This window comes from Spirilliplanes yamanashiensis, from assembly GCF_016863475.1.
In the GTDB taxonomy this organism is placed as follows: Bacteria; Actinomycetota; Actinomycetes; order Mycobacteriales; family Micromonosporaceae; genus Spirilliplanes; species Spirilliplanes yamanashiensis.
The window spans coordinates 228395-278655 of sequence record NZ_BOOY01000018.1; the positions used below are offsets into that span (position 1 = coordinate 228395).

Consider the following 50261-nt stretch of genomic DNA (forward strand, 5'->3'; position numbering starts at 1 on the left):
GGTCTGGTCCTCGATGACGTCGGTCAGCGGGCACGCCGCCGACGTCAGGGTCATGTCGATGGTGGCGATGTTCTCGTCGTCCACGTGGACGCCGTACACCAGGCCCAGATCGACCACGTTGATGCCCAGCTCGGGGTCGACCACGTCCTTCATGGCCTCCTCGATGTCATCGATGGTGGCCTTGGACACGGCAGGGGTCTCGGCTGCGGTCACGGTCTCGTCGCTCATGCGTTCACCTCCGGGCTGATGCCCACACCGGCGCGCGCCGCGGCGTCCTTGAACGCCATCCACGGCAGCAGCGCACACTTGACTCGGGCCGGGTAGCGGGCCACGCCGGCGAACGCCACCCCGTCCCCGAGAACGTCCTCGTCCGGGGTGACGTTCCCCCGGCCCTGCATCAGCGTCACGAACGCCTCGTGCACCGCCGTCGCCTCGGCCGCCGAGCGGCCGTTCAGCAGCTCGTGCAGGACGCTCGCCGACGCCTGGCTGATCGAGCAGCCCTGGCCGTCGTACGAGATGTCGGTGAGCGTCGCACCGTCGGCCGCCACCCGCAGGGTCACCTCGTCGCCGCACGTCGGGTTGACGTGGTGCGCCTCACCGCCGAACGGCTCGCGCAGCCCGCGGCCGTGCGGGTGCTTGTAGTGGTCCAGGATGATCTCCTGGTAGAGCCCGTCGAGCATCAGCCGAACACCTTCCGCACGTGGTGGAGCGAACGCACCAGCGCGTCGATCTCCCCCGTTGTCGTGTAGAGGTAGAACGACGCCCGGGTCATCGCGGGAACGCCGAACCGGGCGCAGACCGGCCGGGCGCAGTGGTGACCCACCCGCACCTCGACGCCGTCGGCGTCGAGGATCTGCCCGACGTCGTGCGGGTGCACGCCCTCCACGGCGAACGACACGGTGCCGCCGCGGCCCTCGACCGTCGCCGGGCCGAAGATGCGCACGCCGGGCACGTCGGCCAGCGCGCCCAGGGCGTACGCGGTGATCTCCTGCTCGTGGGCGTGGATGGCGTCCATGCCCAGCGCGGACAGGTAGTCCGCGGCCGCGCCCAGCGCGATCGCCTCGGCGATCGGCGGGGTGCCCGCCTCGAACCGGGCCGGCGGCGCCGCGTACGTGGTGCGCTCCAGCGTGACCGTCTCGATCATCGAGCCGCCGCCCAGGAACGGCGGCAGGTCGGCGAGCAGGTCGTAGCGGCCCCACAGCACGCCGATGCCGGTCGGGCCGAGCATCTTGTGGCCGGTGAACGCGATGAAGTCGGCGCCGAGCTGCTGCACGTCGACGCCGAAGTGCGGCACCGACTGCGAGCAGTCCAGCATGACGGCCGCGCCCACCTCGTGCGCCCGCGCGACGATCCGCGACACGTCGTTGACGGTGCCGAGGATGTTCGACATGTGCACGACCGAGACGATCTTCGTGCGCTCGGTGATGACCGGCTGCGACTCGTCCAGCCGGCCGGAGTCGGTCACGCCGAACCACTTCAGCGTCGCGCCGGTGCGCTCGCACAGCAGCTGCCACGGCACCAGGTTGGAGTGGTGCTCCATCTCGGAGACCACCACCTCGTCGCCCGGGCCCAGCCGGGTGGTGAACGCGTGCGCCACCAGGTTGATCGCCTCGGTGGAGTTCTTCGTGAACACCACCTCGTCGCTCGACGCCGCGCCGATGAACCGCGCGATGGTGCCACGCGCCGCCTCGTACGCCTCCGTCGCCTCGGTGCCCAGGGTGTGCACCGAGCGGGACACGTTGCCGTTGTGCAGCTCGTAGTGCTCGCGCAGGGTGTCGATGACCTGCCGCGGCTTCTGCGAGGTGTTGGCGCTGTCCAGGTAGACGAGCGGGTGCCCGTTGACGAGCCGGTCGAGGATCGGGAAGTCGGCGCGCACCTTCTCCACGTCGAAACTGGTCATGTCGGGCCCCCTCTCGTCGCCGGTCAGACGGTCGCCGCGCCGGCGCCCGCCACGTACCGCTCGTAGCCCTCCGCCTCGAGCTTGTCGGCCAGCTCCGGACCGCCCTCCTCGACGATCCGGCCCGCGACGAACACGTGCACGAAGTCCGGCTTGATGTAGCGCAGGATCCGCGTGTAGTGGGTGATGAGCAGCAGGCCCGTGGCGCCGGTGTCGCGCACCCGGTTGACGCCCTCGCTGACGACGCGCAGCGCGTCCACGTCGAGGCCGGAGTCGGTCTCGTCGAGCACCGCGATCTTCGGCTTGAGCAGCTCCATCTGGACGATCTCGTGGCGCTTCTTCTCACCGCCGGAGAAGCCCTCGTTGACGTTGCGCTGCGCCATCGCCGGGTCCATGTGCAGGCGCTCCATGGCGCCGCGCAGCTCGCCGGCCCAGGTGCGCAGCTTCGGCGCCTCGCCGTCGATCGCGGTCTTCGCGGTGCGCAGGAAGTTCGCCACGGACACGCCGGGCACCTCGACCGGGTACTGCATGGCCAGGAACAGGCCGGCCCGGGCGCGCTCGTCGACGCTCATCGCCAGGACGTCCTCGCCGTCGAGCGTCACCGTGCCGCCGGTGATCTCGTACTTCGGGTGGCCGGCGATCGAGTAGGCCAGCGTCGACTTGCCGGAGCCGTTCGGGCCCATGATGGCGTGCGTCTCGCCCGACTTCACGGTGAGGTCGACACCGTGGAGGATCGGCTTGAGCTCGCCGTCCGGCAGCTTGACCGACACCTTCAGGTCGCGGATCTCCAGGGTGCTCACGGGGTCACTACTCCATTGCTCGGGTTCAGGTCGATGTAGATGTCGCCGTCGCGGACCTCGACGGGATAGGTGGCCACCGGCTCGGTCGCCGGCAGGCCGCTCGGCCGGCCGGTGCGCAGGTCGAAGCGGGAGCCGTGCAGCCAGCACTCCAGGGTGCAGCCGTCCACCTCGCCCTCGCTGAGGGCGACGGCGGCGTGCGAGCACTGGTCGTGGACCGCGTAGACGTTGTCGTCGTCGGCGTGCACGATCGCGACGGTGGTGCCGTCGATCTCCGCGGAGATCGCCGACCCCTTCGCCACGTCTTCCAGCGAGCAGACCTTCCTCATGCCCCGGCCTTCACCAGCCGGGCCTCGATGGCGTCGCCGAGGCGGGTGCGCAGCTCCTCGAGCGGGATCTTGTTGAGCAGCTCGGCGAAGAAGCCGCGGACCACCAGTTTGCGCGCCTCCTCCTCCGGGATGCCGCGCGCCATCAGGTAGAACAGCTGCTCGTCGTCGAACCGGCCGGTCGCGCTCGCGTGGCCCGCGCCCGCCACCTCGCCGGTCTCGATCTCGAGGTTCGGCACCGAGTCGGCCCGGGCGCCGTCCGTGAGGATCAGGTTCCGGTTGATCTCGTAGGTGTCCGTGCCCGTCGCCGCGGCCTGGATCAGCACGTCGCCCACCCAGACGGTGTGCGACGACTGGCCCTGCAGCGCGCCCCGGTAGCCGACGTAGCTGCGGCAGTCCGGGACGCTGTGGTCGACGAGCTGGCGGTGCTCCAGGTGCTGGCCGGCGTCGGCGAAGTACAGGCCGTACAGCTCGGCCTCGCCGCCGCGCGCGGTGTACTCGACCGACGTGTACTGCCGGACCAGGTCACCGCCGAGCGCCACCTGCACGTGCACGACCTTGGCGTCGCGCCCGACCCGCAGCTTGACGTGCTGCGCCTGCACGGCGCCCGCGTCCCACTCCGCGATCGTGACGAGGGTCAGCTTCGCGCCGTCGCCGACGATCACCTCGACGTTGTCCGCCAGGGTGGCCGAGCCGAGCTGCTCCAGCACCAGCGTCGCCTCGGCGAACCGGCCGACCCGCACCAGCGTGCGCGCGTAGGAGGACGAGTCGATGCCGGGCCCGATCACCCGCACCAGGGCGGGCCTGGCGACCTGCGCCTCGGGGGCGATCTCGACGAGGCTCACCTCGGTGGCCGCGCCGTAGGCGAGCGCGCTGACCCGGTCGAACGGGACCAGCACCCGCTCGGCCTCCTCGGCCGGCACGGAGCGCAGCGTCACGCCGGCCGGCAGGTCCACGGCCTCGACGGTGACGGGCTTGCCCGCCGCGCCGTCGGCCGCGGACGCCAGGCCGCGCATGCGCTTGAGCGGCGTGAACCGCCACTCCTCCTCCAGGCCGGTGAGGGCCGGGAAGTCGGCCACGTCGTACGAGCGCAGCGCCTGCGACTTCGTCGTGGGGGGAACCAATGCGTCAGTGGTCATGGATCAGCCGACCGCGCCTTCCATCTGCAGTTCGATCAGTCGGTTCAGTTCGAGCGCGTACTCCATCGGGAGCTCCTTGGCGATGGGCTCGATGAAGCCGCGCACGATCATCGCCATCGCCTCGTCCTCGGTCATGCCCCGGCTCATCAGGTAGAAGAGCTGGTCCTCGCTGACCTTGGAGACGGTGGCCTCGTGCCCCATCGACACGTCGTCCTCGCGGATGTCGACGTACGGGTACGTGTCGGAACGCGAGATCGTGTCGACCAGCAGCGCGTCGCACTTGACCGTCGACTTGGAGTGCGACGAACCCTCGAGCACCTGGACCAGGCCCCGGTACGAGGTGCGGCCGCCGCCCCGCGCGATCGACTTGCTGACGATGGTCGAGGAGGTGTGCGGCGCGGCGTGCACCATCTTGGCGCCCGCGTCCTGGTGCTGGCCCTCGCCGGCCATCGCGACGCTGAGCACCTCGCCGTGGGCGTGCGCGCCGGTCATGTAGACCGCCGGGTACTTCATGGTCACCTTGGAGCCGATGTTGCCGTCGACCCACTCCATGGTCGCGCCCTCTTCGCAGGTGGCGCGCTTGGTGACCAGGTTGTACACGTTGTTCGACCAGTTCTGGATGGTCGTGTAGCGGCAGCGCGCGTTCTTCTTCACGACGATCTCGACGACCGCGCTGTGCAGCGAGTCGGACGAGTAGATCGGCGCGGTGCAGCCCTCGACGTAGTGCACGTAGGCGCCCTCGTCGACGAGGATCAGCGTCCGCTCGAACTGGCCCATGTTCTCCGTGTTGATCCGGAAGTAGGCCTGCAGCGGGATGTCGACCTTGACGTTCTTGGGCACGTAGATGAACGAGCCGCCGGACCACACCGCGGTGTTCAGCGCGGCGAACTTGTTGTCACCCACCGGGATGACGGTGCCGAAGAACTCGCGGAAGAGGTCCTCGTGCTCGCGCAGCGCGGTGTCGGTGTCGAGGAACAGCACGCCCTGCGCCTCGAGGTCCTCGCGGATCGCGTGGTAAACGACCTCGGACTCGTACTGCGCGGCGACGCCGGCGACGAGGCGCTGCTTCTCCGCCTCCGGGATGCCCAGCTTGTCGTAGGTGTTCTTGATGTCCTCGGGCAGGTCGTCCCAGCTGGCCGCCTGCTTCTCCGTGGAGCGCACGAAGTACTTGATGTTCTGGAAGTCGATGCCGGACAGGTCGGCGCCCCAGTTCGGCATGGGCTTGCGGTCGAACAGCCGCAGGCCCTTCAGCCGCAGGTCGAGCATCCACTGCGGCTCGTTCTTCTTCGCGGAGATGTCGCGCACCACGGCCTCGGACAGGCCGCGCTGGGCGGTGGCCCCGGCGGTGTCGGCGTCGGCCCAGCCGTACTCGTACTTGCCCAGGGCGGCGAGGTGCTCCTCCTGGGTGACGACGACAGGCTGGGTGATCTGCTCGGTCATGTATCTGTCCTCACAGTGGTTGCGGTGTTCTCCGTGGCGCGCGCGACCCCGGGGATGTGCGTGGTGCACACCCCGTCGCCGTGCGCGATGGTGGCGAGGCGCTGCACGTGGGTGCCGATGAGCCGCGAGATGACCGCGGTCTCGGCGTCGCACAGCTGGGGGAACTCGGCGGCCACGTGCGCCACCGGGCAGTGGTGCTGGCACAGCTGCCCGCCGGTCGCGATCGTGGTCGCGTTGGCAGCGTAGCCCTCGGCCGTCAGCGCCCTCGCGAGCGCCTCCGCCCGGGCCATCGGGTCGTCGCCGGCGGAGCGCAGCGCGGCCCGGCAGCGCTCCTCGAGCGCCGAGACCTGGGAGGTGGCGAAGGCGTCGACCGCGTCCGGGCCGCCGTGCTCGGCGATCCAGCGCAGCGCCGCGGTGGCGATGCCGTCGTAGAAGTGCGGGAACGTCTCGCGGGCGGTCGCCGTGAGGGCGAACGTCTTGGCGGGGCGGCCCCGGCCGCGCGGGCCGCGCGGGCGGCGGTCGCGGGCCTCGACCAGGCCGTCGGCGAGCATGGCGTCGAGGTGCTTGCGGATCGCGGCGGGGCTCAGGCCCAGCTCGACCGCCAGCTCGGCCGCCGTGGCGGCGCCGCGCTCGAGCAGCAGCTGGGAGACCCGGTCGCGGGTGCGCCGGTCGTGGTGCTGGGCTGCGGAGGCGCCGGGGGTCGGCTCGACCACCGTGCTGCTCCCGGCCAGTACCACGTTTTTCACTACGCCAACGTTACGTATTTCCGGCGGCACCTGCAAACCCGCCCCCCGGTGATCCCAGCCACCGCGCGATCAGGCGTCTACTACGCGGTGCGTACTCTGGCCGGGGTGAGCCTCACCGTCTCCCCCGTCGCGCTCAGCCGCCTCGCGTTCGCCTCGGTCGTGGCGAACGTGGGCATCGTCGTCACGGGCGCCGCCGTCCGGCTGACCGGCTCGGGGCTGGGCTGCCCGACCTGGCCGCGCTGCACCGCCGAGTCGTACACGACGACGGCCGAGATGGGCATCCACGGCGCCGTCGAGTTCGGCAACCGGCTGCTCACCTTCGTGCTGGGGGCGATCGCGCTGGCCGGCTTCCTCGGGGCGCTGCTGCAGCGGCGGCGCCGCCGCTCACTGGTGCTGCTGTCGCTGGCCATCCTGCTCGGCATCCCCGGCCAGGGCGTCATCGGCGGCATCACGGTGCTGACCAACCTCAACCCGTGGGTGGTCGGCCTGCACTTCCTGCTGTCCATGGCGCTGATCGCCGGGGCGTACGCGTTCTGGCGGCGCGTCCGCGACGGCGACGGACCGGCGCGCCCGGTGGTGCCGGCGCCGCTGCGCACGCTCGTCCAGCTCACGGCCCTGGTCAGCGCGGCCGTGATCGTGGTGGGGGTCGTCGTCACCGGCAGCGGCCCGCACTCCGGCGACGGCGGCGCCAAGCGCAACGGCCTGGACCAGGAGAACATCTCCCAGGTCCACGCCGACCTGGTGTTCCTGCTCGTCGGCCTGTCGGTGGCGCTGTGGTTCGCGCTGCGGGCGGTGCACGCCCCGCCGGCGGCCGTGCGCGCCGCCGGGGTGCTGGTGCTCGTCGAGCTGTCGCAGGGGCTGATCGGCTTCGTGCAGTACTTCACCGGCCTGCCGGTGGTGCTCGTCGGCGCCCACATGCTCGGCGCCTGCCTGGTCTGGCTGGCGACGCTGGCGGTGATCTGGAACGCCCGCGAGCGAGTGACCGCCGACGTGCCCGCCGCCCCAGATTCACGAGTCGAATTAAGTTCTCCTGTGCTTCGTTGAGCCGGTCGGGGCGCGGCCGTACCTTTCCCGCCGTGCCCCTCTCCCGCCGCACCCTGCTCGCGTCCTCCGTCGCCGTGACCGGCGCCGGCCTGGGCGCCGCCGCCGTCCGCACCGCCCTGCCGTCGCACGCCGCGAGCCCACCGGGTGACGTGGTCGGCGAGGTGACCGTCGGCTACCAGGGCTGGTTCTCCTGCCCCGGCGACGGCGCGCCGATCGGCGGCTGGTGGCACCACGCCCCCGACCGCTTCCGGCCCCCGTCGCCGGTCAACGAGAGCCTGGTCGCCTGGCCGGACATGCGCGACTACGCCCGCGGCTACCCCACCGGCTACGCCGACCTGCCGGGCGGCCGCCCCGCCACCCTGTTCTCCTCCTACGACCCGCAGACCGTCGACGTGCACTTCCGGTGGATGCGCGAGCACGGCATCCGGACGGCGGCGCTGCAGCGGTTCGACCCGACCGGCGACGAGGGCCCCACCCGCGACGCGGTCACGCGCCTGGTGCGTGACGCCGCCGAGCGGCACGACCGCCGGTTCTACGTCATGTACGACGTCACCGGGTGGCGGGCCATGCGGGAGCAGATCACCCGGGACTGGACGCAGCGGATGGCGGCGTACACCTCCTCGCCCGCGTACGCCCGGCAGAACGGCCGCCCGGTCGTCGGCATCTGGGGGTTCGGCTTCGCCGACGACGGCCGCCCGTTCGCCCCGGACGCCTGCCTCGAGGTCCTGCGCTGGTTCCGCGGCCAGGGCGTCTACCTGATGGGCGGCGTGCCCACCCACTGGCGCACCGGGCAGGGCGACTCGCGCGCCGGGTTCACCGAGGTGTACCGCGCGTTCGACATGATCTCGCCGTGGATGGTCGGCCGGATCGGCGACGCGGCCGGCTCCGACCACTTCTTCACCCACGTGACCACCCCGGACGTCGCCGAGTGCCGCGCCCGCGGCATCGACTACCAGCCGTGCGTGCTGCCCGGCGACCTGGTGCTCGGCCAGCGCCGGCACGGCGACTTCATGTGGCGGCAGTTCTACAACGTGGTCCGGGCCGGCGCCGCCGGCGTCTACGTGTCGATGTTCGACGAGTTCAACGAGGGCAACCAGATCGCCAAGACGGCCGAGACGAGCGCCGACGTGCCCGCGGGCAGCCGGTTCGTCGGGCTGGACGAGGACGGGACGCCCTGCTCGGCCGACTACTACCTGCGGCTGACCGGCGACGGCCGCCGGATGCTGCGCGGCGAGCTGCCGCTGACCCCGGTCCGGCCGACCGCCCCGGTGATCCCGGCGGCCCGGGAGACCGGTCCCGGGAACCGGTAGGCGGGCCGTGGCACGATGCCCGGCATGACGACCGCCACGATCCGGATCGACGCGTCGCTGCACCCGCTGCTGCCGTCGCGGCACCGGCGCGCCGAGCTGACCGTGCCCGCCGACGGGGTGGCCACGGTGGGGCACGCGGTGGAGTCGCTGGGGCTGCCGCGCACCGAGATCGGCCCGGTGACCGTCGGTGGCGCGCCCGCGGATCCCGGGCGCCGGCTGGCGCCGGGCGACGTCGTCGGCGTCGCGCCCGTGCCGCGGCCGCAGCCGATGGCGTTCCCGCGGTTCGTGCTGGACGTGCACTTCGGCACGCTGGCCCGGCGGATGCGGCTGCTCGGCATCGACACGGCGTACCGCAACGACGCCGACGACCCGGAGCTGGTCGAGCAGGCGATCGCCGAGGGCCGCATCCTGCTCACCCAGGACCGGGGGCTGCTGCGCCGCCGGGCGCTGCCGCAGGGCGCCCTGATCCCCGCCGGCGACCCGGACGCCCAGCTGGCCGACGTGCTGGACCGGTTCGCGCCGCCGCTGGCGCCGTGGACGCGCTGCCCGGCGTGCAACGGCCTGCTGCGCCCGGTCGCCAAGGAGGCGGTCGCCGACCGGCTGGAGCCGGGCACCCGGGACGCGTTCGACGCGTTCTCGCAGTGCGCGGACTGCGCGCGGGTCTACTGGCGCGGCGCGCACGCCGACCGGCTGGACGCGGTGGTGACCGCGGCCGGCTAGAGCCGGGCGGCGATGCCGTCCGCGAGCCGCTCGGCGCACCGCGGCGCGACGTCGAAGAACAGGGACGGCTCGGTCAGCTCCAGCTCCAGCAGCCGGGGTTCGCCGTCGGGGCCGGGGATGAGGTCGACGCGGGCGTACAGCAGCCGGTCGGCGCCGCCCGGCACGGCCGCCAGCACCCGCCCGGCCACGGCCAGCTCGGCGTCCGACGGCTCGCGGGCGGTGATCCGCTCGGTCCGGTAGAGCCCGTCGACGCCGGCGTCCGGGCCGTCGAGCAGGGCGTCCTTGCGGATGGCGTGGCTGAGGCCGAGCCGGCCGTCCGCGCCGGAGGTGAAGACGAGGGCCGTCTCGCCGACGGTGTCGACGGCCGCCAGGTACGGCTGCACCATGGCGACCCGCCCCGCCCGGCCGAGCCGCTCGACGTGCGCGGCGGCCAGCGCGGCCTCGGCGGGCATCGCGTAGCGGCCGGTGTCGCGGCCACCGGCGCTGACGGTCGGCTTGACCACCCACTCGCCGGTGCCGGGGGCGGTCCAGGACTCCCCCGGCGCCACCCAGCCGGTGTCGACGACGGGCAGGCCGGCCAGGTCGCGCAGGTACTGCTTGTCGGTGTTCCAGGCGACGACGTCGGCCGGGTTCGCCAGCGCGGGCACGGTGGCCGCCCAGGCGAGGAAGGCGTCGCGCCGGTCGGTGTAGTCCCACGGCGAGCGCAGCACGACCAGGGAGTAGGCGGCCCAGTCGGCGCCCGGGGCGTCCCACGGCACGGCCTCGACGGCGACGCCGCGCCGGGCCAGGGCGTCGGCCAGCGGCTGGTCCCCGTGGTCGACGCCCGGCAGTTCGGCGCACGTGACGAAGGCGACCCGGGAACCATCCCGGGTCGCGCGGTGGACGGGGGGAAGACTCAACGGGCCATGCTGCGGCGGGCCATGCTCCGCCAGAGGTCGTTGCTGGGGCGCATCTGCTCCATGAGCTCGCGCTCCCACTCGTTCTCCACTTCGACGCCCGCGGTGGCGCAGGCCTTGCGAGCGGTGTCGGTGCCGTCGGCGAACTGGTCGGTCCACTCGCCGTCCGAACCCACCAGGACGATCCGGGCGCCGCGCTTGCCGACGTACTCGATGACCGCCTTGGCGCCGCCGTGTCCGGCGGCGAACGACTTGATCCCCGCGACGAGCGTGTTGCCCGTGTGGGTCGAGCCGGCGGCCGTAGTCGTATCGGAACCTTCTGCCATGAGATGCAGCCTAAGCAGGTCTCGCGCGCACAACGGCCATTCTGTGCGACTTTCGTGACTCAGATAACCCGCAGGTTTACGCATCGAGCGAAGCGATTACGCCCGATTCACGCGGCTTTAACACCATAGTTCGGCCACGAAAAACGATCACTTTCCGTCACGCAGCGCTATCCGTAACGCGCAGGTCAGATGAGCGCGTCGACCGCCACGGCGAGGAACAGAACGGTCAGATACGTGATGGACCAGTGGAACAGCCGCATCGGGCGCAGCGGCGCACCGGAGCGCGACCGGGCCACCAATCGATGGGCTTCGACCAGGAAGAACGCGCCCGACACCAGCGCCACCACGCCGTAGACGGGGCTCATCCCCAACGGCCAGGCCGCCACGGACGCCGCCACGGTCAGCCAGGTGAAGATCACGATCTCGCGGTTGACCCGGGTCGTGGAGGCGACCACGGGGAGCATCGGAATGCCGGCCCGCGCGTAGTCGTCCTTGTACTTGATGGCCAATGCGTAGAAGTGCGGCATTTGCCAGAAGAAAACGACCGCGAAAAACGCCCACGCACCGGGGGCGAGCCCGCCGGTCACCGCCGCCCAGCCGATCAGCACCGGCGCGGCGCCGCAGATGCCGCCCCAGAAGGTGTTCTGCGGGGTCGTGCGCTTGAGCCACAGCGTGTAGACGAGGTCGTAGTAGGCGATCGCCGCGGCCGTCAGGGCCGTGGCCAGCCAGTTCGTGAAAACACCCATGACGGCGACCGACACCGCGGCGAGCGTCAGCCCGAAGACCAGCGCCGCCCGCGGCGTGACGCTGTGCGCCGGCAGCGGGCGCCGCTTCGTGCGCCGCATCAGCTGGTCGATGTCGCGGTCGATGTAGCAGTTCAGCGCGCTCGCGGCGCCGCCGGCCAGCGTGCCGCCGACCAGCACGACCAGCACCAGGCCCAGGTCGGGCATGCCGCCCGCGGCGAGCATCATCGCCGGCACCGTGGTGACGAGCAGCAGCTCGATGATCCGCGGCTTCATCAGCGACACGTACGCCGCCACGACCGCGCGCACGTCGCGCCGGCCCGCCGCCTGGGCGCCCGCCGTCCCGGTCGCCGTCGCGGTCGCCGCCACGTACGGGTCGCGCAGGACGACCGGCCGCTGCGGGCGCCCTGAGGCGGGGCGCTCGGTGATCATGCTCACGTACTGCCACCTTCCGGCGTTGGGCGCTGGCGGTTCAACGCCGGGGCGCTGCGCGGGACGCGGCCGCTGGAGGCACGGACGCGGTACAGCAGCACGCCCGGACAGACTACGCGCAGCCCGGGCCGCTGATCGGCCGACCCGGCAGGCGTGCACGCGGTCACATTCCGGGGGACGATGCGGTCAGGCCCTGCGTTCGCTCTCAGCTTGTGGTCCCGTCGGCGCGAAGCGGACCCACGTTTAGCCGCACTCGATAGGGTCAAAACCATAGGGTTCCGCCCACATGCCGAGGAGTACAACCGACGTGGTTGCCACAGACGCTGCACTGAACTGGTCCGACCTCGACCGCCGGGCGGTCGACACCGTCCGCGTGCTGGCCATGGACGCCGTCGAGAAATCCGGCAACGGCCACCCGGGCACGGCCATGAGCCTCGCCCCCGCGGCGTACCTGCTGTTCAACCGGGTCATGCGGCACGACCCGTCCGACCACAACTGGCCGGGCCGGGACCGCTTCGTGCTCTCCTGCGGACACTCCAGCCTGACCCTCTACATCCAGCTCTACCTGGCCGGCTACGGCCTCAGCCTCGACGACCTGTCCTCGCTGCGGCAGTGGGGCTCGCTCACCCCGGGCCACCCGGAGCACGGGCACACCCCGGGCGTCGAGACCACCACCGGCCCGCTCGGCCAGGGCATCGGCAACGCGGTCGGCATGGCCATGGCGGCCCGCCGCGAGCGCGGCCTGCTCGACCCGGACGCCGCGCCGGGCGCGTCGGTCTTCGACCACAACATCTGGTGCATCGCCAGCGACGGCGACATCGAGGAGGGCATCAGCCACGAGGTCAGCGCCATCGCCGGCCACCAGAAGCTGGGCAACCTCACGCTGATCTGGGACGACAACGAGATCTCCATCGAGGACGACACGAAGATCGCCAAGAGCGAGGACGTGGCGGCCCGGTACGAGGCGTACGGCTGGCACGTGCAGACCGTCGACTGGCGCGGCGGGCACGAGGCCGCCGACGGCGCCTACGCGGAGGACGTCGAGGCGCTGTACGCGGCGCTGCAGGCCGCCAAGGCCGAGACCGGCCGGCCGTCGTTCATCGCGCTGCGCACCATCATCGGGTGGCCGGCGCCGAACAAGCAGAACACCGGCAAGATCCACGGCTCCGCGCTCGGCGCCGACGAGGTCAAGGCCACCAAGGAGATCCTCGGCTTCGACCCGGCGCAGAACTTCGCCGTCGACGACAAGGTCCTCGCCCACGCCCGCGAGGTGGTCAGCCGCGGCCAGGCCGCGCGCACCGAGTGGGAGCAGGCGTACGCGTCCTGGGCGTCGGCGAACCCGGAGCGCAAGGCGCTGCACGAGCGCCTGTCGACGCGCACCCTGCCCGCCGGCTGGGCCGACTCGCTGCCGGAGTTCCCCGCCGACGCCAAGGGCGTCGCCACCCGCGCCGCGTCCGGCAAGGTGCTCGACGCGCTGGCGGGAGTCCTGCCCGAGCTGTGGGGCGGCTCGGCCGACCTGGCCGAGAGCAACAACACCACGATGAAGGGCGAGCCGTCCTTCATCCCGGCCGAGTTCGCCACCAAGGCGTTCCCCGGCGACGAGTACGGCCGCACGCTGCACTTCGGCATCCGCGAGCACGGCATGGGCGCGATCCTCAACGGCATCGTGCTGCACGGCGGCACGCGCCCGTACGGCGGCACGTTCCTCGTCTTCAGCGACTACATGCGCCCGGCCGTGCGGCTCGCCGCGCTGATGCAGCTGCCGGTCGTCTACGTGTGGACGCACGACTCGATCGGCCTCGGCGAGGACGGCCCCACGCACCAGCCGATCGAGCACCTGTCCGCGCTGCGCGCCATCCCGGGCCTCGACGTGGTGCGCCCGGGCGACGCCAACGAGACCGCGTACGCCTGGCGCGGCGCGCTCGAGCACACCGACCGGCCGACGGCGCTGGCGCTGTCCCGGCAGAACCTGCCCACGCTCGACCGCTCGCAGTTCGCCTCCGCCGAGGGCACCCTCAAGGGCGGCTACATCCTGGCCGAGGCCACCGGCGGCGAGCCGAAGGTCATCCTCATCGCGTCCGGCTCGGAGCTGCAGATCGCCGTGGCCGCCCGCGAGCGGCTGGAGGCCGAGGGCACCCCGACGCGGGTCGTCTCGATGCCGTGCCAGGAGTGGTTCGACGCCCAGGACCAGGCGTACCGGCAGACCGTCCTGCCCCGCGGCGTGAAGGCCCGGGTCAGCGTCGAGGCCGGCATCGGCATGTCGTGGCGGCACATCGTCGGCGACGTCGGCGAGACCGTCAGCATCGAGCACTACGGCGCGAGCGCCCCCTACACGGTGCTGTTCGAGCAGTTCGGCTTCACCGCGGACAACGTGGTGGCGAAGGCCCATGCCTCGCTCGCCCGGGTCAGCGAGATCACCGGCACCACCACCGGCAACTGAAGGAGTCATCCCATGACCGACAGGCTGGCCGAACTCTCCGCCGCGGGAGTCGCGGTCTGGATCGACGACCTCTCCCGGGTGCGGCTGACCTCCGGCGGGCTGGACCAGCTCCGCCGGGAGCAGCACGTGGTCGGGGTCACCACCAACCCCACGATCTTCGCGAAGGCGCTCGCCGACGCGGACGCGTACGACGAGCAGGTCAAGGACCTGGCGGCGCGCGGCGTGACGGTCGAGGAGGCCGTCCGCATGCTCACCACGTACGACGTGCGCTGGGCGTGCGACGTCATGCGCCCCGCGTACGACGCCTCGCAGGGCGTCGACGGCCGGGTATCCATCGAGGTGGACCCGCGGCTGGCGCACGAGACCGACAAGACCGTCGCCGAGGCCAAGGCGCTGTGGTGGCTGGTCGACCGCGAGAACCTGCTCATCAAGATCCCGGCGACGCAGGCGGGCCTGCCCGCCATCACAGCCGTGCTCGCCGCGGGCATCAGCGTGAACGTGACGCTGATCTTCTCGCTGGAGCGCTACCGCGCCGTCATGGACGCGTTCCTCGCCGGCCTGGAGCAGGCCAAGGCGAACGGGCACGACCTGACCAAGATGGCGTCCGTGGCGTCGTTCTTCGTGTCCCGCGTGGACGCCGAGATCGACAAGCGGCTGGACAAGGCCGGCACCGAGGAGGCGAAGGCCCTGCGCGGCAAGGCCGCCGTCGCCAACGCGCAGCTCGCCTACGAGGCGTACAGCGAGGTCTTCGCGTCCGACCGCTGGCAGGCGCTGGCCGACGCGGGCGCGCACCCGCAGCGGCCGCTGTGGGCGTCCACCTCGACGAAGAACCCGGACTACCGGGACGTGATCTACGTCGAGGAGCTCATCGCCCCCGGCACCGTCAACACCATGCCGGAGCCGGTCATCCACGCCTACGCCGACCACGGCGAGCTGGGCGGCGGCGACGCCGTCACCGGCTCGTACGAGTCCGCCCGCAAGGTCATGGCCGACCTGGCGGCCGCCGGCGTCGACTACGACGACGTGGTGAAGGTGCTGGAGGACGAGGGCGTCGACAAGTTCGAGCAGAGCTGGGGCGAGCTGCTCGACGGCGTCCAGAAGTCGCTCGACGCGGCCGCCAAGGGCAAGTCCGACCCGACCGACGCCGCCAAGGGCTGACGGCCCGCCGATGGCCCGGCCGCTGCTGGACCACGTGGAGGCGGCGGCCGGACTGGCCGTGTTCGGCGCGGCCGACCCGGCCGCCGGCTCCACCCGGGACGCCCTCGTCCGCGCGGGCGTCCCGGGTCTGCTGGCCGGCGCCGACCCGACGCTGTGGGGGCCCGCCGCCGAGGCGGGCGCCCGCGGCGCGCTCTCCTTCCTCGACACCCGCGCCGCCCGGCAGCTGCTGCCGCAGCTGGCCGAGCTGCGCGCCGAGCTGGCCGACCTCGACCGGGTGGTCGTCGCGGCCGCGCCGGGCGCGGCCGAGGCCGCCGAGGCCGTCGCCGGCACCCTGGGCCTGCGGCTCACCGTCCTCGCGGGCGCCGGCCCTTCGGCGGTACGCCGGGCGCTGCGCACCGGCCTGCGCCGCACCCTGCTCGTCGTCGCCGGGGCGTCCCCGGCCACCGACGCCTGCCTGCGTGTCTTCCTGCGGGCCCTGATCGACGCCGGCACCAGCGCCGCCGAGGCCGGGCGCCACGCCGTCGTGCTGGCCGCCCCCGGCTCGCCGCTGGCCGAGGAGGCGCTCGCCACCGGGGCGTACCTGCTGCCCGCCGCCGCGCCCACCCGCTTCGCCGGGCTGTCCGCGCACACCCTCGTGCCCGCCGCGCTGGCCGGCGCCGACGTCGCCGAGCTGCTCGACCAGGCCGAGGCGCTGCTGCCCGCCCTGCGCGGCGACGACGGCAACCCGGGCCTCGCGCTCGGCGCCGCCCTGGCCGGCGCCCGCGACGCACGCCTCGTGCCCGACGGCTCCGGGCTCGCCGCGCTCGGCGGCTGGCTGGCCCCGCTGCTCGACCGCTGCGGCGCCGGCAGCGCCGCCCTGGGCGCCGGCGCCACCGGCCCGGCGTTCGGCTACGGCGGCGCGCTGCTGCCCGGCCACGTGCCCGCCGCCCGCACCGCCGCCCACGGCCCGCTCGGCGCGCAGTTCACCGCCTGGGCGTACGCCGCCGCGCTGGCCGCGCACGTGCGCGGACTGGACCCGTTCGCCGAGCCGGCGCCCGCCCTCGACCTGTCCCCCGCCGCCGCGCCCGCGTTCACCGAGGGCGCCGTGCGGGTGCACACCGGCAGCGGCGCCGGCGACCTGGCCGGCGCGCTGCGCGACCTGCTCACGGGCGACGGGCCGGTCACCGTCGGGGCCGTGCTCGACCGGGACGACCACGTGGCCGCCGACGCCCTCGGCCCGCTGCTCGCCGCCGCGTCCGCGCGCCCCGTCACCCTCGCCTGGGGCGCGGGCGCCACCCGCCGCGGCGCGCTGCTGCAGCTCACCGCCCCGGCGCCCGACGACCTGCCGGTGCCCGGGCGCCCGTACACCCTCGGTGGCCTGGAGGCGGCCCTCGCCGCCGGCGACCGGCGGGCCGCGGCCGCCGCCGGGCGCGACGTCCTGCACCTCGACCTGGCCGACCCCGCCGCGGGGCTGCGCCAGGTCCTCGCCGCAGCGGAAACGTTGCAGGCGTGACCCTGTCCGTAAACCTGCACGATCGCGAAAAACTGGCAGGATGGAGCCGTGGGTAATCCGCTTCGCACAGCTCAGGACCGTCGGCTCCCCCGCATCCCGGAGCCCTGTGCCCTGGTCATCTTCGGGGTCACCGGTGACCTCTCCCGGAAGAAGCTCATCCCGGCCGTGTACGACCTCGCGAACCGAGGTCTGCTGCCCCCGGGCTTCGTGGTGCTCGGCTTCGCCCGGCGCGACTGGGGCGACGGCGACTTCGAGTCGCTCGCCTACGCCGCGGCCAAGAAGGGCGCCCGCACCCCGTGGCGGGAGGAGGTGTGGCAGCGCCTCGCCTCCCAGTTCGTGTTCGTGCCGGGCTCGTTCGACGACGACGCCGCGTTCGACCACCTGCACGACACGCTGAACGACCTGCGCGACCGCAACGGCATCGCCGGCAACGTCGCGTTCTACTTCTCCATCCCGCCGGCGGCGTTCCCGCTGGTGCTCAAGCAGCTCGCCCGCACCGGCATGGCCGACAACGCCAAGTCGGGCGGCTGGCGCCGGGTCGTGGTCGAGAAGCCGTTCGGCAACGACCTGGCCAGCGCCATGGAGCTCAACCAGCTGGTCGACAGCGTGTTCACCCCGCAGGACGTGTTCCGCATCGACCACTACCTCGGCAAGGAAACTGTCCAGAACATCCTGGCGCTGCGCTTCGCCAACAACCTGTTCGAGCCCACCTGGAACTCCAAGTACGTGGACTCGGTGCAGATCACCATGGCCGAGGACGTCGGCATCGGCACCCGGGCCGGCTTCTACGACGCCGCCGGCGCCGCCCGCGACGTGCTGCAGAACCACCTGCTCCAGCTCCTCGCCCTGGTGGCGATGGAGGAGCCTACCTCGTTCGACCCCAACGAGATCCGGGCCGAGAAGCTGAAGGTGCTCAAGGCGGTCGCCCTGCCGAAGGACATCGAGCTGGGTTCCGTGCGCGGGCAGTACCTGGCCGGCTGGGTCGCGGGCGAACGCGCCGTCGGCTACCTGGAGGAGGCGAACATCCCGCCGGACTCCACCACCGAGACCTACGTCGCCGTCGAGCTGCACATCCAGAACCGCCGGTGGGCGGGCGTGCCGTTCTACGTGCGCTGCGGCAAGCGCATGCCGCGCCGCGTCACCGAGATTGCCGTGCTGTTCAAGAAGGCGCCGCACCTGCCGTTCAACCCGGCCGACGTCGAGATGCTGGGCAACAACCAGCTCGTCATCCGCGTGCAGCCCGACGAGGGCGTGGTGCTGAAGTTCGGCTCGAAGGTGCCGGGCACGGCGATGGAGGTCCGCGACATCGCGATGGACTTCCAGTACGGCGAGGCGTTCACCGAGTCCAGCCCCGAGGCGTACGAGCGGCTGGTCCTCGACGTCCTCATCGGCGACCGCACCCTGTTCCCGGACGCCGCCGAGGTCGAGCAGTCGTGGCGCGTCGTCGACCCGCTCGAGGACGCGTGGAAGGGCACGACGCCGGAGCCGTACCGCTCGGGCGAATGGGGGCCGCGGGCGGCCGACGAGCTGCTGGCCCGCGAGGGCCGCACGTGGAGGCGAGCATGAGCTGCGCCGTCGGCGGCGGCTCCGCCGCCGCGGGCCCGCCCGCCTTCCTGCCGCCCTGTAGCCGCCAGTCGCTGCGGTCGCTGCGCTCCCTCCGCTTGGTGGCGGCTGCGGGCGGCGGCGGACGAGCCATTGTTTGGGGGAACCGATGATCGGACTGTGGGACACAACTGGCAACGAGGTCGTCAAGGCGCTGGCGGCCGAGCGGCGCAGCGCCGGCGGGGTGGCCAGCGGGCTGGCCCTGTCGCTGATCGCGGTGGTCGAGGAGCGCAAGGTGCGCGAGGCGGAGGCCGCGGCGACGATCGCCGCCGCCGCCCACCCGTGCCGGGTGCTCATCGTCGTGCGCTCCGACCTGGACGGTCGCAGCCGGCTCGACGCGGAGATCGTCGTCGGCGGCCGCCTGGGCCCGGCCGAGGCCGTCGTCATGCGCATGTACGGCCGCCTCGCGCTGCACGCCGAGTCCGTGGTGATGCCGCTGCTGGCGCCGGACGTGCCGGTCGTCACCTGGTGGCACAGCGAGCCGCCGGAGACCATCGCCAACGACTTCCTCGGCATCGTCGCCGACCGGCGCATCACCGACTCGGCGCAGGCCGCCGACCCGGTGGCCGCGCTGAAGCGCCGCGCCGAGGACTACGCCCCGGGCGACACCGACCTGACGTGGACCCGCATCACGCTGTGGCGCACGCTGGTCGCCGGCGCGTTCGACACCACCGAGGAGACGGTCGTGGGCGCCACCATCGTGGCCCCGCCGTCGGACCCCACGGCCGCGCTCATGGCGGGCTGGCTGGCCGCCCGGCTCGGCATCACGCCGGTGCTGGAGCCCACCGACCAGTGGCCGCGCATGCGGTCGGTGCAGCTGCAGTGCGCCAACGGCGACTGCGTGACGGTCACCCGCGAGGAGGGCACGGCGCTGTTCAGCCGCACCGGCCAGGAGGACCGGTACATGCCGCTGCCGCGCCGCCCCGTCGGCGACGAGCTGGCCGAGGAGCTGCGCCGGCTCGACCCGGACCAGATCTACAGCGAGGCGCTGGGCGCCCTGGCCGGCATCAAGCACCTGGAGTCGCGGCCGCCGCAGCGGGTGCACATCTGGCGCGACCCGGCGCAGGCGCAGCGGGCCGAGGCTCCCGTGGGGGCGTACGCGGGTCCCGGCGGGCGGGCCGTCTAGGCTCGACGGAGCCGATCTTGTAGGAGTGTCGTGACCGAGACCAGTGTGGTGGTGCACGCCGACGCGGGCGTGCTGGCGTCGGCGGTGGCCGCCCGGCTGATCGTGAAGATCATCGACGCGCAGGCGGAGCGCGGGTGGGCCAGCGTCGTGCTCACCGGCGGGCGCATCGCCGCCGCCATGCAGCGCGCCGTGCTGGAGCTGCCCGCCCGCGACGCCGTCGACTGGTCCAGGGTGGACCTGTGGTGGGGCGACGAGCGGTTCCTGCCGGCCGGCCACGCCGACCGCAACGAGACCCAGGCCCGCGAGGCGCTGCTCGACAAGCTGCCGCTGGACCCGGCGCGCGTGCACGCCATGCCGCCGTCGGACGGCCCGGACGGCGACGACCCCGACGCGGCCGCCGCCCGCTACGCGGCCGCGCTGGCCGCCGCCGCGAAGCCCGGGCACGCCGAGCTGCCCCACTTCGACGTGCTCATGCTGGGCGTCGGCGAGGACGGCCACGTGGCGTCCATCTTCCCGGAGCACCCCACCGCGTACGTGGTGGACGGCACCACGATGGCCGTGCGCAACAGCCCGAAGCCGCCGCCCACCCGGGTCAGCCTGACCATGCCGGCGATCACCACCGCCGAGGAGGTGTGGCTCATCGCGGCCGGCGCCGACAAGGCCGCCTCGGTGGGCATGGCGATCGAGGGCGCCGGGCCGGTGCAGCTGCCCGCGGCGGGCGCCACGGGCGTCGACCGCACCCTGTGGCTGCTCGACCAGGCCGCCGCCGCGCACGTCAAGCGGGGGCACCGCAGCCTCCGCTAGGTTCCGGAACCGCCGGCGCCAGCCATCGCCGTCCATCTCTGCCTAGGCTCGCGGCGTGCCTCTCAAGATCAGGCCGTACCGGCCCGCCGACATGCCCGCCGTCTACGACATCTGCGTCCGCACCGCCGACGGCGGCGCCGACGCGCGCGGCACGTACTCGTCCGACCTGCTCATGGGCGACATCTTCGCGGCCCCGTACGCCACGGCCGAGCCCCGGCACACCCACCTGCTGGACGACGGCGCCGGCCGCCCGGTGGGCTACATCCTCGGCACCGCCGACACGGCCGCCTTCGTCACCTGGTTCCGCGACACCTGGCTGCCCGTCACCGCGCTGCGCTACCCCGCCCCCGCCGACCCGCCGGTCACCGCCGACGACCCGATGCTCGCCCTGCTCCACCACCCGGAGCGGATGCTCGTGCCCGAGCTGGCCGACTACCCCGCCCACCTGCACATCGACGTGCTGCCCGAGTACCAGGGCCAGGGCTGGGGCCGCGCCCTGATGGCGGCGTTCCTCGACGGCCTGCGCGCCGACGGCATCGACCGGGTCCACCTGGGCATGCTGTCGTCCAACCACCAGGCCCGCGCCTTCTACGACCGCCTGGGCTTCCACGAGATCCCCGTGCCGGGCGAGACCGCCCCGGTCACGTTCCTGGGCCGCGCCACCACGCCCCTCACGGCCTGACGGTCCACCGCCACGACCCGCCCGCCCCGACCCGCCCGGTGTGCCGCAACAGCACGTCGGCCGGGTCGCCGGGCGGCGCCCCCGGCACCAGCCGCCCCACCACCCCGGCGGCGAGCGCCTCCGGCGGCCGCCACGCCACCCCGAGCCCCGCGACGACGTCATGGGTGTGCACGAGCACCTCGGCCACCCCGAGCGCCGCGAACCCACCGACGTCACACGGCCCGAAGTGCCACGCCCGCAGGCCGTCCGGCGCGGCCCGCAACGCCGCGACCAGCAACCCGCCGCACGCGGCCACCACCCGCAGCACCTCCCCCACCGCGGCATCCGGCCGCACAACCAGGTCCATCGGCAGGTACGCGTCCCGCGGGGCGCCCGCCACCTGCCCCGCGTAGGCGAGCAGGTCGTGCGCGACGTGGGCGGCGGTGTCCCGGCAGCTCCAGTCGAGCGTGCCGGCGGGGACGGACCAGTCGAGGTGGATGTGGGGTGTCAGCACCCGGGTCAGCTCGGCGACGGCAGTCGCCACGTCGTCGGCATCCACCCGGGCATGGTCCCACGGCGCCGGCCGGGCAGCCGCCTGCCGGGCCTGTGCGGTCCGATCAGCTGCGGACCGGAGGCTGCTGCCGCCAGATTTCGCGGTAGCGGGTCACACCCCCCGGGTGCCCCGGCCCGGGCGGCCATGGGCAGCTCCATACGGACCCACGCCGCGCTGCGCCCGGCTGCGGTCCACCCCGCCATGCGACGGTGCCAGCCTCCAGGCCGCGGCCCTAGACGCCAGGGCCGCGGTTCCACCCGCCAGGGCGCGGTCCCACCCGCCGGGCCGGGGTCCCACCCGCCAGCCCGGGGTCCCACCCGCCAGCCCGGGGTCCCACCCGCCAGCCCGGGGTCAAGGCGGCCGGAGGCAGCCGCCCTCATGGGCCCCACGCCGGGCCGTGGGGCGATGGTTGATCCCGCCACCGCAGATCCAACCCGACGGGCCGCAGATACCGGCCCGCGGCCGAAGATCCCTGACCGCCGCGATGGACCCGGCGCACGCCGACGAAGGCGTCCGTGTGCCGGCCGGGGTCAGTCGCGGCCGCGGCGCTGGCGGACCTTGGCGAGCGCCTCGGCCAGGATCGCCTCGCCGTCCTCCGCGGAGCGCCGCTCCTTCACGTACGCCAGGTGGGTCTTGTACGGTTCCGCGCGCGACTTCCCCGGCGGGTTCGCCGGGTCCAGGCCGGCGGGCTGGCCGCAGCGGGTGCAGTCCCATACCTCGGGCGTGTCGGCGTCGGCGGCGAGGAGGATCTCCAGCTCGTGGCCGCGCGCGCAGAAGTAGGTGACGGTGCGGCGGGGGGCGGGTTCGGAGCGTTCGGTGAACCGCATCGGGCTGGATCCGACGCGGCTGCCGCGGATGGCGCTGCTACCGGACACGGCGGTCACTCCTGTCGTCGGGGACACAATCAGACGAAAAAGTACGCGCGGCCCGCAAACGGACCGCGCGCAGAGTGTACGACGACGGGACGGGAAGCCACAGCCCCGCTCTGGTACCGGGATCAGCCCTGCTGGGCGAGCTTGAGCCAGAGGCCGAGGCCGACGATGCAGGCGAACCAGATGACGCCCACCAGGACGGTGTAGCGGTCGAGGTTCTTCTCGGCCACGGAGGAGCCGGCGAGGCTGGACGTGACGCCGCCGCCGAACATGCTCGACATGCCGCCGCCCTTGCCCCGGTGCAGCAGCACGAGCAGGGTGAGCAGGATGCTGCTGATGACCAGCAGCACGACCAACGTGTAGGCGAAACCGATCGGCATGGTGTGGGTCAGTCCTCTCAGAGCCGGGGCGTGACAAGAATAGCGGGCACCCCGGACAGGCGGTGCCCGCCCCCGCGCCCGGGTGGGGCGGGGGCGGGCGTCCCGGCTCAGCGGGCGACGTGCTCCTGGTAGCGGCAGATGGACGCGAACTCCTCCGCGTCCAGGCTGGCGCCGCCGATGAGCGCGCCGTCGACGTCCGGCTGCGCCATGATCGCGGCGATGTTGGCCGCCTTCACGGAGCCGCCGTACTGGATGCGGACGGCGTCGGCCGTCTCCTTGCCGTACTTCTCGACCAGGCGGGCGCGGACGGCGCCGCACACCTCCTGGGCGTTCTCCGGCGTGGCGGTCTTGCCGGTGCCGATGGCCCAGACCGGCTCGTACGCGATGACGATCTTCTGGACCTGCTCGGCGGTGAGCCCGTCGAGGGCGTTGTCGAGCTGGCTGCAGCAGTGGCCCACGTGGCCGACGGCCTCGCGGACCTCCAGGCCCTCGCCGATGCAGAGGATCGGGGTGAGCCCGTTGGCGAGGGCCGCCTTCACCTTCTTGTTGACCAGCGCGTCGTCCTCGTTGTGGTACTCGCGGCGCTCGGAGTGGCCGATGACCACGTAGGTGCAGCCGAGCTTCGCCAGCATGGCGCCGGAGATCTCGCCGGTGTACGCGCCGGACGCGTACGCGGAGATGTCCTGCGCGCCGTACCGGATGGCCAGCTTGTCGCCGTCCACCAGGGTCTGCACGGAGCGCAGGTCGGTGAACGGCGGCAGGACGACGGCCTCGACCTCGTTGAGCTGCTGCTCGGTGAGGCTGAAGGCCAGCTTCTGCACGAGCTGGATGGCCTCGAGGTGGTTCAGGTTCATCTTCCAGTTGCCGGCCATGATCGGCCGGCGGACGGTGTCAGCCATGACTCTCAGTTCTCCAGTGCGGCGATGCCGGGCAGCGTCTTGCCCTCGAGGTACTCCAGCGAGGCGCCCCCGCCGGTGGAGATGTGGCTGAACGCCGACTCGTCGAGGCCGAGTGTGCGCACCGCCGCGGCGGAGTCGCCGCCGCCGACGACGCTGAAGCCGTCGTTCTTCGTGATGGCCTCGGCGACGCCGCGGGTGCCCGCGGCGAACGGGGCCAGCTCGAACACGCCCATCGGGCCGTTCCAGAAGATCGTCTTCGCGGACGCGACCGCGCGGGCGAAGAGTTCCACCGAGCGGGGGCCGATGTCCAGGCCGAGCCGGTCGGCCGGGATGTCGGAGGCGTCGACGGTGACGTGGTCGGCGTCCGCGGAGAACTCCGTGGCGGCGACGACGTCGACCGGCAGCACGATCCGGCCGCCGGCCTCGGCCAGCAGCTCGGCGCAGGTCGCGACCATGTCCTGCTCCAGCAGCGACGTGCCGACCTCGTGGCCCTGGGCCTTGAGGAAGGTGAAGCACATGCCGCCGCCGACGAGCAGCTGGTCGACCTTCGGCAGCAGCGCCTTGATGACGGCGAGCTTGTCGGAGACCTTCGAGCCGCCGAGCACCACCACGTACGGCTTCTCGGGCGACTCGGTGACCTTGCGCAGCACCTCGACCTCGCGCAGGACCAGGCCGCCCGCGTAGCGCGGGAGCCGGGCCGGCACGTCGAAGACGGAGGCGTGCTTGCGGTGCACCGCGCCGAACGCGTCGTCGACGTAGGCGTCGGCGAACGCGGCCAGCTTGTCGGCGAACGCGCCGCGCTCGGCGTCGTCCTTGCTGGTCTCGCCCGCGTTGAAGCGCAGGTTCTCCAGCAGCAGGACCTGGCCGCCGGTCAGCGCGCCGGCCTTGGCCTGCGCGTCCGCGTCGACGGTGTCGGCGGCGAACAGCACCTCGGAGCCGAGCAGCTCACCGAAGCGGGCCGCGACCGGCGCGAGCGTGAACTTGGGGTCCGGCGCGCCCTTCGGGCGGCCCAGGTGCGAGCAGACGATGACGGCGGCGCCCGCGTCCCGCAGGGCCACGATCGTCGGCAGCACGGCGCGGATCCGGCCGTCGTCGCTGATGACGCCCGGGTTGCTCTTGTCGAACGGGACGTTCAGGTCGGCGCGCACGAGGACGCGCCGACCCGAGACACCCTCGCCGAGCAGGTCGTCGAGAGTCTTCAACGTTGTCAGCCGACCAGCTTGACCAGGTCGACGAGGCGGTTCGAGTAGCCCCACTCGTTGTCGTACCAGCCGATGACCTTCACCTGGTCGCCGATGACCTTGGTCAGGCCGGCGTCGAAGATGCAGGAGGCCGGGTCGGTGACGATGTCGGCCGACACGATCGGGTCCTCGGTGTAGACCAGGATGCCCTTGAGCGGGCCCTCGGCGGCGGCCTTGATCGCGGCGTTGACCTCCTCGACCGACGTCTCGCGGGCGGCGGTGAAGGTGAGGTCGGTGGCCGAGCCGGTCGGGATCGGCACGCGCAGCGCGAAGCCGTCCAGCTTGCCCTTGAGCTCCGGCAGCACCAGGCTGACGGCCTTCGCGGCGCCGGTGGAGGTCGGCACGATGTTCAGGGCGGCGGCGCGGGCGCGACGCAGGTCCTTGTGCGGGCCGTCCTGCAGGTTCTGGTCCTGGGTGTAGGCGTGGATCGTGGTCATGAGGCCACGCTCGATGCCGATGGTGTCGTTCAGGACCTTCGCCATCGGGGCGAGGCAGTTCGTGGTGCAGGACGCGTTCGAGATGATCGTGTGCGCCGCGGCGTCGTACTTGTCGTCGTTGACGCCCATGACGATCGTGACGTCCTCGCCCTTGGCGGGCGCGGAGATGATGACCTTCTTCGCGCCGGCGTCGACGTGCGCCTTGGCCTTCTGCGCGTCGGTGAAGAAGCCGGTCGACTCGATGACGACGTCGGCGCCGACCGCGTCCCAGGCGAGCTTGCTGGGGTCGCGCTCCTCGGTGGCCCGGAACGTCTGGCCGCCCACGGTGATGTCACCCGCGGTCGCCTTCACCTCGTGACCCAGCCGGCCCAGGATGCTGTCGTACTTCAGCAGGTGGGCGAGGGTGTTGTTGTCGGTGAGGTCGTTGACGCCGACGATCTGGATGTCCGCGCCGGACGCGAGCACCGCCCGGAAGAAGTTGCGGCCGATACGGCCGAAGCCGTTGATGCCAACCCGGATGGTCACAGGTCGATCTCCTCGTTTCGGTCCGCCGGAGTCTGCGACCGGCGGAGATCTGTGCGCCGGCCGTAGGGTGGGCCGGCCGAGTAAGGGGTTCTTCCGGCCGCCGCGGCCTCGGCCTGAAGATGCCGGTCGCGGGCGGCCAGGTGCCGGCTCCGTCGCCGTCGCCCCCGACCCTATCGGAGGAGGCCGCTCCGCGTGCCGCCGGGGCGCAAGCTGCGGTGACCGTCACGCCCCGGGGCGGGCCCGCCCGTCAGCAGGCCATCATCTCCGGCGTGACCGCCGCCTCGGTGTCCGGGATGCCCAGGTCACGGGCCCGCTTGTCGGCGAGGGCGAGCAGACGCCTTATGCGCCCGGCGATCGCGTCCTTCGTCAGCGGCGGGTCGGCGAGGGCGCCCAGCTCCTCCAGCGACGCCTGGCGGTGCTCCAGGCGCAGCCGGCCGGCGCTGGTCAGGTGGTTGGGGGCCTCGTCGGCGAGGATCTCCAGCGCCCGGGTGACCCGGGCGGCGGCGGCGACGGCGGCGCGCGCCGAGCGGCGCAGGTTCGCGTCGTCGAAGTTGGCGAGGCGGTTGGCGGTGGCCCGCACCTCGCGGCGGACCCGGCGCTCCTCCCAGGCCAGCACGCTGGCGTGGGCGCCGATGCGGGTGAGCAGCGCGGCGATGGCGTCGCCGTCCTTGATGACGACCCGGTCGACGCCGCGGACCTCGCGCTCCTTGGCGGTGATGCCGATGCGCCGGGCGGCGCCGCGCAGGGCCAGCGCGGACTCCGGGCCGGGGCAGGTGACCTCCAGCGCGCAGGAGCGGCCCGGCTCGGTCAGCGAGCCGTGCGCCATGAACGCGCCCCGCCACGCCGCCACGGCGCAGCACACGTTCGCCGACACGACGTGCGGCGGCAGGCCGCGCACCGGGCGGCCGCGCACGTCGAGCAGGCCGGTCTGGCGGGCCAGGGCCTCGCCGTCCTTGACGATGCGCACGATGTAGTGGCTGCCCTTGCGCAGGCCGCCCGAGGCGAGCACGTGCACCTCGCTGGAGTAGCCGTACACCTCGGCGATCTCGCGGCGCAGCCGCCGGGCCACCACGCCGGTGTCGAGCTCGGCCTCGACGACCACCCGCCCGGAGACGATGTGCAGCCCGCCGGCGAAGCGCAGCAGGGCCGCCATCTCCGCCCGGCGGCAGCAGGGCTTGGGCACGTCGACCCGGCTCAGCTCGTCCTTGACCGCTGCCGTCATCGCCATCGTTCTGTCACCTCGTGGAGCCGTGTGGAGCCGGTTGTCGCCGTCACCGGGGGTTAACGATCGGCGCCCAGGACAGGCACCAGGGCCGCCGCGAGCGCCTCGGGATCATGCCTGCAGCTGCCGTCGGCGAGCTGCACGGGGGCCAGCACGAGGTGCGCGCCGAGCGCGTCGGCCGCCTCCCGCAGCGTGTCGGGCTCGCCGACGGCCTTGCTGTCGGCCAGCACCACGTCGACCCGCAGGGCCGGCAGGTACCGGCGCAGCGCGGTCAGGTGGTCGGCGTCGGTGAGCCCGGCCGTCTCGGCGTCGGCGCCCAGGTTGAGCGTCACGAGGCGGCGGGCGGGGCTCGCGACGATGGCGCGGGCCAGCTCGGGCACCAGCAGGTGCGGGATGACGCTCGTGTACCAGCTGCCGGGGCCGAAGATCAGCCAGTCGGCGGCGGCGACGGCCGCGACCGCCTCCGGGCACGCGCACGGCGCCTCCGGCGTCAGGCGGACGGCCTCGACGTGACCGTGGGCGACCGCCACGGCGTGCTGCCCGCGCACCGTCACCACCTCGCCGGGGCGGGCCGGGTCGCCGCCGCGCACCTGCGCCTCCAGGCCGACGGCGTGGTTGGCCATCGGCAGCACCCGGCCGGTGGCGTGCACCATCCGGGCCACGTGGTCGAGCGCGGCGACCGGGTCGCCCAGTTGCTCCATCAGCCCCAGGATCAGCAGGTTGCCGACGGCGTGCCCGGCCAGCGGGTCGGTGTCGGACACCTGCGCGAACCGGTGCTGCAGCAGCGCGGCGGTCTGCCGGTCGGTGTCGTGGTCGGCGGCCAGCGCGGCCAGCGCCTGGCGCAGGTCGCCCGGCGGCAGCAGGGCCGACCGCTCGGCGCGCAGCCGCCCGCTCGACCCGCCGTCGTCGCCCACCGTCACCACGGCGGTGATGTCGAGGTCGAGCTCCGGGGCGGTGCGCCGCAGGGCCCGCAGCGAGGCCGCCAGCCCGTGCCCGCCACCGAACGCGACGACCTTCACCCGGGTCACTCGCGCCCCAGGTCCCGGTGCGAGGCGTACGCCGACAGCCGGCTGTCGCGCAGCCGCGCCGCCAGCTCCTCCGACAGGGCCACGCTGCGGTGCTTGCCGCCGGTGCAGCCCACGGCCACCGTCAGGTACCGCTTGCCCTCGCGCTCGAAGCCGGCCGCGGTCGCGCCGATGAGGTGCGCGTACGTGCCCACGAAGTCGTCGGCGCCCTCCTGGCTCAGCACGTAGCTGCTGACCGACTCCTCCTGCCCGGTGTGCTCGCGCAGCTCCGGCACCCAGTACGGGTTCGGCAGGAACCGCGCGTCGCAGACGAAGTCGGCGTCGACCGGCAGGCCGTACTTGAACCCGAACGACAGCACCGTGATGCGCAGCCGGCGGGCGTCCTCGCTGCTGAACAGCTCCTCGACCCGGCGGCGCAGCTGGTTCACGTTGAGGTGGCTGGTGTCGATGATGACGTCGGCCAGCTCGCGGGCCTCCTCGAGCAGCTTGCGCTCGGCGGCGATGCCGTCGGCCAGGCGCCCGTCGCCCTGCAGCGGGTGCGACCGGCGGACGCTCTCGAAGCGGCGCACCAGCACGTCGTCGTCGGCGTCCACGAACACCACCCGGGGGTGGAAGCCGCGCTCCTTGAGCGCCCGGATCGCGCCGGCCAGGTCGGTGGAGAAGGCGCGGCTGCGCACGTCGAGGACCATCGCGGTGCGCTGGGTGGCGCCGCCGGCCTGGTACGCCAGCTGCGCCATGTCCAGCATCAGCGCCTGCGGCAGGTTGTCGACCACGTAGAAGTCGACGTTCTCCAGCGCGCGGGCCACGGTGGACCGGCCGCCGCCGGACAACCCGGTGACCACCACGAGGTCGGTGTCGGCGCCACCGGCGAAGTTCTGCGCCGCCGGCAGGTCCGGGAACACCTCGCTGCGATCGGTCACGCCTGGTCCTCTCTCGTGCTCGCCTCGCGGGGACACTGCATCCTAGGCCGTCGGGGCGGGGTTCAGTCGCCGGACGAGGTGTCCGTTCCCCGATCGGTGCCGCCACCCGTAACGCCGCTGGGCACCGCGGTAGTCCCGCCGCCGTTGAGCGCGGTGAGCACGGCCTCGGCGGTGCGCCGGCCGATGCCGGGCACCGAGGCGATCTCCTCCGGGGTGGCCGCGGCCAGCTTCTTCACCGAGCCGAACGTGCGCAGCAGCGCCTTGCGCCGCGCCTCGCCCAGGCCCGGCACGTCGTCCAGGCCGGACACCGTCATCCGCTTGCTGCGCTTCTGCCGGTGGTACGTGATCGCGAACCGGTGCGCCTCGTCGCGCATGCGCTGCAGCAGGTACAGCGCCTCGGAGGTGCGCGGCAGGATCACCGGGTAGTCGTCCGCCGGCAGCCACACCTCCTCCAGCCGCTTCGCCAGCCCGCACAGCGCCACGTCGGTCACGCCCAGCTCGGCCAGGACGGTGGCGGCGGCGTTGACCTGCGGCTCGCCGCCGTCGACCACGACCAGCTGCGGCGGGTACGCGAACCGGCGCGGCCGCCCGGTGGTGGGGTCGATGCCGGGCAGCTCCCCCGCGCCGGGAGTGGTCTCCTCCGGCGGCGACCCGGCCGCCTGCTCGCGGTAGCGGGCGAAGCGCCGGCGCAGCACCTCGGTCAGCGCGCTCAGGTCGTCGGTGCCGGAACCGTCGGGGTTGCCGCGCACCGCGAAGCGCCGGTATTCCCCCTTGCGGGGCAGCCCGTCCTCGAACACCACCATGCTGGCCACGACGTCGGTGCCCTGGATCTGCGACACGTCGTAGCACTCCACGCGCAGCGGCGCGGTCTCCATGCCGAGCGCCTCGGCGATCTCCTCCAGCGCCTTGCTGCGGGTGGTCAGGTCGCCGGAACGCTTGAGCTTGTGCCGGTTCAGCGCCTCCTTGGCGTTGCGCCCGACGGTCTCCAGCAGCGCCTTCTTGTCGCCGCGCTGCGGCACCCGCAGCTGCACCCGGCTGCCGCGGTGCTCGCTGAGCCAGTCGGCCAGCGCGTCGGCGTCCGGCGGCAGCTCGGGCACCAGCAGCTCGCGCGGCACGTCGCGTTCGCCGTGCTCGTCGCCGTACACCTGGGTGCAGAAGTGGTGGACGAGGTCGCCCGCGGTCAGCTCCTCGGTCTTCTCCACGACCCAGCCGCGCTGGCCGCGCACCCGGCCGTCGCGCACGTGGAACACCTGCACCGCGGCCTCGAGCGGGTCGTCGGCGAACGCCACCACGTCGGCGTCGGTGCCGTCGCCGAGCACCACGGTCTGCTTCTCCAGCGCCTTGCGCAGGGCGGCCAGGTCGTCGCGCAGCCGGGCGGCGCGCTCGAAGTCCAGCGCGTCGGAGGCGGCCATCATCTCGCGCTCGTAGCGCTTGACGAACGCGTCGGTGCGGCCGGACATGAAGTCGCAGAAGTCGTCGACGATGCCGCGGTGCTCCTCGGCGGACACCCGGTCGACGCACGGCGCCGAGCACTTGCCGATGTAGCCCAGCAGGCACGGCCGGCCGATCTGGGCGGAGCGCTTGAACACCCCGGCGGAGCAGGTGCGCGCCGGGAACACCCGCAGCAGCAGGTCGAGGGTCTCGCGGATGGCCCAGGCGTGCGAGTAGGGGCCGAAGTAGCGCACGCCCTTCTTCTTCGCGCCCCGCATGACCTGCAGCCGCGGGTAGTCCTCGTTCAGGGTCACGGCGAGGAACGGGTACGACTTGTCGTCGCGGTACTTCACGTTGAACCGCGGGTCGAACTGCTTGATCCAGGTGAACTCCTGCTGCAGCGCCTCGACCTCGGTGCCGACGGTGATCCAGTCGACGGAGCCCGCCGTGGTGACCATCTGCTGGGTGCGCGGGTGCAGGTTGACCGGGTCGGCGAAGTAGGAGTTCAGCCGGCTGCGCAGGCTCTTGGCCTTGCCGACGTAGATGACCCGGCCGGTGGGATCGCGGAATCGGTAGACGCCGGGCGCGTCGGGGATCGTGCCCGTGGCGGGCCGATAGGTGGACGGGTCTGGCACGGCTCCCACAGTAGTCCGTGCCTCTGTCAGAACCGGTGCCCCGAAAGGGGGCCGGCCGGAGGCCCGGCACCGCCGCCACGGTGTCAGGCCCCCGGCCGGGGTCCGCTCGCCCCGGCGCCCCCGCCGGGCCGTGCGTCAGGCCTCGACGATGTTGTCGCCGTCGACCTTGACCTGCTTCTCGGCGAGGGCCTGGCGCGCCGGACCGCCGGTCGGCGAGCCGTCCTCGATCGAGAACGAGCTGTTGTGGCACTTGCAGTTGATCTCGCCGTTGTTGACCTCGGTGACCGGGCAGCCCTGGTGGGTGCACTTCTTGTCGAAGGCCTTGAACTCGCCCTCGGTCGGCTGGGTGATCACCATGGTGGCGAGGATGATGCCGCCGCCGACCGGGATGTCGGCCACGGCCGCGAGAGCGGCGCCGCCGCCGCTGTTGCCGGTGTCGCCGCCGCCGTCGTTGCCGGTGCCCGGGTTGGCGCTGCCGGCCGGGATCGGCTCGCCGCCGGTGCCGGTGCCGTACCCGACGCCATCGGTGGGCTGCTCGGTGCCGCAGGCCGCGAGCAGGGCGGTGGCGCCGAGGGCGCCCGCGCCGGCCAGCAGGCCGCGGCGGGTGGACGGCGTGCCCAGTCGGACGGGGGCCGCGGTGGCGCGGTCCGTGTCGTGCGCCGGCTGCACGTCAGTCATCGGGTGAACCTCCAGTAAGCCCTCGTCGGCGGCGGAAAGCCGTGGCATCGGTTGTACATACGCTCGATCAGCCGGAGTGGTTCACGCTTTGAGCAAACTCTCAGCTACACCCGGCGATCGCTCGAAAGATGCCACGCCCGGGCAGGCCACGGGGCCGTTTCGCCGCGCGGCCCCGGCGGGGACGGCGGCGAAACGGTCACCGAGGGTGAAATGTCAGGCCGGCGCGGGCACCTTCGCGCGGGAGGCGCGGGCCGGCTTGGTGCCGTTGGCCTTGGCCGCCCGGGCCACCGCGGTCTTCGACCCCGCCGCCGCGCCGGTCAGCCCGAGTACGTGGCGCAGGTACTGCCCGGTGTGGCTGTCGGGCACCTCGGCCAGCTCCTCCGGCGTGCCGGCGGCGAGCACCATGCCGCCCTTGTAGCCGCCCTCGGGTCCCATGTCGATGAGCCAGTCCGCGGTCTTGATGACGTCGAGGTTGTGCTCGATGACGATGACCGTGTTGCCCTTGTCGACCAGGCCGTTGAGCACCATCAGCAGCTTGCGGATGTCCTCGAAGTGCAGGCCGGTGGTGGGCTCGTCGAGCACGTACACCGTGCGGCCGGTGGAGCGCTTCTGCAGCTCGGAGGCGAGCTTGACGCGCTGCGCCTCGCCGCCGGACAGCGTCGGCGCGGGCTGGCCCAGGCGCACGTAGCCGAGGCCGACGTCGACCAGGGTCTTGAGGTGGCGGTGGATGGCCGGGATGGCGGCGAAGAACTCCGCGGCCTCCTCGATCGGCATGTCGAGCACCTCGGAGATGGTGCGGCCCTTGTAGTGGACCTCCAGGGTCTCCCGGTTGTAGCGGGCGCCCTTGCACACCTCGCACGGCACGTACACGTCCGGGAGGAAGTTCATCTCGATCTTGATGGTGCCGTCGCCGGAGCAGTTCTCGCACCGGCCGCCCTTGACGTTGAACGAGAACCGGCCCGGCCCGTAGCCGCGCACCTTGGCCTCGGTCGTCTCCGCGAACAGCGTGCGGATGTTGTTGAACACGCCGGTGTAGGTGGCCGGGTTGGACCGCGGGGTGCGGCCGATCGGCGACTGGTCGACGCCGACGACCTTGTCGACCTGGTCGAGGCCGGTGATGCGGGTGTGCCGGCCGGGGACCATGCGGGCGCCGTTGATCTGGTTGGCCAGCACGGTGTAGAGGATGTCGTTGACCAGGGTGGACTTGCCCGAGCCGCTGACCCCGGTGACCGCGATGAACTGCCCCAGCGGGAACGGCACGGTGAGGTTGCGCAGGTTGTGCTCGCGGGCGCCCTGCACGACCAGCTCGCGGCCGGCCGTCTGCGGGCGCCGGTGGGCGGGCGTCGGGATGCTCTTGCGGCCCGACAGGTACGCCCCCGTCGACGACTCCTCGTTGGCCAGCAGGTCCTGCACCGAGCCGCTGTGCACGATCTTGCCGCCGTGCTCGCCCGCGCCCGGTCCGATGTCGACGATCCAGTCCGCCATGCGGATGGTGTCCTCGTCGTGCTCGACCACGATCAGCGTGTTGCCCAGGCTGCGCAGCCGCACCAGGGTCTCGATGAGCCGGTGGTTGTCGCGCTGGTGCAGGCCGATCGACGGCTCGTCCAGCACGTACAGCACGCCGACCAGGCCGGAGCCGATCTGGGTGGCCAGGCGGATGCGCTGCGCCTCGCCGCCGGACAGGGTGCCGGCGGCCCGGTCGAGCGACAGGTAGTCGAGGCCGACGTCGACGAGGAAGCGCAGCCGGGCGTTGATCTCCTTGAGCACCCGCTCGGCGATCATCTTCTGCCGGTCGGTCAGCGTGAACCCGGCCAGCAGCTCGGCGCACTCGCCCACCGACAGGTTGCAGACCTCGGCGATGCTCCGGCCCGCGATCGTGACCGCCAGGACCTCGGGCTTGAGCCGGGCGCCGCCGCACGTCGGGCACGGCACGTCGCGCATGTAGCCCTCGTACTTGTCGCGCGACCAGTCGCTCTCGGTGTCGTTGTGCCGGCGCTCGATCCACTGCACGACGCCCTCGAAGCCCGTGTAGTAGGAGCGCTCGCGGCCGTACTTGTTGCGGTAGCGCACGTGCACCTGGTCGTCGGCGCCGTGCAGGATCAGCTTCTGGGCCCGGGCGGGCAGCGCGCGCCACGGGGTGTCGAGACCGAAGTGCTCCGCCTTGCCGAGCGCCTCCAGCAGGCGCAGGAAGTACTCCTGGGTCTGGCCGCCGGACCACGGCTGCACGGCGCCGTCGCGCAGGGTGCGCTCCGGGTCGGGCACCACCAGCTCGGCGTCGACCTCCTTCTTCGTGCCCAGGCCGGTGCACTCCGGGCAGGCGCCGTAGGGCGCGTTGAAGGAGAAGACCCGGGGCTCCAGGTCCTCGATGGCCAGCGGGTGGTCGTTGGGGCAGGCCAGGTGCTCGGAGAACTTGCGCTCGCGGGCCGGGTCGTCCTCGGGCAGGTCGACGAAGTCGACGAGCACCAGGCCGCCGGACAGCCCGAGCGCCGCCTCGACCGAGTCGGTGAGGCGCTGCTTGCTGGACGCCTTGACGCTGAGCCGGTCGATCACCACCTCGATGGTGTGCTTCTCCTGCTTCTTCAGCTTCGGCGGCTCGGTGAGCGGGTGCACCACGCCGTCGACCCGGGCCCGCGCGTAGCCCTTGGACTGCAGCTCGGCGAACAGGTCGACGTACTCGCCCTTGCGGCCGCGCACGACCGGGGCGAGCACCATGAACCGGGTGCCCTCCTGCATGGCGAGGACCCGGTCGACGATCTGCTGGGGGCTCTGCTTGGCGATGGCCTCGCCGCAGACCGGGCAGTGCGGCTCGCCGACGCGGGCGAACAGCAGGCGCAGGTAGTCGTAGACCTCGGTGATGGTGCCGACGGTCGAGCGCGGGTTGCGCGACGTCGACTTCTGGTCGATCGAGACGGCCGGGGACAGGCCCTCGATGAAGTCGACGTCCGGCTTGTCCATCTGGCCGAGGAACTGCCGCGCGTACGACGACAGCGACTCGACGTAGCGGCGCTGGCCCTCGGCGAAGATCGTGTCGAACGCCAGGCTGGACTTGCCCGAGCCGGACAGCCCGGTGAACACGATGAGCGCGTCCCGCGGCAGGTCGAGGGAGACGTCGCGCAGGTTGTGCTCACGCGCACCGCGAATGATCAGTCGGTCGGCCACAGCCTCGCCCACTCCGTTACGTGTGTCTTCGGGAACGCTCCGCCACCCTGCTCAACGAGCGAGCCGGTGCGGCGGGCCGCGGCAACTCTAGCCACGGGGTACGACAGTTTCCCCGCACCGCACGTCCGACCAGGTCAGCGCCGTTCGCGCGACCGGCATTCCCTACGGGACCCGCCAGAGCAATACTCCGCCGACGGGCTCCGGAGCGCGACCCAGCAGGGCGGTGAGCGTCGTCTCCAGGGCAGCCCGGTTCGGGGTCTCCACCAGGGCGACGGCGCCCGCGTTCCAGAACGCCAGGTCGGCGGCGGCCGCCCGCCGGTCGGCGTCGTCGACCGGCGGCACCTGGCCGGTCAGCAGCACCCGCCGCAGCAGGTCGGACGTGGGGCGCCGGGGCGCGGCCCACGAGCCGGTGTCGTCGCCGGGCGGGGCCACCGGGCCCATGAAGTAGCCGCGCGGCACCGGCACGTCGAGCAGCGTCAGGCCCGCCCAGCGCATCGTGTCGCGGCCGTTGGTGACCTCGGGCAGCGGCACCGGCACCAGCGAGCGCCCGGCCGGCACGTACTGCCGCCACAGGCCCTCGGCCAGGAACGCCGGCGGCGGGGCGGCCGGCTCGGCGGGCAGCGGCTTCGGCGCCACCGGCGCCAGCGCGACGGCCAGCGCCACCCAGAACACCACCCGGCGGCGCCGGCCCAGCGTGCCCGCCCGGTCGGCGGCCAGGGCCAGCAGCAGCCCGGCGACCGTGGCGCTGACCATGGTGAACCGGGTCACGCTGACCAGGTCGATGATCGGCACGTGGCTGATCAGCGCGAACGGCAGCGGGATGCCGGTGTCGCGGCCGGCCACCTGCAGCGACGGGCCCAGCCCCATCAGCGCCAGCACCAGCCCGGCCAGGGCGGTGGCCTTCGCGGCGGCCGAGCGCCACAGCAGCACCATCGCCACCACCAGCATGATCAGCACCGGCACGCCGAAGAACGAGTTGTCCTCGGTGGCGCTGACGCTCAGCTGTTTCGCCACGCCCTCGGTGCCGGCCACCGACTGGCGCGCGAACGCCCCGTACGACAGCAGGTCGGTCACGTACTCGTCGGGCGGGAACGGCTGGCCGTGATAGCTGCCGGGGCCGAAGAACTGCAGCCACAGCGGGTACGCCAGCACCGCCGACGAGGCGGCCGCGGCGACGCCCAGCCCGGCGAGGAACGGCTTGGCCACGGCGCGCGCGGCGGCCCGGTCCCACAGCGCGTAGCCGATCACGAACACGCCCAGGGCCAGCGCCGTGAACAGCAGGATCTCCTCGTTGATGAAGATCTGCAGCACGATCAGCGCGGCGAGGGCGAGGCCGTTGCGCAGCGCCCGGCCGGGCTCGCGCAGCCGCAGCACCCGCCAGACGATGAACGGCACCACGAACTGGGCGACGAAGTTCACGTGCCCGTTGGCGTGCGACACCATCGTGGGCGCGAACCCGCACCACAGGCCGCCGACCGCCGCGGCGACGCGCGAGCGCACCAGGTGCCGCGACAGCACGTGGTACCACGCCCAGGCGGTGCCGAACAGGCCCAGGGTGAGCAGCAGCGCCACCGCCACCCCGGCGCCGAGCCAGTGGGTGACCGGCGCGACGGGCAGCGCCAGCGCCAGGATCGACGTGTTCGCCATCATGTTCACGCCGTCGGGGGCGTTGAGCTGATGGGTGAAGAACGGGTTGTCCAGGTGGAAGACAACCCGCTCGGCGTGCGCGACGAAGAAGAGGAAGACGCCGTGGTCGTCGATGTTGTGCCGCAGCACCCGGCCGTTCGGGTCGGCCCACAGCCGGGCCAGCACGAACACCGACAGCAGCAGGTACGCCACCGGCGCGGCGCGGTCGAGCCAGCGGTGGTCGGGCCGCGCCGCGGGTCCGGGCGCGGACGGCGCCCGCTCGTCGACAGCCTCGTCCACGCTCACCGGGGCATTCTGTCAGAGCCGCCGGACCGCCCCGCCGTCAGCGCCTGCGGGCCCGTCGTTCCATGGCGGCGGCGGCCTTGCCGGCCCGGGCCTCGCGGCGGCTCGTCTCGTACGCGGTCTCGCGGTGCAGCGCCCGGTAGGAGTCGAGGCGGCGGGCGGTCAGCTCCCCGGTGGCCAGCGCCTCGGCGACGGCGCAGCCCGGCTCGCCGTGGTGCGAGCAGTCCCGGAAGCGGCACAGCGCGGCCAGCTCGGTGACGTCGGCGAACGCCCGGTCCAGCCCGGTCGCCGCGTCGAGCAGGCCGACGCCGCGCAGCCCCGGGGTGTCGATCACGGCGCCGCCGCCGGGCAACGGCACCAGCGCCCGGAACGTGGTGGTGTGCCGGCCCTTGCCGTCGACCCGGCGGATCGCCTGGGTGCCCATGACCGACGCCCCGGCCAGGGCGTTGACCAGGGTGGACTTACCAGCCCCGGACGCCCCCAGCAGGCCGAGGGTGCGACCGGGGCCGATCAGCCGCGCCACCGCGGCGACGCCCTCGCCGCGTTCGGCGCTGACCGGCAGCACCGGCACGCCGGGCGCCAGGCCGGCCAGCTGCCGGGCCACCAGGCCGGGCTCGGCGGCGGTGTCGCACTTGGACAGGATCACCACGGGCCGGGCGCCGGACTCCCAGGCCAGGGCGAGCAGGCGTTCGATGCGCCCGGCGTCCGGCTCCGGGTGCACCGGCTCGACGACGGCGGCGACGTCCACGTTGGCGGCCAGCACCTGGCCGGAGGCGTCCTTGTCGGCGGTGCGGCGGATCACGGCGGTGCGCCGCGGCAGCACCGCCTCGCAGGTGGTGCGCCGGTCGGGCCAGCGCCGCACGACCACCCAGTCGCCGGCGCAGGGCAGCCGGGCCGGGTCGGCGGCGGCCGTCAGCAGCACGCCGCCGCCGAGGCTGGCGCGTTCCGCGCCGGCGGTGGTCAGGACGGTGCAGACGCCGCGGTCGGCGCGGCTGACCCGGCCGGGCACGGCGTCGGCGCGGTCGAACGGGCGGTAGGCGTCGGCGAGGGCGGCGTCCCAGCCGAGGGACGCGAGCTCGAGCGTCATGGGTCTTCCCTGATGGGTGCGGGTGCGCGCCCCGTCGGTCAGGAGCGGCGCACGGGATCGGGACGGGACGCGGGTACGGTGACCGGCACTGGTCCCACCTCCTCCCCTGCTCGGGTGACGCGTCTGCCGCCGACGGTACGTGCCGGTCCCCCGCTCGCGGTACCGATTTCCGGCGCGCGCGAGCCGCTAGGGTCGACGGTGTGACGGTGGATCCGCTCGTACTGATGACCGAGGTGGACCGGGCGACGCAGCGGCTGCTGCGCACGGCCGAGGGCCTGGACGACGCCGGGGTGGCCGCCCCGTCCGGGCTGCCGGGCTGGACCCGGGGCCACGTCCTGACCCACGTGGCGCGCAACGCCGACGCGTACGCCAACCTGCTGCGCGGCGCCGCCACCGGCGCCGACGTGCCCGGGTACGCCTCGCCGGAGGCGCGCGCCGAGGGCATCGAGGCCGGCCACGCGCGCCCGCTCGCCGAGCAGCTCGCCGACATCCGCGCGGCGCACGAGCGGTTCGCCGAGCAGGCCGCCGCCGTCCCGGCCGGCGCGTGGCCGCGGGTGCTGCAGGCCACCGGCCACCCGGCCGCGATGGTGCCGTGGGCGCGGCTGCGCGAGGTCGAGGTGCACCACGCCGACCTGGCCGCCGGCTACACCCCGGCGCACTGGCCGGAGGCGTTCGCGCTGCGCCTGCTGCGCGAGGTCCTCGACGGCCTGCACGAAGGCCCGCCGCTGGTGCTGCGCCCCGACGCGCTCGGCCACCCGCTGGTGGTCGGCGACCCGGCCGCCGCCCCGGTGGTGTCCGGCCCGGCCTGGGCGCTGGCCGCGTGGCTGACCGGCCGCGGCGACGGCGCCGCCCTGACCGTCTCGCCCGACGGCGAGCTGCCGACCCCGCCGAGGTGGAAGTGACCATGACGTACACCGGAGACGTGACCCCCGGCGGCCCCGCCGACGTGCGGGAGCTGCCGGCGCTGACGATCGCGAAGGCGTCCGTCGGCCGCATGGACAACAACGCGTACCTGCTGACCTGCCGCACCACCGGCGAACAGCTGCTGATCGACGCGGCCGCCGACGCCCGCCGGCTGCTCGACCTCATCGGCCCCGCCGGCCTGACCACGGTGGTGACCACCCACCGCCACCGCGACCACCACGGCGCCCTCAGCCAGGTCGTCACCGCCACCGGCGCCCGGTCGCTCGCCCACGCCGACGACGCCCCCGAGATCCCGGTGGTGACCTCCACGCTGCGCGACGGCGACACGGTCGGCGTGGGCGACTGCGCGCTGGAGGTCATCCACCTGGTCGGCCACACCCCCGGCTCGATCGCGCTGCTCTACCGCGACCCGGCCGGCGCGCCGCACCTGTTCACCGGTGACTCGCTGTTCCCCGGCGGCGTCGGCAACTCGTTCGGCGACCCGGCCGCGTTCGCGTCGATGTTCCGCGACGTCACCACCAAGCTGTTCGACCGGCTGCCCGACGACACCTGGTTCTACCCGGGCCACGGCAAGGACTCCACGCTCGGCACCGAACGCCCGCACCTCGGCGAGTGGCGCGACCGCGGCTGGTGACCGGCGGGCGGCCCAGCGGATGACACGCCGCCCGGCGGCGACGATACTGGCGGCCGTCGAAGGAGGCGCCGGGTGCAGGGTGTGGTCTTTCCGCAGGGACCGGACGGGCGCCGCAGCTCGACGGCCACCGGCCGGGCGGTGGTGGCGGAGGCGCTGAGCGCCGCCGACCCCGCGCTGGCCGCCGCCGCCCGCGACGTCCGCGACTGGCGCCGCGGCTACCTGGGGCCGTTCCGCGACCTGGTCACGGCCGGGCTGCAGCCGCCGGACGCCGCCGTGGCGATCGCCCGGCGCGGGGTCGCCGCCCTGCACGAGCGGATGCGGGTGCTCACCGGATCCGGCGAGGCGCCGCTGGCCGCCGCGTGCACCGTCACCGCGCCGCGCGAGGTGCAGACCGTCACCGCGCCCGCCGGCACCGAGGTCGAGCGCGGCTTCTCCCTGCCGTACCAGGGGCGCCGGCTCAGCGGCGACGACCTGCACCGCCGCCTGGACGCGTGGGTGGCCGCCGGCACGATCGAGCCGAGCTGCGCCGAGGCGGTGCGCACCGTCGCCGCGAACCCGGACTGGCTCGACCTGTCCGACCGCACCGTCGTCGTGCTCGGCGCGGGCGCCGAGATGGGCCCGCTGCACGCGGTGCTGCGCTGGGGCGGCACCGTCGCCGGCGTCGACCTGCCCCGGCCCGGGCTGTGGGAGCGGGTGCTGGGCACCGCCGCCCGCTACGGCGGGCGGCTGCTGCTGCCGGCCGCGCCCGGGCCCGGCCCGCTGCCGCAGCGCCTCGGCCTGGACCTGCTGCACGACCTGCCCACGGTGGCCGGGTTCGTGTCCGGTCTGGACGGCCCGCTGGTGCTGGGCAACTACGTGTACGCGCCGGGCGCCACCTACCTGCGGGTCTCCGCCGCCTGCGACGCCCTGACCGCGCACCTGCTGGCCGAGCGGCCGGGCACGGCGCTGGCGTTCCTCGGCACCCCCACCGACGTGTACGCCGTCCCGCCCGAGGCCGTCGACGCGGCCGGGCGGGCGGCCGAGGCCCGGGCGGTGCTGCGCGCCCCGCTGCGGCTGCTGTCCGGCGGGCGGCTGCTGCGCCCCACCTACCCGGACGGCCCGGTCAACGACAGCCTCGTCCCGCAGCAGGGCCCCAACTACGCCCTGGCCAAACGCCTGCAACGGTGGCGCGCCGCCGACGCCCGGGCGGCCGGCGTCCCCGTCGCCTTCTCGATCGCCCCGCCGACGCGCACCCGCTCGGTGGTGCGCAACCGCGCCCTGGCCGCGGCGTACGCGGGGGCGCACCGCTTCGGCATCGAGGTGTTCGAGCCGGCCACCAGCAACACCCTGATGGCCGCGCTGCTGGTGCACCACCTGCGCGCCCCGCGCCCGGCCGGCGCGCCGGTGTGGCAGGACGAGGCGTTCGCGGCGGCGCACGGCGGGCTGTGGCGCATCGGCTACCAGGCCCGCAGCGCGCTGGGCCTGGCCGCGCTCATCGGCTTCGCCACGCCCCGCGGCTGAGCGCCCGCTGCGCCCACGGCGTAACCCCTCGTGGCGGCGCCGGTGATCGTCCTAGCATGGGCCGCACGCGCCCTCGACGATGCGGAGCCGAACGTGGACCACTACCGCTGGCAGCCCGGTCCCGACCGCTCCCCCGAGCCGTGGCAGCCGTGGCAGCCCGGGCCGCCCGCCGAGCAGGAGCTGCCCGGCTGGCTGGCGGAGCGGCTGTTCGACCAGCGCACGGTCATGCTGCGCGGGCCCCTGACGCACCCGGTGGCCACCCAGACCGCCGCCGCCCTGCTGACGCTCGACGCGACCGGTGACGAGCCGGTGCAGCTGCACCTGGCCGGGCTGGACGGGGAGCTGCCGGCGGCGTTCGCGGTGGTCGACGCGATGGACGCGATGCGCTGCGAGGTGCACGCCGTGGTGACGTCGCAGGTCGGCGGCGCGGTGGTGGCGGTGCTGGTGGCGGCGGCGCGGCGCTCGGCGTACCGGCACGCGCGGATCCGGCTGGCCGAGCCGCGGGCGGCCGGGGTGACCGGCACCGCCGACGAGGTGGCGGCCGCGGCGGGGCGGCACCTCAACGAGCTGGAGGAGGTCATCGTGCGGCTGGCCGCGGTGACCGGGCAGCCGCGCAGCCGCATCGAGGACGACCTGTCGGCCGGGCGCACCCTGTCCGCGGCGGAGGCCCGCGAGTACGGGCTGATCGAGGCGATCGTCGGGGAGAAGGACTGACGCCCCGCGCCGGTCACGGCGCGGGGCGTCAGATTCAGGCTGTGGTCACTCGGGGACGTTGACGCCCATCGAGCGAGCCGTGCCGGCGACGACCTTGATGGCCGCCTCCTCGTCGTTCGCGTTCAGGTCCGGCAGCTTCCGCTTGGCGATCTCGCGGATCTGGTCGGCCGTCAACGTGCCGGCCACCTGGGTGCCCGGGTTCGACGCGCCCGACTGCACACCCAGCGCCTTGCGGATGAGGAAGCTGGTCGGCGGCGTCTTGTACGTCAGCTTGTGGCTGCGGTCCTCGAAGACCGTCACCACGACGGGGATGATCTCGCCACGCTGGCTGGAGGTCGCCTCGTCGTACTCGACCTTGACGGCGCGCATGTTGGCGCCGGTCGGACCGAGCATCTTGCCGAGGTCGACCATCGCGGCGTTGCCCGCTTCAAGCGCGAGGGTGACCTCGTGGGTCTTCTTCTTGGGCGGCATTGCTCTCGGTCTCCTTACCTTGCGCTGCTTGGGGCACACCTCGATGCGAGGGCCGGCAGCATCATGAAGCGCACGTCAACCCGGAGACCCTACAACACCAGGATCCCGGGTACGAAACCCAGTGTAGCCCGCCCGGTGGATCACCTGTCGTAGCGGTACAGGCCGTACTTCTGCATGATGCCGATCAGGTTCTTCGAGTACGTCGGCGACGTCGCGTACCCGGCCTTGTGGATCTCGCGGACGAACGCGTTGGGCGCGTTCGTGTACTTGAAGGCGTTGCGGTAGCGGCTGTTGACCCGCAGGAAGTGGCCGTGGTCGACGATCGACGCGTACGGGCTGCGGTAGGCCCGGAACGACGCCGAGGTGCGGTAGCAGTCGTTGCCCTCGCACTCGTGGGTGCCGTAGGTGCGGCAGCCGGACGCGATGGTGCCCGGCGTGCCGAAGCACTTGATGCCGAAGTAGTTGTGGTCGCGCCGGGTGAGCATGCTGCGCCCCCAGCCGCTCTCCAGGATGGCCTGGGCGATCGTCACCGAGGCGGGCACCCCGTAGTGGACCCGGCCGGCGCGGGCGCCCGGGGCGACCCGGGCGATGAACCCGGCGTTGGTGGCGGGCACGGTGGCGGGCGCCTGGCCGCAGAACGGCAGCGACGGCGCGCCCGGCGACCAGGCCACGAAGGCGGCGGAGACGTACCGGCCGGGCAGCACCCGGTACCAGAGCGGGCTGGTGCGCACGGTGCCGCTGACCCGGCTGCCCCACGCCTGGCAGGCGACCTGGAACCGGAACCCGTCGCGCACGCTGGCGACCTTGGTCGCGCCGGTGCGGGGCGCGGACCGCACGCTGAGCTGCCCGCCGGGCACCCGGGCGGTCGCGGTGGCCGGCGAGGTGCCGTGGCACCAGGTCAGCCGGGGCGGGCGGGGCGACCAGCGGATGTAGCCGTTGCTGATGTAGCTGCCGTCGGACAGCCGGCTCCAGTACGCGGTGCGGCGCACCTCGCCGCTGACCAGCTGCCCGTACACCTGGCAGCGCACGGCCAGCCGGCTGCCGTTGGCGATCTCCCGCACGGCGCCGTCGGCGGTGGACGGGCCGGAGCGGGCGTTGAGCGGGGCGCCGCCCGTGCGGGCGGTGGCGGTGATGCCGGCGGCGGCGTGGGCCGCCGGTGCGTTCAGCGCGGGGGTGGTCGCCAGGACCAGGGCGGTCAGGGCGACGGTCGCGCAGCGTCGGACGCGGGGCATGCCTTTCCCTCCCGGACGCCGGGATGAGGGGTCCGGCGCCCGCACCCGAGGCTAGGTGGGGCAAAAAGGGCATGTCGTCAAACGCGAGAAAGAGGCACGTTCGCCCGGCGTCACCCCACCAGCGACAGGTCGTCGGCCAGGAACCACTCACCGGCGTCGAGGTCCTTGGCGTACACGGCCATCGACAGCGCCGTGCCGGCCTGCGCCGCGGTCAGCGGCACGGTCACCCGCTGCCACGCCGTCGACGGCGCCCGCAGCGTGGTGGACCGGTCGGTCACCAGCGCGCCGCCGGGCGTCCACTCGCGCAGCCGCACCACGATCTCCTGCCCGGCGGCGACGGGCCGGACCCAGGCGCCCGCCGTGTACGTGGCGCCGCGCACGGTGCGCTGCAGCCAGCGCGGGTTGTCGTTGAAGCCGCTGCTCAGGTCCCGGGCGCCGGACCCGGCGGCGACCCTGATCGCGCCCCGGCCGGTGCGTACGCCGCTGGTGGTGCGGGCGACGGTGACGCCGGTGGTGGTGCCGTAGCGGCCGGACCAGCCGGTCAGGTTGGTCTCGGCGCCGGGGTTGAGCACCCACTCGCGCCCGGTGGGCGCCACGGTGGGCGTGGGGCTGGCCGTCGGGGTCGGGCTCACGGTCGGCGTCGGGCTCACCGTCGGGCTGGGCGTCGGGCTGACGGTGGGCGTCGGGCTCGCGGTCGGCGTCGGGCTCGCCGTGGGTGTCGGGCTCGGGGCCGGGTCCGTGCCCGCCGCCCGGAACGTCGTCGACCACATCGTGTCGCCGTAGCCGCACGGGTCCGCGCCCGTCGAGCCCGGGATGTCCGGCCCGCACACCCAGCGCAGCGACAGCGCCCGCGCCGCCGCGTCGTACTCCCCCGCCAGCACGCCCAGGTGGCTGAGCCGCAGCAGCGAGTTCGGGTCCGGCGGCGACGGCAGCGTGACCCGGCCCTGGCCGCCGCTGGCGTTGGTGACGTGGGTCAGCCCGTTGATCGGCCGGAACACCTCCAGCGCGTGCACGTGGTGGGCCAGGTTGAGCACGTACTTGCCGGTGGGGCTGTCCGGGCGCGGGCTGAACCGGGCGGCGAGCGCGTCGATCGCGGCGCGCACCGTCGGGTCCCACCCGTTGACGACCTGGGACGAGTACGCGGGCCGGTGCCCGTACGTGACGACGAAGTCGATCGTGGGGTCGGCCTGCGCCTCGGCGAGCAGGACCTCGGTGGTGCGCCGCCAGTCGGCGAGGGCCTCGGGCCAGATCTCCGGGTAGCCGACGAACAGCACCCCGCCCGCCCGGAACCAGCCCCAGTCCTCGCCCCGGCAGCCGTTGCCGCCGTCCGGGCCGCCGGGGCAGCCCGGGTGCGACGTCTTGGTGGCGGTGTCCACGGAGATCGTCTGCGGGTTGGTGATCGCGCTGCGGCCCTTGTAGTTGGCGAGCGTGTCGCGCGGGGTGCCGGCGGGCGCGCCCGGCTGCGGCTGGCCGTACTCGTGGTTGCCCCACATCGGCTGGAACGCGGCGGACGTCGACCACGCCTGCTGGTCGAGGTAGTACTGGTGCACGGCGCCGACGCCGCACACGTTCGCCTCGCTGATGTCGCCGCCGTGGGTGACGAACCGGGGTGCGAGCTGGGCGATGAGGGCGTGCACCTGGGTCGCCCACGGCTTGCACAGGCTGCTCGCGGTGTCGCCGGTGTCGACCCAGCGGAAGCTGCCCAGCGGCGCGGTGCGCAGCGTGTGGTCCGCGCCGTCCGCGCCGATCCGGTAGTGGTACACGGTGTCGGGGGCCAGCCCGGTCAGCTCGGCCTCGCGGAACGGCCCGTCCCGGTCCACCGGCGTGACGGCCGACGGGGCGCCGACGGCGAGGGCGCCGTACGCGTCGGTCAGCCCGTACGCGACGACGGTCTCCTCGCCGCGCCAGCTCAGCGTCAGCTCGCCCGGCGAGTCGCCGAACGACCAGTGGATCTCGTCGACGGTGTCGACGGCGGTGGATCCCGTCCCGGCGGCGGCCGTCGGTGCGGCCACCCCCGCCAGCAGCACGGCGACACTCAACCCCAGGGCGGCCCTCATGGCACCCATGCTCGCACGCGAAAAGACCGGCTTTGCCCTGTTCAGGGCGGGTTCAGCCGGAGGCGGTCAGCCGTTGCGCCGGGCCGGGACGCCAGACCGGCGGCCGGCCGCCACCGCAGTCGCCCCGCCGGCCCCGTCCGTACCGGTGACGCCGTTTTCGTCCCCGTCCGCCGGCCGGGGGCGGTGAGCCGTACCACCCCGGGGCCGCGAACTGAAGACCCACCGGGGAGGATGGGGGCATGCAGACCCGCGCCAACCTACGCAACGTCGCCATCATCGCCCACGTCGACCACGGTAAGACCACGCTGGTCGACGCCATGCTGCGCCAGGGGAGCCAGTCCCACGCGCGAGGCGAGATGGCCGACCGCGTCATGGACTCCATGGACCTGGAGCGGGAGAAGGGCATCACGATCCTCGCCAAGAACACGGCGATCAGCTACCGGCCCGCCGACGGCGAGCCCGTCACCATCAACATCATCGACACCCCCGGCCACGCCGACTTCGGCGGCGAGGTCGAGCGCGGCCTCACCATGGTCGACGGCGTCGCCCTGCTCGTCGACGCGTCCGAGGGCCCGCTGCCGCAGACCCGGTTCGTGCTGCGCAAGGCGCTGCACGCCAAGCTGCCGATCATCCTGATCATCAACAAGGTCGACCGCCCCGACGCCCGGATCAAGGAGGTCGTCGACGAGACGTACGAGCTCTTCCTCGACCTCGACGCCGACGAGCACCAGATCGAGTTCCCCATCGTCTACGCGTGCGCTCGCGACGGCATCGCCTCGCTGACCCAGCCCAAGGACGGCACCGTACCCGAGGACAGCACCGACCTCGAGGTGCTGTTCAGCACGATCCTCAGCACCATCCCCGCCCCCACCTACACCGAGGGCGCCCCGCTGCAGGCCCACGTCGTCAACCTCGACGCGTCGCCGTTCCTCGGCCGCCTCGCGCTGTGCCGCGTGCACGAGGGCACCATCCGCAAGGGCCAGACCGTCGCCTGGTGCAAGACCGACGGCACGATCAGCAACGTGCGCATCTCCGAGCTGCTCATCACCGAGGGCCTGGAGCGCAAGCCCGCCGATAGCGCCGGCCCCGGCGACATCATGGCCGTCGCCGGCATCCCCGACATCATGATCGGCGAGACGCTCGCGGACGCTGAGAACCCGATCCCGCTGCCGCTGATCACCGTCGACGAGCCGGCCATCTCCATGGTCATCGGCACCAACACGTCGCCGCTGGTCGGCAAGGTCAAGGGCGCCAAGGTCACCGCGCGCATGGTCAAGGACCGCCTCGACAAGGAGCTCGTCGGCAACGTGTCGCTGCGCGTCCTCAACACCGACCGCCCCGACGCCTGGGAGGTGCAGGGCCGCGGCGAGCTGGCGCTGGCCATCCTCGTCGAGCAGATGCGCCGCGAGAACTACGAACTCACCGTCGGCAAGCCGCAGGTCGTCACCAAGACCATCGACGGCAAGCTGCACGAGCCGGTCGAGCGCCTCACCATCGACGCCCCCGACGAGTACATGGGCGCCATCACGCAGCTGCTGTCCACCCGCAAGGGCCGGATGGAGGAGCTGATCAACCACGGCACCGGCTGGCTGCGCATGGAGTGGCTGGTCCCCGCCCGCGGCCTCATCGGCTTCCGCACCGAGTTCCTCACCGAGACCCGCGGCACCGGCATCATGCACCACCTCTTCGAGGACTACGAGCCGTGGTTCGGCGAGCTGCGCACTCGCCAGAACGGCTCCCTGGTCGCGGACCGGGCCGGCGCCGTCACCGGCTTCGCCATGATCAACCTGCAGGAGCGCGGCCAGCTCTTCGTCGAGCCGTCCACCGAGGTGTACGAGGGCATGATCGTCGGCGAGAACTCCCGCGAGGACGACATGGACGTCAACATCACCAAGGAGAAGAAGCTCACCAACATGCGGGCCGCGAGCGCCGACAACACCGAGCGCCTGATCCCGCCGCGCAAGCTGTCGCTGGAGCAGGCCCTCGAGTTCTGCCGCGAGGACGAGTGCGTCGAGGTCACGCCGGCCGCCGTGCGCATCCGCAAGGTGATCCTCGACCAGACGGTCCGCGGCCGCCAGGCGGCCCGCCGCAAGCACCAGAACTGAGCCGCCGGACGGATCGCGGTGCTCACGCCAGCGGCGTCAGCACCGCGATCCGCCAGCCGTCGTCGCCGGCCACCAGCTGGTAGCAGAACCGCTCCCGCACCTCGCCGTCGTAGCGCCACGTCACGTCCGCCCACACGGAGCCCGGCGCCCGCGCCAGCACCGCCACGTCGTGCTCGACGGCGTCGACGCCCTCGTACTGCGCCCACGACGAAGCAAAGAATTGTTCCGTCTGCGCCTCGCTGCCGACCGCGATCGCCTGCCCGGGGAACAGGATCAGCCCCGGCACCGCGTACATCCGGGCCACCGCCCGCTCGTCGCGGGCCAGCAGCGCCGCCGCGTACCGGTCGAAGAACTGCCGCACGTCATCCATGCCGCCGACCGTACGGACCGAACCGGACACGCCTGTGTCGCCTTACGGTGGTGACGTGGACCGACGCACCGGCCTCGCCGCCGCCTCCCGCGACCCGCACCTCACGCTGCGCCGCGTCGACCGCCAACAGGCCCTCATCGAACGCCTGCACGCCGCCCACGGCGCCCGCCTGCACCTCGACGACCTGGCCCGCGACCTGCGCGTCGCACCCCGCACGATCGCCCGCGACGTCGAACGCCTGCGCCTGAGCGGCGTGCCGCTGCGCACCGCCCGCGGCGCCGGGGGCGGCGTCAGCCTCCCCCGCACCCGCACCACGATCACGGTGACCCTCGACCTGCCCGAGGCGGCGGCCCTGCTGTCCAGCCTCGCCGCCCTGGGCCCCACGACCAGCCCCGGCGCCGACGCGGCCATGCGCAAGCTGACCGCCGCCCTGACGGCCTGACCGCCGCCCGGCGTCAGCTCTTCGGGCCGGTGCCGACCAGGTCGCGCCGCTTGTCGTGCGCCGTCTTCACCAGGCTGGCCACCGTCGCGATCGCCAGCGTGCCGAGAATGATCGACAGCGACAGCCAGATCGGGATCTCCGGCGCCCACGGCACGTGCTCGCCGCCGTTGATGAACGGCACCTCGTTGCTGTGCAGCGCCTCCAGCACCAGCTTCACGCCGATGAAGCCCAGCACCACGGCCAGGCCGATGTTCAGGTACACCAGGCGCTCCAGCAGGCCGCCCAGCAGGAAGAACAGCTGCATCAGACCCATCAGGGCGAACACGTTGGCGGTGAACACCAGGTACGGCTCGCTGGTGATGCCGAAGATCGCCGGGATGGAGTCGAGCGCGAAGATGAGGTCGGTGGTGCCGATCGCGATCATCACGATCAGCATCGGCGTGAACATGCGCCGCCCGGTCTCCGGGTCGCGCACCGACATGGTGGCGCTGTCGAACGTCTTCGTCACCGGCAGCGCGCGCCGGCTCCACCGGATGAGAATGTTCTCCTTGAACTCCTCCTCCTCGGTGTCCGCCGCGTGGCTCTGCCGGGCCAGGTTGATCGCCGTGTACAGCAGGAACGCGCCGAAGATGTAGAACACCCAGCTGAACTGCGAGATCAGCGCGGCACCGGCGGCGATGAACCCGCCGCGCATCACCAGCGCCAGCACGATGCCGATGAGCAGCACCTTCTGCTGGAACTGCCGGGGCACCGCGAAGTTGCCCATGATGATCACGAAGACGAACAGGTTGTCCACCGACAGGCTGTACTCCGTGAGCCAGCCCGCGTAGAACTCACCGGCATAGGTGGGACCGGCGGTCACCCACACCCCGATGCCGAAGATCAGCGCGAGGACGACGTAGAACGTCACCCACAGGGACGACTCACGAATACTCGGCTCGTGCGGCCGGCGTCCGACGATCACCAGATCAACGGCGAGCATCACGACGAGGACGACCAGGGTCACGGTCCAGACCCAGGTGGGCACGTTCACTTAGTTGCCTCCGGCAGACACGGGACATCGCCGCGCCGCCGCACGCCCGGTGGTATCGGTCCGGACGCCCACGCTGCGAGACGATGTATCGGGGGTGACTGTCGGAGGTCTCTTCCGCCCCCGGCCCGTCGCTGGCGACGATGGACCGGCGGCCGCGGTGCCGGGTGACCGCTCGGCGAACCGGGCGGCAGCCGTGTTGACGACACCGACGCAGAGGAATACTCCCCTCCTCGCACGCCATTCTGGCCCATCCCACCCCGGATCGGCACCTCGGCCCGCCATCTTTCGCACGGCTCACACCCCTGATGCCATCAACTCGCCCATTCACCCCCACCTCGGACGCCTTTGCCGTGCTTTTCGACGCAGGCTGGGGCCGGATTTTCGCTGGTTCTGGCCGAGGATGATCTGCACGGTGCGCCAGGTCTTCTCATGCCTGGGGAGATTGGTCGTGGCGGGCTGTCGCGGTGTTCGGTTCGGGCTGTCCGTGGCTTTCACCCCGTGGGCCTCGGCCTCCATGTGCCTGATCTTGTCCCCCACCACCGTGCGCCACCCTGCACCGCAGGCTCCCCGCTGCCAGCCGGGCTGCCGGCCCTCGCGGCGGCCGGTCCTCCGCGGGCGGTCCTCCGCGGGCGGTCCTCCGCGGGCGGTCCTCCGCGGGCGGTCCTCCGCGGGCGGTCCTCCGCGGGC

At 73.3% G+C, this 50261-nt stretch carries 46 protein-coding genes (1 of these 46 cut by a window edge); 16 read left to right on the top strand and 30 right to left on the bottom strand.

Annotation, left to right across the window (positions count from 1 at the left end; genetic code table 11):
• The 8 genes in view from Sya03_RS13070 to Sya03_RS13105 are tightly spaced (at most 23 nt apart) and all read right to left on the bottom strand, a layout consistent with a single transcriptional unit that may run on beyond the window.
• Positions 1 to 228: the 5' portion of a metal-sulfur cluster assembly factor gene (locus tag Sya03_RS13070; protein ID WP_203938514.1), read on the bottom strand. It extends 141 nt beyond the left edge of the window; only the first 228 of its 369 coding nucleotides appear in the window; its start codon is at positions 226 to 228; its stop codon lies beyond the left edge, outside the window.
• Positions 225 to 683, bottom strand: coding sequence for a Fe-S cluster assembly sulfur transfer protein SufU (gene sufU, locus Sya03_RS13075; protein WP_203938572.1), 459 nt, complete (start codon positions 681 to 683; stop codon positions 225 to 227). Before sufU ends, Sya03_RS13070 begins: the two co-directional genes overlap by 4 nt.
• A complete protein-coding gene (locus Sya03_RS13080; protein WP_203938515.1) occupies positions 680 to 1900 on the bottom strand; it encodes a cysteine desulfurase in 1221 nt (406 codons plus the stop codon). Before Sya03_RS13080 ends, sufU begins: the two co-directional genes overlap by 4 nt.
• Positions 1901 to 1923: 23 nt before the next feature.
• On the bottom strand, positions 1924 to 2697 hold the full coding sequence (gene sufC / locus Sya03_RS13085; protein WP_203938516.1) for a Fe-S cluster assembly ATPase SufC: 774 nt from the start codon (positions 2695 to 2697) through the stop codon (positions 1924 to 1926).
• On the bottom strand, positions 2694 to 3023 hold the full coding sequence (locus tag Sya03_RS13090; RefSeq protein WP_203938517.1) for a non-heme iron oxygenase ferredoxin subunit: 330 nt from the start codon (positions 3021 to 3023) through the stop codon (positions 2694 to 2696). Before Sya03_RS13090 ends, sufC begins: the two co-directional genes overlap by 4 nt.
• On the bottom strand, positions 3020 to 4159 hold the full coding sequence (gene sufD / locus Sya03_RS13095; protein WP_203938518.1) for a Fe-S cluster assembly protein SufD: 1140 nt from the start codon (positions 4157 to 4159) through the stop codon (positions 3020 to 3022). The genes Sya03_RS13090 and sufD overlap by 4 nt, the downstream gene beginning before the upstream one ends.
• Before the next feature lie 3 nt (positions 4160 to 4162).
• A complete protein-coding gene (gene sufB, locus Sya03_RS13100) occupies positions 4163 to 5599 on the bottom strand; it encodes a Fe-S cluster assembly protein SufB (protein ID WP_203938519.1) in 1437 nt (478 codons plus the stop codon).
• Positions 5596 to 6345: a helix-turn-helix transcriptional regulator gene (locus tag Sya03_RS13105; protein WP_370872019.1), complete on the bottom strand. Its 750-nt coding sequence runs from the start codon at positions 6343 to 6345 to the stop codon at positions 5596 to 5598. Before Sya03_RS13105 ends, sufB begins: the two co-directional genes overlap by 4 nt.
• A gap of 105 nt (positions 6346 to 6450) precedes the next feature.
• Here Sya03_RS13105 and Sya03_RS13110 point away from each other — a divergent pair, with 105 nt between their 5' ends.
• From Sya03_RS13110 to Sya03_RS13120, 3 genes are read left to right on the top strand one after another with little or no spacing between them, the layout of a single operon-like run.
• The gene (locus Sya03_RS13110; RefSeq protein WP_239107428.1) at positions 6451 to 7389 is read left to right on the top strand and encodes a COX15/CtaA family protein; all 939 of its coding nucleotides are present in this window, start codon (positions 6451 to 6453) and stop codon (positions 7387 to 7389) included.
• Positions 7390 to 7421: 32 nt separating this feature from the next.
• Complete coding sequence (locus Sya03_RS13115; RefSeq protein ID WP_203938520.1) at positions 7422 to 8699, top strand: glycoside hydrolase family 99 protein; 1278 nt, start codon at positions 7422 to 7424, stop codon at positions 8697 to 8699.
• 24 nt (positions 8700 to 8723) lie between these two features.
• Positions 8724 to 9419 (top strand): Mut7-C RNAse domain-containing protein, encoded by a 696-nt coding sequence (locus tag Sya03_RS13120; RefSeq protein ID WP_203938521.1) that lies wholly within the window; start codon positions 8724 to 8726, stop codon positions 9417 to 9419.
• Here the strand turns inward: Sya03_RS13120 and Sya03_RS13125 are convergent.
• The 3 genes from Sya03_RS13125 to Sya03_RS13135 all read right to left on the bottom strand — a co-directional run bounded on the left by Sya03_RS13125 (position 9416) and on the right by Sya03_RS13135 (position 11822).
• On the bottom strand, positions 9416 to 10318 hold the full coding sequence (locus tag Sya03_RS13125; RefSeq protein WP_203938522.1) for an ATP-grasp domain-containing protein: 903 nt from the start codon (positions 10316 to 10318) through the stop codon (positions 9416 to 9418). The two genes, Sya03_RS13120 and Sya03_RS13125, sit on opposite strands and share 4 nt — an antisense overlap.
• Positions 10315 to 10641 carry a hypothetical protein gene (locus Sya03_RS13130; protein ID WP_203938523.1) on the bottom strand — a complete coding sequence of 109 codons (327 nt, stop codon included), beginning with the start codon at positions 10639 to 10641 and terminating at the stop codon, positions 10315 to 10317. Before Sya03_RS13130 ends, Sya03_RS13125 begins: the two co-directional genes overlap by 4 nt.
• A 185-nt stretch (positions 10642 to 10826) precedes the next feature.
• Entirely contained in the window at positions 10827 to 11822 is a 996-nt protein-coding gene (locus Sya03_RS13135) for a heme o synthase (RefSeq protein WP_370872018.1), read from the bottom strand.
• 280 nt (positions 11823 to 12102) lie between these two features.
• On the opposite strand from Sya03_RS13135, the gene tkt reads away from it, so the two are divergent.
• The 7 genes from tkt to Sya03_RS13170 all read left to right on the top strand — a co-directional run bounded on the left by tkt (position 12103) and on the right by Sya03_RS13170 (position 21120).
• Positions 12103 to 14256, top strand: a complete 2154-nt coding sequence (gene tkt / locus Sya03_RS13140) for a transketolase (protein ID WP_203938524.1) — start codon at positions 12103 to 12105, stop codon at positions 14254 to 14256.
• 12 nt (positions 14257 to 14268) lie between these two features.
• Positions 14269 to 15414: a transaldolase gene (gene tal / locus Sya03_RS13145; protein WP_203938525.1), complete on the top strand. Its 1146-nt coding sequence runs from the start codon at positions 14269 to 14271 to the stop codon at positions 15412 to 15414.
• A gap of 10 nt (positions 15415 to 15424) precedes the next feature.
• Positions 15425 to 16906 carry a glucose-6-phosphate isomerase gene (locus Sya03_RS13150; protein WP_203938526.1) on the top strand — a complete coding sequence of 494 codons (1482 nt, stop codon included), beginning with the start codon at positions 15425 to 15427 and terminating at the stop codon, positions 16904 to 16906.
• A gap of 48 nt (positions 16907 to 16954) precedes the next feature.
• Entirely contained in the window at positions 16955 to 18472 is a 1518-nt protein-coding gene (gene zwf, locus Sya03_RS13155) for a glucose-6-phosphate dehydrogenase (RefSeq protein WP_203938527.1), read from the top strand.
• 145 nt (positions 18473 to 18617) lie between these two features.
• Entirely contained in the window at positions 18618 to 19634 is a 1017-nt protein-coding gene (locus Sya03_RS13160; RefSeq protein WP_203938528.1) for a glucose-6-phosphate dehydrogenase assembly protein OpcA, read from the top strand.
• A gap of 30 nt (positions 19635 to 19664) precedes the next feature.
• A complete protein-coding gene (pgl, locus tag Sya03_RS13165) occupies positions 19665 to 20438 on the top strand; it encodes a 6-phosphogluconolactonase (RefSeq protein WP_203938529.1) in 774 nt (257 codons plus the stop codon).
• 55 nt (positions 20439 to 20493) lie between these two features.
• Positions 20494 to 21120 (top strand): GNAT family N-acetyltransferase, encoded by a 627-nt coding sequence (locus Sya03_RS13170; protein ID WP_239107430.1) that lies wholly within the window; start codon positions 20494 to 20496, stop codon positions 21118 to 21120.
• On the opposite strand, the gene Sya03_RS13175 is transcribed toward Sya03_RS13170, so the two are convergent.
• The 14 genes from Sya03_RS13175 to rsgA form a co-directional block, all read right to left on the bottom strand.
• Positions 21110 to 21658 (bottom strand): maleylpyruvate isomerase N-terminal domain-containing protein, encoded by a 549-nt coding sequence (locus Sya03_RS13175; protein WP_203938530.1) that lies wholly within the window; start codon positions 21656 to 21658, stop codon positions 21110 to 21112. The genes Sya03_RS13170 and Sya03_RS13175 overlap by 11 nt on opposite strands.
• 524 nt (positions 21659 to 22182) lie before the next feature.
• A complete protein-coding gene (locus tag Sya03_RS13180) occupies positions 22183 to 22527 on the bottom strand; it encodes an RNA polymerase-binding protein RbpA (protein ID WP_203938531.1) in 345 nt (114 codons plus the stop codon).
• A gap of 122 nt (positions 22528 to 22649) precedes the next feature.
• The gene (gene secG / locus Sya03_RS13185; RefSeq protein ID WP_203938532.1) at positions 22650 to 22904 is read right to left on the bottom strand and encodes a preprotein translocase subunit SecG; all 255 of its coding nucleotides are present in this window, start codon (positions 22902 to 22904) and stop codon (positions 22650 to 22652) included.
• A 107-nt stretch (positions 22905 to 23011) separates the two neighbouring features.
• Positions 23012 to 23803, bottom strand: coding sequence for a triose-phosphate isomerase (tpiA, locus tag Sya03_RS13190; protein WP_203938533.1), 792 nt, complete (start codon positions 23801 to 23803; stop codon positions 23012 to 23014).
• Between the two features lie 5 nt (positions 23804 to 23808).
• On the bottom strand, positions 23809 to 25005 hold the full coding sequence (locus Sya03_RS13195; RefSeq protein ID WP_203938534.1) for a phosphoglycerate kinase: 1197 nt from the start codon (positions 25003 to 25005) through the stop codon (positions 23809 to 23811).
• A gap of 5 nt (positions 25006 to 25010) precedes the next feature.
• On the bottom strand, positions 25011 to 26006 hold the full coding sequence (gap, locus tag Sya03_RS13200; protein ID WP_203938535.1) for a type I glyceraldehyde-3-phosphate dehydrogenase: 996 nt from the start codon (positions 26004 to 26006) through the stop codon (positions 25011 to 25013).
• A gap of 247 nt (positions 26007 to 26253) precedes the next feature.
• Positions 26254 to 27234 (bottom strand): DNA-binding protein WhiA, encoded by a 981-nt coding sequence (gene whiA / locus Sya03_RS13205; RefSeq protein ID WP_203938536.1) that lies wholly within the window; start codon positions 27232 to 27234, stop codon positions 26254 to 26256.
• 53 nt (positions 27235 to 27287) lie between these two features.
• Positions 27288 to 28256 (bottom strand): gluconeogenesis factor YvcK family protein, encoded by a 969-nt coding sequence (locus Sya03_RS13210; protein WP_203938537.1) that lies wholly within the window; start codon positions 28254 to 28256, stop codon positions 27288 to 27290.
• On the bottom strand, positions 28253 to 29155 hold the full coding sequence (rapZ, locus tag Sya03_RS13215; RefSeq protein WP_203938577.1) for an RNase adapter RapZ: 903 nt from the start codon (positions 29153 to 29155) through the stop codon (positions 28253 to 28255). Before rapZ ends, Sya03_RS13210 begins: the two co-directional genes overlap by 4 nt.
• A gap of 80 nt (positions 29156 to 29235) precedes the next feature.
• A complete protein-coding gene (gene uvrC / locus Sya03_RS13220) occupies positions 29236 to 31239 on the bottom strand; it encodes an excinuclease ABC subunit UvrC (protein ID WP_203938538.1) in 2004 nt (667 codons plus the stop codon).
• Positions 31240 to 31374: 135 nt separating this feature from the next.
• Positions 31375 to 31917, bottom strand: coding sequence for a Rieske (2Fe-2S) protein (locus tag Sya03_RS13225; protein ID WP_203938539.1), 543 nt, complete (start codon positions 31915 to 31917; stop codon positions 31375 to 31377).
• 213 nt (positions 31918 to 32130) lie between these two features.
• Complete coding sequence (gene uvrA / locus Sya03_RS13230) at positions 32131 to 35076, bottom strand: excinuclease ABC subunit UvrA (RefSeq protein ID WP_203938540.1); 2946 nt, start codon at positions 35074 to 35076, stop codon at positions 32131 to 32133.
• 162 nt (positions 35077 to 35238) lie between these two features.
• A complete protein-coding gene (locus tag Sya03_RS13235) occupies positions 35239 to 37008 on the bottom strand; it encodes a DUF6311 domain-containing protein (protein ID WP_203938541.1) in 1770 nt (589 codons plus the stop codon).
• Between the two features lie 37 nt (positions 37009 to 37045).
• Positions 37046 to 38092, bottom strand: a complete 1047-nt coding sequence (gene rsgA / locus Sya03_RS13240) for a ribosome small subunit-dependent GTPase A (RefSeq protein ID WP_203938542.1) — start codon at positions 38090 to 38092, stop codon at positions 37046 to 37048.
• A gap of 200 nt (positions 38093 to 38292) precedes the next feature.
• Here rsgA and Sya03_RS13245 point away from each other — a divergent pair, with 200 nt between their 5' ends.
• The 4 genes from Sya03_RS13245 to Sya03_RS13260 all read left to right on the top strand — a co-directional run bounded on the left by Sya03_RS13245 (position 38293) and on the right by Sya03_RS13260 (position 41864).
• Positions 38293 to 38994 carry a maleylpyruvate isomerase family mycothiol-dependent enzyme gene (locus tag Sya03_RS13245; RefSeq protein ID WP_203938543.1) on the top strand — a complete coding sequence of 234 codons (702 nt, stop codon included), beginning with the start codon at positions 38293 to 38295 and terminating at the stop codon, positions 38992 to 38994.
• A gap of 2 nt (positions 38995 to 38996) precedes the next feature.
• Positions 38997 to 39650 carry an MBL fold metallo-hydrolase gene (locus Sya03_RS13250; protein ID WP_203938544.1) on the top strand — a complete coding sequence of 218 codons (654 nt, stop codon included), beginning with the start codon at positions 38997 to 38999 and terminating at the stop codon, positions 39648 to 39650.
• Positions 39651 to 39722: 72 nt separating this feature from the next.
• Complete coding sequence (locus Sya03_RS13255) at positions 39723 to 41150, top strand: hypothetical protein (RefSeq protein WP_239107432.1); 1428 nt, start codon at positions 39723 to 39725, stop codon at positions 41148 to 41150.
• 93 nt (positions 41151 to 41243) lie between these two features.
• On the top strand, positions 41244 to 41864 hold the full coding sequence (locus Sya03_RS13260; protein ID WP_203938545.1) for an ATP-dependent Clp protease proteolytic subunit: 621 nt from the start codon (positions 41244 to 41246) through the stop codon (positions 41862 to 41864).
• A gap of 45 nt (positions 41865 to 41909) precedes the next feature.
• Here Sya03_RS13260 and Sya03_RS13265 read toward each other — a convergent pair whose 3' ends face one another.
• From Sya03_RS13265 to Sya03_RS13275, 3 genes are all read right to left on the bottom strand, one after another.
• A complete protein-coding gene (locus Sya03_RS13265) occupies positions 41910 to 42335 on the bottom strand; it encodes an uL11 family ribosomal protein (RefSeq protein ID WP_203938546.1) in 426 nt (141 codons plus the stop codon).
• Positions 42336 to 42475: 140 nt separating this feature from the next.
• Positions 42476 to 43567: a sporangiospore maturation cell wall hydrolase GsmA gene (gene gsmA, locus Sya03_RS13270; protein WP_203938547.1), complete on the bottom strand. Its 1092-nt coding sequence runs from the start codon at positions 43565 to 43567 to the stop codon at positions 42476 to 42478.
• 110 nt (positions 43568 to 43677) lie between these two features.
• Complete coding sequence (locus tag Sya03_RS13275; protein ID WP_203938548.1) at positions 43678 to 45624, bottom strand: fibronectin type III domain-containing protein; 1947 nt, start codon at positions 45622 to 45624, stop codon at positions 43678 to 43680.
• Positions 45625 to 45863: 239 nt separating this feature from the next.
• On the opposite strand from Sya03_RS13275, the gene typA reads away from it, so the two are divergent.
• Entirely contained in the window at positions 45864 to 47729 is a 1866-nt protein-coding gene (gene typA / locus Sya03_RS13280; protein WP_203938549.1) for a translational GTPase TypA, read from the top strand.
• A 22-nt stretch (positions 47730 to 47751) separates the two neighbouring features.
• On the opposite strand, the gene Sya03_RS13285 is transcribed toward typA, so the two are convergent.
• Positions 47752 to 48099, bottom strand: a complete 348-nt coding sequence (locus Sya03_RS13285) for a DUF6841 family protein (protein WP_203938550.1) — start codon at positions 48097 to 48099, stop codon at positions 47752 to 47754.
• Between the two features lie 55 nt (positions 48100 to 48154).
• On the opposite strand from Sya03_RS13285, the gene Sya03_RS13290 reads away from it, so the two are divergent.
• Entirely contained in the window at positions 48155 to 48541 is a 387-nt protein-coding gene (locus Sya03_RS13290) for an HTH domain-containing protein (RefSeq protein WP_203938551.1), read from the top strand.
• A 13-nt stretch (positions 48542 to 48554) separates the two neighbouring features.
• Here the strand turns inward: Sya03_RS13290 and Sya03_RS13295 are convergent, their stop codons facing one another.
• A complete protein-coding gene (locus tag Sya03_RS13295) occupies positions 48555 to 49574 on the bottom strand; it encodes a TerC family protein (protein WP_203938552.1) in 1020 nt (339 codons plus the stop codon).
• Positions 49575 to 50261 lie beyond the last annotated feature (687 nt).

Excerpts from the sequence above, each read along its gene's own strand:
- Sya03_RS13080 (WP_203938515.1), bottom strand. The coding sequence starts at position 1,900 with ATGACCAGTTTCGACGTGGAGAAGGTGCGCGCCGACTTCCCGATCCTC.
- Sya03_RS13090 (WP_203938517.1), bottom strand. The coding sequence starts at position 3,023 with ATGAGGAAGGTCTGCTCGCTGGAAGACGTGGCGAAGGGGTCGGCGATC.
- sufD (WP_203938518.1), bottom strand. The coding sequence starts at position 4,159 with ATGACCACTGACGCATTGGTTCCCCCCACGACGAAGTCGCAGGCGCTG.
- sufB (WP_203938519.1), bottom strand. The coding sequence starts at position 5,599 with ATGACCGAGCAGATCACCCAGCCTGTCGTCGTCACCCAGGAGGAGCAC.
- Sya03_RS13120 (WP_203938521.1), top strand. The coding sequence starts at position 8,724 with ATGACGACCGCCACGATCCGGATCGACGCGTCGCTGCACCCGCTGCTG.
- Sya03_RS13130 (WP_203938523.1), bottom strand. The coding sequence starts at position 10,641 with ATGGCAGAAGGTTCCGATACGACTACGGCCGCCGGCTCGACCCACACG.
- tkt (WP_203938524.1), top strand. The coding sequence starts at position 12,103 with ATGCCGAGGAGTACAACCGACGTGGTTGCCACAGACGCTGCACTGAAC.
- tal (WP_203938525.1), top strand. The coding sequence starts at position 14,269 with ATGACCGACAGGCTGGCCGAACTCTCCGCCGCGGGAGTCGCGGTCTGG.
- Sya03_RS13150 (WP_203938526.1), top strand. The coding sequence starts at position 15,425 with ATGGCCCGGCCGCTGCTGGACCACGTGGAGGCGGCGGCCGGACTGGCC.
- Sya03_RS13160 (WP_203938528.1), top strand. The coding sequence starts at position 18,618 with ATGATCGGACTGTGGGACACAACTGGCAACGAGGTCGTCAAGGCGCTG.
- secG (WP_203938532.1), bottom strand. The coding sequence starts at position 22,904 with ATGCCGATCGGTTTCGCCTACACGTTGGTCGTGCTGCTGGTCATCAGC.
- tpiA (WP_203938533.1), bottom strand. The coding sequence starts at position 23,803 with ATGGCTGACACCGTCCGCCGGCCGATCATGGCCGGCAACTGGAAGATG.
- whiA (WP_203938536.1), bottom strand. The coding sequence starts at position 27,234 with ATGGCGATGACGGCAGCGGTCAAGGACGAGCTGAGCCGGGTCGACGTG.
- Sya03_RS13225 (WP_203938539.1), bottom strand. The coding sequence starts at position 31,917 with ATGACTGACGTGCAGCCGGCGCACGACACGGACCGCGCCACCGCGGCC.
- rsgA (WP_203938542.1), bottom strand. The coding sequence starts at position 38,092 with ATGACGCTCGAGCTCGCGTCCCTCGGCTGGGACGCCGCCCTCGCCGAC.
- Sya03_RS13250 (WP_203938544.1), top strand. The coding sequence starts at position 38,997 with ATGACGTACACCGGAGACGTGACCCCCGGCGGCCCCGCCGACGTGCGG.
- Sya03_RS13265 (WP_203938546.1), bottom strand. The coding sequence starts at position 42,335 with ATGCCGCCCAAGAAGAAGACCCACGAGGTCACCCTCGCGCTTGAAGCG.
- gsmA (WP_203938547.1), bottom strand. The coding sequence starts at position 43,567 with ATGCCCCGCGTCCGACGCTGCGCGACCGTCGCCCTGACCGCCCTGGTC.
- Sya03_RS13275 (WP_203938548.1), bottom strand. The coding sequence starts at position 45,624 with ATGAGGGCCGCCCTGGGGTTGAGTGTCGCCGTGCTGCTGGCGGGGGTG.
- typA (WP_203938549.1), top strand. The coding sequence starts at position 45,864 with ATGCAGACCCGCGCCAACCTACGCAACGTCGCCATCATCGCCCACGTC.
- Sya03_RS13285 (WP_203938550.1), bottom strand. The coding sequence starts at position 48,099 with ATGGATGACGTGCGGCAGTTCTTCGACCGGTACGCGGCGGCGCTGCTG.